We start from the raw sequence: 57,671 nt of genomic DNA, 5'->3' as shown, positions 1-57,671 counted from the left end.
AAATATCTTATCATCAAGCACGTATGAACGCCGCCCGAAAGCAACTTTGGCAGTGTGATAACGTCATAGATTTAGCTTCAACGTTGGTTGTTCCAGCTGAACATCAGAATGGTATTGTGCGTTGTAGAGTAGTGTACCAACAAGAAATCGAGGAAATACAATTTATTCCCTACCAATGGAAAAATATTCGAAGTATTAAAGTGGTTGAAGCACCTCCAATTGACTATGCTATCAAATGGTTGGAAAGAGATGCTTTTACCCAATTACTTCAAGAAAACCCAGAGGCAGATGAGTTGATTATTACTCAAAATGGTTGGGTTTCAGATGCCACTATTGCGAATTTGGCATTTTGGGATGGAAAACAGTGGTTTACGCCCAACACACCACTATTGAAAGGTACAAAACGACAATATTTGTTGGATACGCATCAAATAAAAGAAAAAGCGATAAGGATTGAAGACCTGAAGCATTTTGAGAAAGTCTGTTTAATCAATACTTTCAGAGATTTGTCGCATGAGGTTGCCATCAGTCTTTAAGGTTTGAAAAAACACCATTCATTCAATTACTCAATCATAATTCACTCAATAATTGCCGTGGCAGAAGAACAAAAAACACCTTCGTTTTTATTAAGACAAAAATTTCCCTTTGAACCAACCGTTGGACAGGTTGAACTTTTTCAGAAAATGGAAAAGTTTATCCTCAATACCGACGATTTTGGCCCATTGTGTTTTTTGTTAAAAGGATATGCTGGTACAGGAAAGACCACGGTAATTTCCACCATAATCAAAGTATTGCCCAAGTTCGGTTATAAGTCTGTGTTGCTGGCACCGACAGGTCGTGCGGCAAAAGTAATGTCGAATTATTCGAAAAAAACGGCCTTGACGATTCATAAAAAAATCTATCGACAAGTAGCCAACCAATATACAGGGAGCCTCGAGTTTCAGCGTCAAAATAACTATGCCACCAATACCATTTTTATCATTGATGAATCGTCCATGATTTCGGACGATGCTGAGTTTGGTACTGCGGGTTTGCTCACCGATTTGATGGAATATGTGTTTACGCATCCTGAGTTAGATTACAATGGGAACAAAATCATATTTGTAGGTGATACCGCACAGTTGCCTCCCGTTGGAAAATTCATGTCGCCTGCGCTTGAAAAAGTTTATATGGAAGGGCAGTTTCATTTGGGTGTTTTGGAGCAAGAACTTACCGAGGTAATGCGTCAGGATGCCGAATCTGGGATTTTGTATAATGCCACCCAACTCCGAAGTACTCTGAGTACGAATAAGCCCAAAATCTCTTTTGTGACCAAAGGATATCGAGATTTTTATAAAATGACTGGCGAAAAGCTGGAGGATGGGCTTAACTATGCTTACCGAAAATTTGGGAGAGAAAATACGATTATCCTGACACGCTCGAACAAGACTGCTGTTCTTTATAACCGCTATATTCGCCAACAAATCTTTGCTTTGGATGATGAGCTTTCGGTTGGAGATTTGTTGATGATTGTACGAAATAATTATCATTGGTTGGGGGATGACTCTCCAGCGGGCTTTTTGGCTAACGGTGATTTTGTGGAGGTTATGAAAATTCGGGGTGTGGAAGAAATGCACGGCTTCCGTTTTGCAACCTTATATCTTCGTTTGCTCGATTATGAAGACCATCCCGAAATCGAAGCAAAAGTGCTTTTGAGTACCTTATATTCCAATAACCCCTCTCTGAATAAAGACGAAAGTAAGGCACTGTATGACTCGGTAGCCTTGGATTATGAGCATATTACAAACAAAAAAGATCGTATTGCCGAAATTCGTAAAGACCCTTATCTCAATGCGCTGCAAGTAAAGTTTGCCTATGCGCTCACTTGCCACAAGTCTCAAGGTGGGCAGTGGAATGCCGTGTTTGTAGAACAAGGCTATTTGACTGATGAACAAATCAATGAGGATTTTGTTCGTTGGCTTTATACAGGTATTACGCGTGCTACTCACGAGGTGTTTTTAGTCAATTTTCATAATGAGTTTTTTGATTAGTAATGTGATATTCGTCTCAAAAAATTGATAAATGATAAGCGGTTTTGAAAAAACCAAAATCTAAAAGGCTGAGTTTTTCGTATTTTTCCAAAACGAGAAACTTATGAAATACATACTTGCCTTTACTTTGTTTTTAATGAAAACCAATTTTGTGCCGAATGCCACGGTTGAGAAAGTTGATTTACGACGCTATTGCGGTGTCTGGTATTCACTGTATTCTTTACCCACCATGTTTGACCGTAATACCCGAGAAACCACTGGGTATTATACACTCAATACGAAGGGCTACTTCGATGTAGTAACCACTTATAAAAAAGGGAATGATGAAGAAGTTCACTCCGTAAAATCCAAAGTTTTTCCAGTGGCTAATACCAATAACGCTAAACTCGAAGCGCAATTTTTATGGCCATACCGAGTGGACTATTGGATTATCGAACTTCCCGAAGATTATTCTTATGTGGTGGTGGGACATCCTGAGTATAAATTTTTGTTTATCATGAGTCGTAAAAAGAATATGCCTCAAAAACAGTTAGATGACATTATTGCGAGATGTAAAGCAAAAGGCTATCCTGTCGACAAATTGAGTTCACAGAAACACGATTAGGATATCCTTTGTGATATTTATTTTCTGAAAAAGTCTTCTATTTGAGCCGTTACTTAGTAGAAATATATCAATTCAATCTTTTAGATTACATAGCGTTATTCGTTAGTGTAGAATTGTGAGTTAGAGCTGTACGGAGGGTTTCCAACAATTACGTATTTAGGATTTCTGATTTCGGAAATAGAGTAAAATACTTTTATTTTTTTACAAAATATAGAAGTTTATACTTCCGAAATCCCTCATCCGAAATAATCAGTTTTTATAATCCTAGTATACAACCCTAACTCACAACTACCAATTTCCTGATCTAAAAATTGATATTTATCTCTAAACAATATGCTTTCTAGAAGAACCTTTTTGGCTTCTTTGGGGGTCTTGCCATTGACTACATTTAGCTTTGGAAAACCCAAAACTAAGGTTTTGCCTTTATCCGATTTTGTCAAGCACCTTGAACCAGTTGGTCGTCGATTGGAAATAGAAGGTTATTACGTTTGGTGTGCTTCACCGATTATGGCTCCAGATGGGAAAGTACATGTTTTCTTTTCAAGATGGCCTGAAAAATACAAAATGGGTGGTTGGATTCATAAATCCGAAATTGCTCATGCTATTGCTGATTCTCCTACGGCTCCCTTTAAAGTCACTGGTACTATTCTTGCTCCAAGAGGCGAAGGATTTTGGGATGCAACTACCTGTCATAATCCTCATATTCAATTTATTGATAACCAATATTGTTTGTTTTACATGGGTAATTCCAACGGTAAAACAGATACTAAACGTATTGGTATTGCCACAGCGCCAAGCCTCGATGGCCCTTGGACTCGCTATGATAAACCGCTGTTAGAAGCTGGTACCGAAGGCGCTTGGGATGACCATTGTACCACAAACCCCTCTTTTATTAAACACCCGAATGGTGAGTATTGGTTGTACTACAAATCTTGGAATACCAAAGAATACCAAGAAGCTCAAGGCGCTATTCGAGGTAATCGAAAATACGGTTTGGCAATTGCCAAAAATTTAATGGGACCTTACACCAAGTATGCAGGTAATCCCATTGTAGATTTTTCGAAAAAAGGCAATAATGCCCAAGTTGAAGATGCTTTTACGTATTGGGAAAATGGCAAATTCAAAATGCTTACCCGCGATATGGGCTATTTTAACCATGAAGTAGGCTTGTTTATGGAGTCGAAAAATGGAAAGAAGTGGAGCGAACCTACCGTATCTTTTTTTCCTGCGGAAGCCTATATTACCGAACCACCAGCACCTGCGCACCTTAAGCGTTATGGCAGGTTTGAACGCCCTCAATTGCTGATGCAAAATGGCAAGCCAACCCATCTTTTTACCGCTATGCAAGGAGGGAAATATGCTACCTCCAGTTGTTTCGTTTTCCGTTTGAGCTAAAATTTTACTACTAATATTCACTAATTTCTTTACCAATAAACCTGATTTATTTCATGAAAAAAATCGTAAGTAAAGTATTGCCCTTTGCTTTGGGCTTGCTGCTATCTTCGGGTGTGATGGCTCAGTATCAACTCGAAAATTTGGATAGAGGTTTGGTCGCTGTGCGTACCAATCCAAAATCTGTTTTTTTGAGTTGGAGAATCCTTGGCACCGATGCCAAAAATGTGGCCTTTAATATTTACAGAGGAAAAACCAAATTAAACACCAGTCCGATTACAACGGTATCTAATTGGGTAGATAGCACAGGAATCGAGTCAAGTGAATACAGTCTTTGTGCTGTTATCAATGGCAAAGAACAAAAGTCTATTTATACCCAAGTCTTATCTCAAAACTTCATAGAAATACCCCTTAAAATGCCAGAAGGAGGCACTACACCTGATGGTAAGCCCTATACCTATTCAGCATCGGATTGTTCGGTGGGGGATTTAGATGGTGACGGGCAATATGAAATCGTACTGAAATGGGATCCAACTAACTCGAAGGATAATTCTCAAAAAGGCTATACAGGAAATGTCTATTTGGATGCATATCGTATGGACGGGAAGCAATTGTGGCGCATTGATTTAGGTAAAAATATCAGAGCTGGCGCCCATTATACCCAGTTTATGGTTTTTGATTTTGATGGAGATGGTAAAGCCGAAATTGCCTGTAAAACTGCTGATGGAACGACAGATGCTTCTGGAAAAATTATAGGAGATGCCAAAGCTGATTATCGTAATGAAGCGGGATATGTATTGGATGGTCCTGAGTTTTTGACAGTTTTTGAAGGTATTTCTGGTAAAATTCTTGATTCTGTACCATTTACGCCTGAGCGTGGAGAGGTGGGAGCTTGGGGAGATAAATATGGCAACCGAGTAGATAGGTTTATCTCAGCAGTGGCGTATCTCGATGGCAAACATCCAAGCCTGATTACTGGACGTGGCTACTATACACGTTTGGTTAGAACTGCTTGGGATTTTGAGAAAGGTAAAATCAAAATGCGTTGGAATTTTGACTCTAACGATGCTGGAAATGAAGCCCATAGAAGTATGGGGAATCACCAAATGAGTATTGCAGATTTGGATGGCGATGGTAAACAAGAGGTAATTAGTGGGTCATCGGTTATTGCCTCTAATGGTAAGAGCTTTTATGCCAATGGCCTTGGTCATGGCGATGCCCTGCACGTGTCGGATATGGACCCTACCATAAAAGGCTTAGAGCTTTGGCAGTGCCATGAAGAGCCTGCTAAGTATGGAGAATATGGAATGGAATTTAGAGGAGCTTTATCAGGAAAACCTCTTTGGGGTGTATCAGGTGAAGGCAAGGATATTGGACGTTGTATGGCGGCTGATATTGATCCTACTCATTATGGATACGAGGTTTGGGGCTCAGTAGGAGGGCTCTATGACTGCAAGGGTAATCAGATTAGTGCGAATAGACCTCGTTCTATGAACTTCGCGGTTTGGTGGGATGGCGATTTAACACGTGAGTTACTGGACGGAAATCATGTAGATAAATGGGATTATCAAAATGGACAATTGGTACGCCTATTCACAGCCGAAGGCTGCTCTTCTAACAACGGTACAAAGGCGACGCCTGCCGTTTCAGCAGATTTGTTTGGCGATTGGCGTGAGGAGGTAGTATTGAAAAAAAGCGATAGCTCAGCTCTTCGTATTTTTACGACTACTATTCCAACAACTTATAAAATGCCAACTTTGATGCACGATGCTCAATATCGTGTGGCAATCGCTTGGCAAAATTCTGGCTATAACCAACCTCCACATCCAAGTTTTTATTTGGGAGAAATAGCACCGAAATAATTTGAAAATTTGAAGATGTGTTGATTTGAAAATGGTTAAATACCCAAATAGAAGTCATTCTGTATTTTGGGATACCTTGCTAGAAATATCATAACAGTTAATCAAAAAATGCGTTCGAAAAGAGCTTTTCGAACGCATTTTTTTTATACTATATCTCAGGAAAATAATCACTCATTCCCTCAATCTCAACTCACTAAATTAGAGATGAAATTATTCTGGAAGTAACTGGATAATGCGTCCTGGACCTTCTACAGAAATATAAATCAAACCGTCCGGACCTTGTTTTACGTTACGTACACGTCCGATGCTTTCCAATAGTTTTTGTTCTTTTACCACCTTGCCATCTTTAATTTCGAGACGGCTCAAATATTGATATGCTAAACCTCCAACTAACAAACTTCCTTTCCAACCTTTGTATTTATCGCTTGTTAAAAATGCGATACCACAAGTTCCGATAGATGGCGTGTATTGGTGTTGTGGTAGAGTAACACCATCTTTTGATGGAGCTTTAGAAATAGTTTTTCCATCGTAGTTGATACCATAAGATACCACAGGCCAACCGTAGTTTTTGCCTTTTTGGATCACATTCACTTCGTCTCCACCACGAGGACCGTGCTCAGACTCCCAAATTTCTTGTGTAGTTGGATTAAAAATCAAACCTTGTGGGTTGCGGTGACCGTATGAGTAAACCGTAGAAGGCGCAGTGTTTCCTTCTAAAATTGGGTTGTCGCTTGGAACTTTACCATCATCAGTCATGCGGTGAACTTTTCCCCAAGGAATCGTTACATTTTGTGCATTCATGTTTGGTGATTCGGCACCACCATAACTTGTTGCACCACCTTCACCAATGGATAAAAACAAAAATCCTTTGTTATCAAACTCGATGCGACTACCATAGTGGTTGTACATCGTGTTGGTGGCAGGAGTGCTAAAAATGGTTTCAGTACCAGTAATAGCATCACCGCTGAGTTTGAAACGAATCAAATTTAATTGTGAGCCATTATCAGAACCCTTACTTACATAAGTCGCATATATCCAACCGTTTTGGGCATATTTTGGATGAACTCTCAAATCCAACAATCCACCTTGTCCTTTAGCGAATACATCTGTTGGAGCACCTGAAAGCTCAGTGGTTTTCCCGCCAGAATAACGGAAAATTTTACCTTGTCTTTCTGTAAAAAGTAAATCGCCATTAGGTAGAAAATCCATTCCCCAGATAATTTCCTTGTCGTTAACAATGATATTAGTTTTGATTTTCGGTTGATTATCTGCTGTAGCGTTTTCAGTAGTCGGCTCCAATCCTCCATTTGTTTTGCAGGAGAATCCAGAAGAAAGGGACATGATTGTTAAGCAAGCACATCCTAAAAGTACATTTTTCATAAAGAATTGAATGTTAGATTTTGAATTTATTACAAAAGTATAATAATCAGGCTTTTCTCTGTCGGGGCTGTAGGGCTTTTTGTATCGGATTGTGAGTCTATGGATGGTATATATCCTAAAATCCGAAACCCATTCCTATAATTTGATTTTTTCTCCTTGTTGTGGAAAAATGATATTTAAGCCTAGTGGATTCTGAGTTTTTACCTGTTCAATAATTTTTTGCTCGTTCACAGCTGGAGGCTTTAAATGCGTAATAACAACAATTAGGCCTTTGAGATTTTCTTTTCCTGCAAGGTCTGCCAAAATATTCATTTCTTTCATAAGCCATTGTGGCGTTAGGTGACCAAACAGCAGATGATTAGGTTGTTCGTTGGGAAAGGAAACCTCTATGAGGATTCCTTTCAATTGCTTGTTTTTGATCAATGGTGCTACATTTTTCCAAAGATTTTTCAACTTACCTGCTTTTTCTAATTCATCTGGGCCTGTATCTCCCAAATACAAAACATAAGCATCTTGGTGTTTTATCAAGAAAGCAGTACTCTCAAAAGGTTCGATATGACTTAAAGAAAACGCTTTTACAGACATATCTGTACCCGAAATACTTTGTTCTGTTTCAAGCGGTAAAGTTGCGTAATGGTATTTTTTCAAGAGAGTACCCACACCTGCATCGCCAAAATTTACCCAAGTTTTATCATTGAAATAGTTTTCTTGCATGATGGTCATGCACTTTTGCGTCGCATAAATACTTTTTGCGGTATCACCAGGGGAGTTGATAATGAGTCCAGAAACATGGTCGAGGTGTGGGTGAGAAATAAAATAACCTTTAATGTATTTTCTCATCACCTGCGAAGCCGATAAAGTAAATGTTTTTTTCTCTACGGCTTTTTGTAAACCAGCGTATACTGTTCCAGCGTCTAAGGCCACAAATTGCTCCGAACCACTTGGTCCGAGCATATAACACGACATATTACTTTCGTCGGTACCACCTTTTACGCCTAGCGGAATTAGGTCAAAACTTGATTTTTGTCCCCATGTACTCCAACTTACTAAGGTTAGTGTAATGAGAGAATAGAGTTTGTGTTTGTTGAATCGAATCATAATGTTAATATATAATCTGCTACAAGATATAGCTTAGTTAAAACTGTAAAGTTAAGGTATTATAGCTTAAATGTTGGAAGAAGAATACGTTTAAACAATTTAGCGTATGTGCACTTGAATGTTGGAATACTTTTTGCTAAAAACTGAATTGAAAAGGCTGTTATTTTTTGCATAAACTTAAAAAAGTAACATTTATGGCTTTTTATTTATCATTTAATTTCTATATTTAAAAAAAGAAATTATTCTTTCGGCATAATCCTTGATAGGTGTTTTCTGGACAAATTGATATTTCAAGAAAGCAGCGACCTAACTATTCTTTATATTGTTTCAACCCATGTACTTATGTTTGAAAAAATCCTTAACAAATTTCTGAGCTTGATTGTCTTACTTCGTCACGGACGAATGACGCCAGATGTTAGATATTATTACCGTCACACATATCGGTGTCAGCTCACGCAGTGGAAGTATGTGTTGCAGGACTATGTATTCAGAAAGCCATATAAAGAAATAGAGTTTCAAGGAGAATTTGCCCCTGAACTAGAATTCACAATTCCATTTGCCTATTGGCATTTTAAAAATGGTACCTTAAAAAGTACCAAAGGTGCTTTGTTTACGAAAGAAATGTATTTCTTTTCTCCGCATCACGAAGAAGTTTTTGATGTGAGAACCAATGAAGGAAATTATAATTTTGAACTTCCACGTGTACTCTATAGTCAGGATTATGATATGACGAAATGGCTTGAAGTGCCTTATAAAGAGCACTTTAAGAATGATGTTTACGTCTATGACAAACCAATGTTGATGATTGCCAATCGTTACAATATGGAATGGGGAGGTCCTCCAATTAGTTTTTATAGTATCGAAGATTTGGACTTTATGATTAGTCATTTGAAAAAAGACTATACCATTCTTTATAACCGCCCACGCCCTCAGAATATCACTAATGATACCAGCGACATCTACGAACTCAATGACTACGAATGGTTGGCAGAAACGCATCCTGAAGTAGTTTTGATGGAGGATTTGTACAAAGAAAATAAAATTAAAGCGAGAAATTACAACCATTTCCAGCTATCTGTGTATGCCAATTGTGAGAAGTTTATTTCAATTCATGGAGGCACAGCAGCCTTGGCAAGTTGTTTTAAAGGAGCCAATATTATTTTATCTAAAAAAGGACCAGAGCATCATTTCGGGTGTTTCAAAACACTTTTTCCTAAACTTTCAGGAGCTACGATTTATCACGCCAAAACTAATGAAGAGGCTAGAGACTTTGTGCTAAAACATTACGTAAAATCATAACCGTATGGCAAATAACTATTGGTTAAAATCTGGTTTCTTGAATATTCTCCAAAGTTTGACAAACGTACTTTTTGGCTTTGGAGGATTTTATATGTTGGTACGTGTTTTGGACAAAAATCAGTTTGGCGCTTGGACGCTCTTTATGACTACCACTTCTATTTTAGAGGTAATTCGTAATGGTTTGATAGGGAATGCGTTAGTGAAATTTTTATCAGGTGCGAAACCCGAAGAGAAAACCCCAATTATTACGGCTTCGGTAACAATTAGCGCATCGCTTTCGGTTTTTTGTGTATTGCTAAATTTGATTTTTTCACATTTTCTCAGTGTAATGTGGCATACGCCTGAGTTGGAGCCGATGTTTTATGTGCATAATATCACGTTTTTACTCTCAGGAGTTTTAGCCATATTCAATAGCGTCGAGCAAGCGCATTTAGCATTTAATGGCGTATTCATTACCACCTTTGTGCGTCAGGCTGTACTATTTTTATTTATTCTGGTTTGCTTCGTTACTAAGTTTACCATACCATTAGCGTACCTAGTGTATATTCAAATTGTGGCGGTTGTAATTGCGACCTTAATCGGATATAGCTATGCCAGAAAACATTTGACACTGGATCGACAGTTACACAAAGAATGGATTAGTAAATTATTTCATTTCGGGAAATATACTTTTGGTACATCGGTAAGCTCTATTCTATCTGGAACGATTGATCAAATGATGCTTGGTGCTATGCTTTCTCCTGTGGCTTCGGGGGCATTTAATGTGGCAGTAAGAATTACCAATCTGATAGAAATACCTACTAATTCTATTGCTACCATTGTATTTCCACAAAGTGCCAAGCGTGCGCAGGAGGGTATCGATGGTGTTCGCTATTTGTATGAAAAATCGGTAGGAACAATCTTAGCATTGGTGATTCCAGCGATTATTTTTCTGTATTTATTTTCAGATTTAATTGTCAATATTATAGCTGGAGGAAAGTACGATGACTCGATTCCTTTATTGAAAATCACGTTATTGTATTGCATTTTTGTACCTTTTGGTCGTCAATTTGGTATTGTAATCGACTCTATCGGAAAAACAAAACTGACCTTTTCTGTGGTAGTTTTTTCAGCTTGTTTGAATATTGCGATGAACTATTTTTTGATCAGTTCGCAAGGGGTGATGGGAGCAGCGAGGGCAACTTTAGTATCGAGCATCATAGGTTTTATCATAGGACAAGTAATTTTGTATAAAGAACTAAAAGTAAATGTGCTTCATCCGTTTATTTATGCTTTTAGATTTTACCCAGAATTTTATCATCAATATATCAAGCCTCGTTTAAAAAAGGCTTGATTTGAAGTCTTTTGAATGAAAAAGTATTGAAGAATGCAGAAGAGATAACTGGTTCAAGACTTATTCTTGGACCTATTTTTTAACAGTTTTAAAACTGAAGCAAGAGTGAGTCCGAGACAAAGTCTCGAACTAGGGATAACTGGTTCAAGACTTTGTCTTGGACCTATTTTTTTAACAGTTTTAAAACTGAAGCAAGAGTGAGTCCGAGACAAAGTCTCGAACTAGAGATAACTGATTCAAGACTTTGTCTTGGATCAGGAAATCGACAATCATCAGGATGATACATGATGGAGTGTAGATTTTTACAAGTTATATTTGACAATTTAGGCTTTCTATGATTTTTTATCTTAATCAGCCATTTTTGATTGTTTAACTTACTACTTTAACCGTGAAAAAAAACCTCAAAAATCTATTCATAGCATTATTTGTCCTCCTAAGTTTCGCTTCGATAGGGCAATCAAAAAAACTTAATCTACAAGGTACATGGCGATTTGCGATTGACTCCTTGGATAAGGGTATTCAAGAAAAATGGTTTTCTCAAAAACTAAAAGATAAGGTAAATTTACCAGGCTCAATGCTTGAAAATGGTAAAGGGAATGCCGTAACACTTCAGACCCAATGGACAGGGAGTATTTATGATAGCTCATGGTATTTTAATCCTCGCATGGCAAAGTATCGCCAAGGTCCTCGCCCAAAATTCCCCTTTTGGCTTACTCCTAAAAAACATTATGTAGGCGGTGCATGGTACCAAAGAGATATTACTATTCCGTCTGACTGGAGAAATCAACGTATTTGGCTAAATCTTGAACGTCCACATTACGAAACGCGCGTGTGGATTGATAATCAGGAAATAGGACTGCAAAATTCTCTTTGTGTAGCCCATGTTTATGATTTAACAGGCAAACTCAGTACTGGCAAGCATACGATAACAGTTCGTGTTGACAATAAGACAAAAGAAATCAACGTAGGAAAGGATTCTCACAGTATTACGGATCACACGCAAGGAAACTGGAATGGCATTGTTGGCAAAATGGAATTGGGTACCGAAGGACAGGTTTGGCTTTCGGATGTGCAGATATATCCGAGTGTAAAAGAAAAGCTTGCTAAAGTAGTGATTCAATTGGAAAATAATCTGACCACAACGGTTTCAGGGAAAATTAGCCTTTCTGCCAGAAGCTTCAATTCATCCAAACAACATTCAGTTGCTCCTCTTGTGGTAGATTTTAGAGCGGATAAGGGAAGCAATACATTAACTTACACATTACCAATGGGTGACAATTTCCTAACTTGGGATGAATATGTACCTGCTTTGTATAAGTTAAGTGTGCAAGTTTCTACGAAGGAAGGTGTGCAATCGGTAAGAGATGTTCAGTTTGGCATGAGAGATTTTGCCATTAATGGAACTCGTTTCGAAATAAATGGACGACCAATATTCTTGAGAGGAACGGTTGAAAATTGCCAGTTTCCCTTGACTGGATATGCACCAATGGATGTGGCATCTTGGGAAAAAGTTTTCAGAAAAGCCAAATCTTACGGATTGAATCACTTCCGTTTTCATTCGTATTGTCCTCCCGAAGCTGCCTTTATTGCTGCCGATTTAGTGGGTATTTATCTGCAACCTGAAGGGCCAAGTTGGGCAAATCACGGTTCGTCTTTGGGCGATGGTCACCCGATTGACCAATACATTATGGACGAAACCAACCGTATGGCGAAAGTTTACGGGAATTATGCATCCTTCTGTATGTTGGCTTATGGCAACGAACCAAGAGGAGGAAAGCAGGTAGATTATTTGACAAAGTTTATCAAATATTGGCAAGCGAAGGACCCTCGTCGTAAATATACAGGTGCTTCGGTAGCTATGAGTTGGCCATTAGTTTCTGCTAACGAATATATGATTAAGTCAGGACCACGCGGTTTGCCTTGGGACAAACTTCCATCAAGCAGTGCTGATTTTGGAGATAAGGTCAAAAACTTTACAGTCCCTTACGTTACTCACGAGTTAGGTCAATGGTGTGTATTCCCTAATTTTGATGAAATCAAAAAGTACAAAGGACTTTATGAGGCTCGTAACTATGAACTTTTCCAAGAAGATTTGAAGGATAGAGGAATGGCAGATAGGGGCAAAGATTTCTTTATGGCTTCTGGAAAACTACAAGCCATTAGTTACAAGCACGAAATGGAAATGGCATTTAGAACGCCACTTTCGGCAGGATTTCAGATGTTAGGTCTCAACGATTATTCAGGACAAGGAACTGCTTTGGTCGGTTTACTTGATAGTTTTTGGGAGGAAAAAGGATATATCGATGCCAAAGAATTCCGTCAATTTTGTGACTCAACAGTTATTTTAACTCGTTTTCCTAAGTTTGTTTTTCAACAAAATGAAAATATTCATATACCAGTAGAACTCTTTCATTTTGGACAAAAAGCCTTGTCAAAAGCAGTAATTGCATGGCAAATTGTTGATTCAGAAGGGAAACCTGTGGAAGCAGGTGAGTTTCAGCCCGCAGATTATGCTATTGGGAATAACCTGTCAGTTGGAAAAATTACGTTTAATCCTCAGCAAATTAATCAAGCACAAAAACTATTACTTAAAGCGTCTATCAAAGGTTCTTCAATTCAGAACGAGTGGGCGTTTTGGGTATATCCAACAACTTTGCCAGCTATAAAATCAGAGGAAGTTTATTCATGTAATAGTTTAGATGACAAAGCTTTGCAGATTTTGGAAAAAGGAGGAAAGGTCTTTTTACAGGCTGCAGGGAAAATTGAAAGGGGGAAAGAAGTCGTTAATTATCTACAACCTGTTTTTTGGAATACCTCATGGTTCAAAATGCGTCCTCCACATACTTTGGGTTTTGTCTGTGATCCTAAACATCCAGCCTTCCAATCATTTCCTACAGATTTTCACGCCAACGTGCAGTGGTGGGAATTAGTCAATAAAACACAGGTGATGCTGTTAGATGAATTTCCAAAAGGATTCAAGCCTGTAGTTCAACCCATAGATACTTGGTTTTTGAATAGACCTTTGGGTTTGATTGTGGAGGCAAAAGTGGGCAAAGGAAAGCTATTGATTTGTAGCGCAGACCTTAGTTCGAATTTAGATACAAGACCCGTAGCTCGCCAATTAGCTTATAGCTTGCAGCAGTATATGGCCTCTTCGGCGTTTAATCCACAGACATCGGTAGATTTACAGGTAGTGAAAAATCTCTTTGACAAGTCCTACAATCCTAATTTTAATACTTACACCAAAGACGCACCAGATGAGTTGAAAGTGAAAAAGAATGGAATGAATCCTTAGGATTAGCGATATATCAAAGTTCTTATTCCTCCAAGTATACGGCTTCTGTTGTATTCTTGGAGGAATTTTTTTGAGGTAAGCATTAAAAGCTAAAAAAAATCACCAATAAGCCCATGAAGGTAGTATTTAGTATTGTGTAACTATCTGAAAATGAGTTTTTAAGATAAGGGTTTGAGATGTTTTTAAAAATTATTAATAAAATATTTTAAAAACACATTTAATCTTTTGCTTCCTCATTTAACCTAAATTGCAACTGATTTTATCCTGAAAATTCTACTTTGAAGATATTTTGTTGGAATTATCTTGCTTTTGGTGAGTATTTTTCCTGTGAAACTTATTATTAAAATAATTTACAATAAATTAATATTTAATAATTTATTTTATTAATTTGGTTGCGAAATCTAACTAAGCCTTTCAATACTAATAGCCAAAAAGATTTCAAAACCGCATCAACTTACCATATTTAAACCATGAAAAACAATGAAAGGAGGGAAGCTTTTTCTCCGTAACACTCTAAAACTATTTATTTCAAATTCGCTCAATCAGAGCTCCAATTTTCAATTTTCATCATTTTAATTCCTAACAATGAAAGCATGTAGAAAAATTTTTACTACGTTATTTGCTACACTCTTGATTTTGACTGGACAGTTCGTAATGGCTCAGCAGGTAGTCAAAGGAAAGGTCGTGGATAGCAATCAATCAGCCCTAGCAGGCGTAAGTATTTTAGTGAAAGGTACCACAAAGGGTACAGTAACAGATGGTTCGGGTAATTATACTATTTCAGTTGCTAAAAATGCCTCTTTGATTTTCCAATCATTGGGCTTCGCTACAAAGACCGTTGAAGTGTCGGGACGTACAACCATCGACGTGGTTTTGGAATCTACTTCTCAAGACCTTGACGAGGTGGTTGTTACGGCCTTAGGTATCAAGCGTGAACAAAAAGCCCTTGGTTATTCAATTGGTACGGTTTCTAGCAAGGAAATTACCGCTTCGGGTAATACCAACTTTGCTTCGGCCTTGTATGGTAAAGTAGCAGGTGTTAAAATCTCTACGGCGCCAGGTGGTGCAACTTCAGCTGTAAACGTGCAAGTACGTGGCGTTAACTCTTTGAATTATAACACACAACCACTTTATGTTGTGGATGGTATCGTAATCCGTGATTTTAACCAAGCAGGTGCAAATGGCTTGAACAATGGCGGTTATTGGGATGATCAACGTATCCGTGGTAATGGTATCTTGGATATCAACCCAGCTGATATTGCAAGTTTGTCAGTATTGAAAGGTGCATCAGCAACAGCCCTTTACGGTTCTGAAGCTTCAAATGGTGTAATTGTTATTACAACAAAATCTGGTGTAAAAGGCAAAGGGTTAGGCGTTGAATTAAACTACACGTATAACCAAGAACGTGTGGCATTTACGCCTCAATATCAGAATGTTTACGGCCCAGGTTATGACCGTGCTACAAATCTTGCAGTTGGTGCTGATGAAGAAGGTTTTATCACAAATCCTGATGGTTCTAAGCGTGTTAACTTTAGAGCTTATGGACAATTTGGTCCTAAAATGGATGGTAGAATGATGCCTTGGTGGGATGGAACTATGCAGTCTTATAGCGCTAAACCAAATAACTTCAATGATTTTTATCAGACAGGTTATAACTCAACGGTGAACGCTGCTTTCTCAAATGCTACTGACAAAGGTTCTTACCGTTTTTCTTACACAGGTACAGATTACGCTGGTATTATGCGTGGAAGTAATTTGAAACGTAATACTTTCAACTTAAACTCTTCTGTAAAATTGAGTAATAAAGTTACTGCCGATGTAGTAGTAAGTTATATCAACTCAAAAGTGCATAACCGTCCTGAGCAAATCAACCGTGTGACAGCTAACTATGGAGGTTTTTACAGCCGTGCGGAGGATATGAACAACTTCTTGAATCATTATCAAACGTCACAAGGATACAAATATGTACCATACAACGTTCCTGAGCGTAATCCTTCAGAAGCTTTCAAATACAACATTCGTGGTGGCGATATTATGGATTTGTTATGGAATGCTTTGCGTAATAGCGAAGACGAAAACCAAGACCGTGTATTAAGCTCTGTTACCTTGAACTACAAAATCAACAATGAATTTGGTTTGCGTGGTCGTGTAGGAAATGACTTTACTAGTTTGGGTACTGAAGTAAAGAAATACAACGAATTTCCCGCTTTATTTAACTCAGGAAATAGTACTGGTGAATACCGTGTAGCAAGTGGTCGTTACTCAATCGTGTATGGCGATGCGATGTTGACTTATGCTAAAAAATTGAATACAGATTTTGATTTGTCTGCTTCTGCTGGTGTGCAAGGTCGTCAAGAAAAATACTATGACCAATCAGTTGGTACAAATGGTGGCTTGGTAATCGAGAACTGGTTTAGTATGAACAACTCTACGAACGTATTGAATGCTAGTGCTTCACGTAGGGAAATGATTAAGTTTGCTTACTTGGGTACTTTGAATGCAGCTTACAAAAATATGTTGTTTGTAGAAGGTACTGCTCGTCAGGAATATTCTTCGACTTTGCCAGCAGGAAATAACAGCTATTTCTATACTTCGGTAAACTCTGGTTTTGTATTCTCGGATGCGTTTCAAATGCCTAATTTTATGAACTACGGTAAAATCCGTGCTTCTTATGGTGTTGTTGGTAATGCACCCCCTTTGTATGTAGCTAATACAACTTATTCTCAAACGATTTTGCAAACAGCTTATGGCGCAGTTCCTGCTTTAAGAGCAAGTTCTAGCTATGGTAATGACAATATCAAACCTGAGCAAAAGTTTGAAAATGAATTTGGTTTAGAAACAAAATTCTTCAAAAATAAGTTAGGATTTGATTTGACTTATTACAATAGCCGTATCAAAGATCAAATTCTTCAAACCTCTATTCCAACAAGTACTGGTGCTAGCTCGGTATTGGCCAACGTAGGTGAACTTCGCTCTTTTGGTTGGGAAGCATCGATTTATGCAACTCCTATCAAAACACGTGATTTCACTTGGAACACACGTATCAATGCTGCTATTAACCGTACAAAAGTTGAGAAGTTGGCAAAAGGTATTCCTCAGTTAGTGGCTTATGATGCTGATCAATCTGCTATCAAAATTGTAGCTGACGAAGGTGATTATTTAGGAAATATTTACACTCACGTACGTGCGACTGACTCAAAAGGTAACTACATTATTTCAGGAGACGGTCTATATACTTTGACTTCTGACTACAAAAAAGTAGGTAACGTAATGCCGAAATTGGTAGGTGGTTTCTTGAACTCATTTAGCTACAAAAACTTCAGTTTAGATATCAACATGGATTACCGTATTGGTGGGCAATTGGTGTCAAATCCGTTGTTGTATGCAACAGGTGCAGGTATGTTTGAATCAACAATGAAATATCGTGATGCCGAAAACGGTGGTTTACCATATTATGTTGACGGTAGTGGAAACAACGTATTGTTGTCAAGCCACACAGCAACTGCGCCAAACGGTGGTAAAGTATACCATGATGGTGTATTGTTAGATGGTGTAACGGCAAGTGGCGAGAAAAATACTAAGATCATTGATGCTGCTTCATATTACATGAACACTTACACTTGGGGTTCGTCAGGTTGGTATGAAAATGGTTCCGTTTATAACAACAGTTACTTAAAAGTTCGTGAAGCAATTTTGTCATATACTTTGCCTTCGGCGGTAGCTCAAAAATTGCGTTTGCAAAATGTTCGTGTGTCTTTGATTGGTCGTAACCTATTCTACTTGTACCGTACTTTGAAAAATCTTGACCCAGAAGCACCAATTGGTACTAGCTGGAACCGTCAAGGTATCGACGAAGGTTCAACAGCAGCAACTCGTAGCTTCGGTGTGGCTTTACACGCTAGTTTTTAATCAACCAATCAGACATTTATTTAGAAAAGTATGAAAAAGACATTCATCAAAATAAGTGCAATGTTAGCGATTGTAGCTACTTTGAGTAGCTGTAAAGACCAACTCGGTGACTTGTACCTCAACCCAGAACAGACTACGACTCCATCTGTTGAGAAATTTTTTACCCAAATTCTCAACAACGACCGTATCTATCCAAAATATTGGGATATGCGTACTTTTGCGTTGACTCACGCAGGGGTATTTTCTCAAGTAATTTCTTATACCAACGATAAATTTATTTACCGCGAACAAGCGCAATATACCGAGCAACGTTGGGGTGATTTTTATACAACTAATGGTAACGGTAGCGGTCCTTTGGCGCATTATCGTGAAATAGAAAAACAATATGCTAAACTTTCTGCAGCAGAAAAACAAAATGCGGACGTATTTGTGAATGCAGCGAAAGTAGCCATGTTGGAGCAAACTGCTCAAATGGTTGACCTTTGGGGTGATATTCCATTTTCTGAAGCAGGTATGTTGAACTTAAATGGCTCGATTACATCGCCAAAGTTCGACGATGCGAAGGAGGTATATTATAGCGTAATTGCTGGTTTGAAAGATGCTTCGAACTACTTTGCTACGGCGAATTTGAGCAGTGTGACGGCTGGGTCGTTCAAAAAACAAGATATTCTTTTCCAAGGCGATATTACAAAATGGCGTCGTTTGGCCAACTCTTTGCGTTTGCGTGCTCTAATGCGTATTTCATTCGTAGATGAAGCTAAAGCAAAAGCAGAGGTATTGGAAATGTTGAATAACCCAACGCAATATCCTTTGTTGGAAGAAACAACTCACAATGCTTTGTTGAACCCAGTAACGACTTATATCGACAATTTGCGTAATGCTTTCTATGAGTCAAACAACCATTTGGGTGCTTCGTTCTTATTGGACAAAGTGTTAAAACCTGCGAATGACCCTCGTATTGCGGTAATTTATGACAAAGGTGGTCGTCAAGATGGTAGCAAATGGGTAGCCAATGCTGATTATTATGCAATGCCTTTAGACTTGAACTCAACTGACCAAGCTACCAACATTACTAATGGTAAATATGCAGTACTTGACTCAGCTACGTTTGTGTATAACAGCAAATTGCCTGGCGTAATTTTTACCTCTGCCGAAACACATTTGTTGAAAGCAGAAGCGTATGAGCGTTGGGGAACTACAACTGATGCAGCAACGGCTTACAACAAAGGTGTCGCTCAATCAATTGCTTATTACTATGCTTTGAACAATTTGAGCAATAGTACAGCTCCAAAATTGGCGGCTCCATCTGCCGCAGCTGTAAATGACTTTTTGGCAAACTCAACGATTAAATATGCTGGTTCTTCGGCTCAAAAATTAGCCTTGATTTGGACACAAAAATGGGTACAATTTGGCTTTATGCAATCGGTACAAGCTTGGTCTGAACTTCGTCGTACAAAATATCCTCAGTTGACATTTGTAGCGGACAATACTTCAGGTTTTGCTTTGCCACCAAACAGATTGACTTACCCTGGTCGTGAGCGTACATTCAACCCGAACTATAGCGCAGTTTCAGCAAAAGATACGCGTGACGCGAAGATTTTCTGGGACGTAAAATAGAAGTAGATAAGTGAAAAACTGAATGATAATAAAAATCCCCCTCATCTATATGGACGAGGGGGTATTTTTTTTAGTGTTGAGTTTGGAGTTTTAAGTGAGGAGTTTTTTTTGAGTGCTGAGTGTTGAGTTTTGAGTGAGGAGTTGTCCTTGCCTCAAAGGCAACCTATTTTAGGCAAGGACAAAGGATAATTCACAACTCGCAATTCATCATTCTAAGTGTTCTGCTATCTCCATAATTCTATGAAGTATCATATCGATTTCGTCATCGAGGGTTGCGAGATTACTACTGGTAATATTTTCAGGGTAAAATCTCAAATATGTCATCACCGCCTCACGAACCCATTGAAGATTTTCGTCGGTTACCTCTGGTGTTGACAATGCTTGACTCAACGAGTTTGATAAAATATCTTCTGCTCTCAGTCTTAATAATAAACCTGTTTGACCTGTAAGTGATTCTTGCTCAGCGAAGCACTGAACTAAATGTTCGAAATTGGCTTTGAGCAATCTCAGATATACGGGAGTTAACGTTTCCATGGTAATTCGTTGGCTGGTAATACTACTATTCTATTTTGCATAGCAGGATTGATTGCTCTAAAATCAAAGCTCCCATCTGCTTTCTTTAATCTACGATACACCAATGGAATCAAAATTTGTTCGCCTCCACCTGCTAAATATGGTTGACCAATATTTAAATTGTTAGAGAGTTTTTGTGCTGCCGCTAATCCTCTCCACACCCAGATACCTCCCGCAGGAACGGTATATTCCACGATATTTTTAAAGCTATTCCATTCTGGTTGAACAGCAGTTCCACCAATTACTTCCGAGATGGATGTTGGTTTTGTACGAGTCCAATAGCCACCTGTAAATTGATCCCATCCATCATTACAAACTCTATACAATTTTGTCCCTTCTGGTAATTGCTCCAAACTTGCGGTATTATTCACAAATGACATTACATCTGGCGCATAGCTTACAGCAAAATCTGGGTCAAAACTGCCACTTGGTAACTTTACCTTGAAATTAGCAAACTGCGTTCCTTGCGAAAAACCATTAGGTTGATAAGACCCATTAGCTATGCCAGGAAAATCGAAGTTACGAATAATTACCTTTCTGTGGTAAATACTCAAAGCATTGTTTAGGTCGGTGTAAAGTTTCTGCTTGTTTGAAGTCGTGTCAAAAGTACCTTTTAGAATACTTTCGCTGAGACCATCACGAATCCATTTTGACAAAGTAGTATCAGAACCTGCTGGCAAACTGCTGCTGAGTTGGACAATCCAAGCACGGGTACTGTCTTTTGAAATAGTAATTCCTGAAAAAGAAAATGAACTGAATGATAATAATAATAAGGTACAAAGCATCAAGTGCTTCAAGGTAGGTTGGGTTTTCATAATTGTTTGTGTCAATTGAAAGGAAATTAATTTGATTTGAGATTACGAAGGTATAGAATATTTTCAATTATAAATGCAGAGTTTTTAATTTAAAACATAATAAAATGCTCTCTTATGGATTGTGTGAAAAAGGTAAAGGATACTTTTTCTTTCAAAATAAAAAATCGCCTTGTCAATGGTTAGTCAACAAGGCGATAGAGCAATCAAACTATTGTGGATTTGGGATTTCTGATTTCGGAAACGTGGACGTAATCCTTAATTTTTGTAAAACAGAAGTTCTAATAAGCATTAGCGCAAAATACAATTCAACTGCTTCGTGGAGAAAATAAAATTGAAGCATTCAAGTGTTGTCAGTTCGTCGCTCAATTTTACCAAAACAGTATTAAACTGTTAAAAAAATGAGTCCAAGACTAAGTCTTGAACTAGAGACCTTTACTTTTGTCAAGTAATCAGAAAATTTAAGTTATTTTGAGCATAAAGTGCTGATGTTCAAAATTTTAAACTCACAACTCACAACTACTTAAACTCAATCCATTCTAGGCTACACAAGTCTTTGTTTGGCGTATCTTTTTTGGTAAAGACAAAATACAAATCTTGTTTGCCCGTTGGTGATTGAATACTCGCAGTTTGTTCGGCGTACTTATCCCATGCACCTGTTGGGTTATACGACAATGTACTAATCACAGGACCTGTTGGCGAACCAGTATGAACTTCCACTGTGGCCGCCTTGTCTCTTGACGAGAATTTGTAGGTTAATTCACCAATACCTTTCAAATCGATATTTTTCAAGACAAAATATGAACCATTGTGAATAAAGCCCAAACGCTTGTCTTGACGACCAAGATTATGTAATTCATCGGCTTCGGCACCATAAACACGATTCGGGCGCAATACCAAAGTCGCAGTTTTGCTCAATGCAAGTATCGTTTTGGGTTTTCCTGCTGGAGCTACCAATGAACCTTTATCTGTGTACGAAGCAGTAATTACATAGCGACCTTCTTGCTCTTTGCCAACGTGTTCTTTCAAAGATGCTGTTCCTTTTGGAGCAATACGGTTTTCAACAGGCTCGGTACCCAACGAAAGGATATATTTTACCATTTCAGTAGTTTCTTCTCTTGAAAGTTGTGGGTGCGCGCTCATTTCACGGTCGCCCCAAAGACCTCCACCACCAGTAATAATCTTATTGGCTAATTTGGCAATAGCGGTTTTGTCATCACGGTATTTTTTAGCAACCTCCTTAAAAGCAGGACCTGCCGAAGGTGCATTGAGTTGGTGACAAGCTTTACAGTCAGAACCCGCAATCAATGATTTTCCTAAGCTAAAAGTAGAAGTCAACTGTTGGTGACCCATTTGTGGTTCTCTACTCACTTTTGGAATATAGTTCAAAACTACCTTTACACGTTTTGGATCAATCATTTTGTCCTCTTGATCTTTCACATCTACAGCATATTTTAAACTGCCAGCATTTGCCTTAAAGAAGGTACTGTTTTCGTCTGTAGAAATTGCCACATCAGGAAGAGTATTTCCTACCTTAATAGTTAAAGTTTGAGTATTGCTCAATCCAGCCTGATCTTTTACGGTTAATGATACTTTATAGATACCATTTTTCTTGAAAGTATAGCTTGGATTGATCTCTGTAGAAGTTTTGTTTGCCTCAAATTTCCACAAATAAGAAAGCTTATCTCCTTTATCATAGTCAACACTTTGATCAGCTTTAAACTGTACTGTCATAGGTGCCAAGCCAATTGTATCTTGTGTAATCGCTTTTGCCACTGGAGCGCGGTTCCCACCATTGAAGTCAATTTTTACTAAACGTGCATCTTCGTTATCTATACCATATACCGAGCCATATTCGAGCATATACATACAACCATCTTGACCAATTTCGATATCTACTGGACGACGGAAATCACCTGATTTTGGCATGAATTGCTCCATTGATTGGTAGTTTTGATTTTCATCTAATCTCACTGCAAATACCCAGTTACGCATCCAATCATAGATAAAAAGGGATTTATCGTAATAGGATGGCATTTTGCTTTTATTCGCAATTTTCGCATCATAATGATACACAGGACCACCCATCGCACAACGCCCACCGACACCCAATTCTGGAAACTCAGCCGATTTGTTGTAAGGGTACCAAATCATCGCTTTTTGTGTAGGAGGAAGGTTTTTGATACCAGTATTGTTTGGTGAATTATTGATCGGCGCGTTTGGCTCAAACAAATCACTTACCTTTTTCGACGCAAAATCATATTGATGATAAGGCTTGCTATCTCCTACAAAATATGGCCAACCATAGTTACCTGCTTTTTTGGCTTGGTTGATTTCGTCATAACCTCTAGGACCTTGCACACCGTCATTTCCTGCATCAGGACCAATTTCGCCCCAATACACAATCGAAGTTGCTGGGTCTACCGAAATACGATAAGGGTTGCGACAACCCATTACATAGATTTCAGGACGAGTACCAGCAGTGCCTTTTGGAAAAAGGTTGCCTTCTGGAATAGTATAAGAACCATCCTTTTCGACATGAATACGGAGAATTTTACCACGCAAATCATTGGCATTTCCTGCCGAACGCTGTGCATCAAACGTAATACGTCCTTCACGAGAATCAATAGGAGCATGTCCACTCGACTCAAACGGAACAGTATTATCACCTGTTGAAATAAATAGGTTGCCATGAGCATCCCAAGCCAGTGAGCCTCCTGTGTGCGCACTCACCTCCAAATCAATCGGAAACTCGATAATCGACTGCTCGCTAGCCAAATCAAGATTACTTTCGCTATCAACTTTGATACGGGAAATACGTTGTCTAGTTTGTTCTTTATCCTGAATCGTATAGAAGAAATACAGATAGTGATTTTCTTTGAAATTTGGGTCAATTGTCATCCCCAACATCCCATTCAGGTATTTGTCGACCGCTTTTACAGGAAAATCATATAACAGACGAGTTTTCTTTTTGGCAGGTTCGTACACATAAAATTTACCTGCACGCTCTACAAAAAACACACGACCATCGGGCGCAACTGCCAATTCCATAGGCTCGTTGAGGTCATTAGATAGTACAGTTTTGGTAAAACGATTTTCGTCAGGACGGTTTAAGGTATCCACCTTTGTAAAAACCTCAGAAGAATAGGTTGAGGTAGGTGCTGGCTGGTGAATAAATGAGTACAAACCCAAGGATGCCCCAACAAGCACAGATAGTTTAGAAAGTGACATAGTTATTTATATAGTTAATTAATCTTTAGAAAATGGCCTCAAAAGCCAAAAGTTTCTTGGTCTGGGATTAAAATTATGGTTGTTCGTAAGAAATACTGTCATGCCTTAGGGCACTCCGCGCATTTTCTATCTTTATAGAGTCCAAAAAGTTGGAAATATACCCAGTTGGAGGAGGAAAATGTATTTTTTGATGTGGAGATGTTAGCACAGCTACAACTAAACTGCCCATGGTGGAGTTATCTCCAACATGGGCAGTGAAAAAAATATCATTAAGTTCTTAAAATCAGGGTCTAATGGTCTGATAAATCTATTATGCCCCATTTATTATCGAGTTTGACCCACGCTCTATTTTTGAAAACTATTTTAACAGCTTCAAATATTATGGGCGTAACAGGTTCTCCACTGTATTTAACATACCCCAATTTACCTCCAGATGATACCCTTACAAACCCTTCATTCATATCTTCTATCCAATCATATTCAAGTGGTACAGTAAGACGTTGATCTGAGATACTATATACGCCATGTAAAATATATACATTTTCAGAACTCCATTGTTTTCGTGGCAGTTTATATGTTTTTTTAAAGCAGAAATTGTACACCTTTAAATAATTAGAGTCCAGTGGTATTAAAGAATCAAATTCTGGAGATACAAGTGCTTCTAAGTTTCTATTTAATAATGAGCATTTTTGTGTCTCAGAACACCTTACCAAAATAAACTCATGATAAAATTGGACAGAATCATAAGTTGTATCTTTGATAATGTTGAAATTCTTATCAAAAAATGAATAGTTTTTTTTGTCCCACAGGTATGCGAAGCCTATTTCCCCATCAAAATGAACATTTGACCAATTTTCTGGACATCTAAAAACAGTATTATTGTTTTTATCGATAAAAATTGTCTTCCACGCGATAGCAGGTGTTTCGTCTGAAATACATACAGGGGCTAACCCATTAGTAAACTCTCCAATATGACCACTTGTGTCATAGATAAAGGGGATTATAGTGTTCCCACTTTCATCAATGTAACCGTAGGCGTTATCTCTACTTTCATTAATCCAAGCCACTGCACCGATTAATCCATCTGAAAAGTCAGTATTACTAAAAAATCGAATTTTATATTCTGTTTTTAATATATTTCCATCTAAATCGGCCAAAAGGACATAATTATCTTTTTCTAAGTGATAGAATGATGAAAACATTTTATAAATTCGGTCATATTCATAAGGGATAATTAACTTTTTTTGTAAATCTATTAAGCCCCATTTCCCATTTGTGTCCTGTACAGGGGTTAATTTAAGTACATGCATTGGATGACTACTTGTACATTCTTCTAAAAAATCTCCATTTTCATCAAGCAGACCCCATTTTCCATCTACTTGTATTTGAGCTTTCCCGTTAGGTAAAAAATAAAAATCCTGACAATTTAAGTAGGGTGCTTTGAACCAATTGGTAGTCATAGTGTCGTAATAGTTTAAGTTTTCTAAAATGATAAAAATACAAACTTAATTGTAAGTAAGGCGAAATACCTAGAATAAGCCCCTTACCTAAACCCTCTATTCCTCGGATGGAAATCTACAATGGTTTGTTGTAGATAGGCTCGGTCGAGGTGTGTGTATATTTCGGTGGTTGTAATGCTTGAATGGCCCAACATTTCTTGGATAGCCCTCAAATCAGCGCCACCTTCAATCAAATGGGTTGCAAAAGAATGCCGAAAGGTGTGGGGACTGATATTTTTCTGAATACCTGCCATCATGGCTAGATCTTTGATAATCAAAAACACCATCACTCTGGTAAGGTTTTTTCCTCGGCGATTTAAAAAAAGATGGTCAGAAAAATCAGTCTGAATCGGCTGATGCTTTCTGATTTCTTCCATGTAAATCTGGGTGTAGTGCATGGCATCTCTGCCGATTGGCACTAACCTTACTTTATCTCCTTTGCCTCGAACTCTGATAAAACCAATATCAAAATAGCACTCTGAAATTTTTAAGTCTACCAGTTCCGACACACGAAGCCCTGAGCTGTACAATACTTCTAGCATTGCTCTATTGCGAGTACCTTCAGGTGTGGAGAGGTCGATGGTCTCCAGCATTTGAACAATTTCGGGATAGCTGAGAGTAGAAGGTAATTTTCGACCAACTTTGGGCGGGGCTATCAAAAGTGTTGGGTCTTGTTTGATAACGTCCTCTACTTCAAGGTATTTATAGAAAGCTTTAAGTCCCGACAACATACGGGCTTGAGAAGTGGCTTCTAGTCCTAATTCGTCGATATACTGAAAAAAGCTGAAGATATGCTTGTCGCTTACCTCCGTTACTGACGGGGCGTCTTCGTGAGTGATTTCAAGATATTCCCAGAATTTGCTAACGTCACGGATATACGCCTCAATGGAGTTCTCTGAAAGTGCCCTTTCGAGTGTAAGGTAGTTTTTGAAGTTTTTTATATAAATTTGCCACATCTTGATACTTCCAAAATAAGTAATAGTATGTTTTAAAAAATATTTGGTTCTCATAAGGAAAACAAAAATTCCATTCGCCGCTCCTTACTTTTCTTGTCTTGACACAAGAAAAGTAACCGCAGCGGCGGCCGCAAAAGAAAGTCAAGAAATCCTAATCGGAGTGGCGACCCACCTCGCCTGCGGCTCAAACAATAGGATTTCATAAAAGTAAACACAAACTCTCTATTTTATAATATTTAAACATACATTAAAAACAAAGCGGTACTGATGAACTAGCGAGTTTGAGGCTTTGTTTTTAGGGTATAATTTTACTTGTATTTTGCGAAGCTAATCAATATTTGGCATATTCGTAGAGTCAGGCGGGTTGGATGGAGCTTTTTCAAGGCCTGATTACATTTTTAACTTTAAATTGATACTGTTGTGACAAAAAAGCAGATTTTAATCGTGAATGGTCCTAACTTGAACTTGTTAGGAAAACGTGAGCCAGAGATATACGGTCACCAAACATTTGAGCAGTATTTTGAAATACTAAGAGACAAGTATGAAGGTCCTGTAGATTTGCACTATTTTCAGTCAAATCATGAAGGTGCTTTAATCGACAAAATCCACGAGGTAGGTTTTACTTTTGATGGAATCGTTTTGAATGCGGGCGGACTAACACACACGTCTATTGCCTTAGCAGATGCTATTGCAGCAGTAAAAACGCCAACGGTAGAGGTACATATTTCAAATGTACATGCTCGTGAAGAGTACCGTCACCATAGTTTTTTGAGCAAAAATTGTATCGGAATTATCATTGGCTTTGGCTTAAGAGGATACGATTTTGCTATCCAAACATTTTTATAATGGAAAATAGGAGTGATGAATTCCAAACTCATCACTCATGGATTCACATTAGGATTGCACGACTGGTTTTGAACTATTTCGGATTTGAGATTGCTGATTTCGGAAATTTAAAAAGTGCTTTAAACTTCCGAAATCTAACATCCGATATCCGAAATGGTCAAATTTGTTTGAACTCCCAATTCTCCACACTAACGGCCTTACTACGATGATTACATTTTATCCAGGACCTTCCAAAGTTTATCCAGTGGTTGAGCATTATCTCAAACAAGCCTTTGACGAGGGCGTGCTTAGTATCAATCACCGTAGTCAGACTTGTATGCAGATTACCCGCTCGGCTATCGATTTACTTCACCAAAAACTACATATTCCCGAAGATTATACCATTTATTTTGTATCCTCTGCTACGGAGGTTTGGGAAATTATTGCCCAATCGCTCACTCAACGTCATAGTTTACATCTGTACAATGGAGCGTTTGGCGACAAATGGGCTGAATATGCAGGACGTATTTTACCACAAGTAACAAGAGTTGTGTATGATTATGAACAGTCGATAGAAGAGATATTATTGCCAGACTCCGATGCTGATGTGGTGTGTTTGACTCACAATGAAACCTCTAACGGGACTCATTTGAAGCAATGGAATACTATTTTAGCAAAATACCCTGACGCTCTTATTGCCGTAGATGCGACTTCGTCGATGGCAGGTGTGGCATTAGATTGGCAAACAGCAGATATTTGGTTTGCTTCTGTGCAAAAATGTTTTGGTTTACCCGCAGGTATGGCCGTAATGGTATGTTCACCCAGAGCATTGCAACATGCGGAATCGATTGGAGATCGAAAATACTATAATAGTTTGTTGTTTATGAATGATAATTTCAAAAAATATCAGACTCATTATACACCCAATGTGCTGGAAATCTATTTGTTATCAAAGATTTTAGAGCAAATACCAGATATTTCAGAAACTTCCGCACGGATAGAGGCTCAAGCAAAAGAATGGTACGATTTTTTTGAAGAACATTTTGATACCGATCTAACACATGGTGGTGTAAAGCCTTTAGTGCACAATCCTGAATTACGTTCGGATACGGTATTGGCTATTGAAGCTCAACCAGCTGTAGTCAAACATATCAAGCAAATTATGGAATCGCAAGGTATTACCTTGGGCAATGGCTATGGTGCATGGAAAGATAGCACCTTTCGTATCGCCAATTTTCCTGCGATTTCTGAGGCTGACCGTTTAGCGTTGCGCGAACAGCTGTTATTACATTTACCCAACAAAGCGGTTGTAACAGTTTAAAAAAAATTGTGCCATACACTGTAGGCAATAGGCAAAAATGTATTAAACATTTCATAAAGAATATATTGCCGAGTGCTCATAGCCCACAGCCGAAACCTAAAATATTACTTCTACTTTTTCATCAACTAAACCCTTACCAAATCATGAATTTCAATTTAAAGGAGATTTTCTCTGTTTCACTCATTTTGTTTTCTGTTATCGATATTCTTGGGTCGATTCCTGTGATTATTGATTTACGTAAAAAAACAGGTAATATTCACCCAGAACAAGCCACCTTGGTGTCGGGCGGTATTATGATTGCGTTTTTGTATGTCGGAAAATCCATATTGAGTCTTTTTGGTGTCGATATTAATTCATTTGCCATTGCTGGAGCATTGATTATTTTCTTGATTGGTCTCGAAATGATTTTAGGACGAAATATCTTTAAATCGGAAGAAGTTTCAGGTTCAAAAGCTGCTTCGATTGTGCCTTTAGCATTCCCTATTATCGCTGGAGCAGGTACAATGACGACTATTCTCTCTTTAAAATCCCAGTATGATGAAATCAACATTTTGATAGGGGTGTTTCTCAACCTAATCTTTATTTATATAGTACTTCGCTCAAGTGAATGGATTGAAAAAATGCTAGGTCAGGGAGGTACAAACGTGCTACGAAAAGTGTTTGGAGTAATTCTTTTGGCGATTGCTATCAAGATTATCAAAACAAGACTAGGATAGTTCTGAATGATGAGTTTTGAGTTTTGAGATATTTTTACAGGTATTCATATCGTAGAGACGCAATGTTTTGCGCCTCAAACCGAGTCAAATCTAGCATGGTAGTAAAAAAAAGGCGTTCGAAAAACTAATTTCGAACGCCTTTTTAATGAGTATGCGATATTCTAGGAAAATAGAATTCTGCCTTTATGATTTTAATATATTAAGTAATAGAAAAGATAAATAATCAGTATTGAGGTGTAATTTGGATATAAAATTTTGATTATGAATATCTTCAAATAATCAATATACTATTAACTAATAACCTCTTCCTACTTAACAAATAACCTCATCATTAGAAATTGAAATTCAAACGTGCAAATACATATCTTCCGTTAAATCCAAATTGTTGAACACGACGAGAATATACAAAACGACCAGCACTCATGTTGCCCGAATGTGTATGGATATCTTGGTAAACGTCAAAAATATTGTTTGCTCCAACAGCAAGGTTAATTCCTTTTGCTACTTGATAGTTTAATGTCAAGTCTGTTGTAATTTTTGGCGCAAAAGTTTGGTCTAAAGTCTCCTTGTTGTTGTTATTGAAAGCATTTGCTACAAAGTTAGCTGAGCTCAACATCGTTGGATCTAAATAAACAACCTCACCAAAACGCACCGCACGAAGCATGGCTCCAAACTTACCAAACTTGTAATTTACCGTACCTGTGATTTTACTTTTTGGACTTGCTACCTCAATACGGCTTTGGTCTTCACGGTTGAAATAGTTACCTAATTGACCAGTTTCAATTAAAGTTGTAGTCGCTTTAATTACAGGTTTTCCATCAGAGCCCTTGATAACTTCGTTGTCGATAAATGCACCTGCTAACGTAAATTTCAAAGAATGTCCTTGTGGTAAACGAGTGGCATAAGCTACAACAGCTTCCACACCACGAGAGCGAGTATCGATCGCATTGGTAAAGAAGTTAACCGTAGTTGCACCAGCTTGAGCCAATTGAGCGGCAATTGTAGCATTACCATTTGCAGTGAAGTTATTGGTTAAGATAATACGGTCTTTAATATCAATCTGATAAGCGTCTACTGTAACTTCCAATTTACCCAATTCTGCTGTAGCACCAATGCTGTAGCTTTGTGAAGATTCAGCTTTCAACTCAGGAATACCGAAAATTTTCGCTGGCTGACTACTATTCGGGAATGTACCACTTTCTACTGGCGTTTGAACACCATTGATGGTTTGGAACAAAGTATTTGTCTTTGAATAATACTGTTGTTGTAAAGATGGCGCTCTAAATCCTGTACTTACTGCACCACGCAAAGCTAATTTATCTAACAATTTGTAACGAGTAGCAACTTTATATTTCAATCCTGTGCTACCAAAATCAGAATAGTTTTCTAAACGCAAAGCACCTGAAACTACCCATTTTTTAGTGACATCCAATTCTAGGTCGGTATATACACCAACGTTGCTACGAGAGTGAGTTCCTGCATTTGAAGGCAAGAAACCTGGGAATACTTGTGCCCCAGCAGCCACACCTAAACTGGTATTATAGTTTTTGTATGAAGCCTCTTCACCAGCACGAGTTCCAAATTGGTCAACGCGATATTCTGCTCCGAAAGCTACGTTCAAACCTTCTAAGATATCTCCATACTTACGACTCATATCAAAATTGGTCGTATTTTGTGAAAATGTATTTCCTCCTGCATCAAAAGAAGTTTGTGGAGTGCTTACGCTTCCAACTTGAGAATAGTTGATAGAGTTTTGAACACCATAATCAAAGATGTTTTTTCCATAAACATTACTCAAATCAAAGTTCCAGTTTTTAGCAATTTTACCACGTACACCTGCCGCAATAGACAAATCTGTTACATCTGAAGTAATTTCAGGTAAAAAGCCATTTGGATAAAGGGCAAATACCCCTGTACGAACTGCAGCTGGAACACCATTTGGATAACGGTAAAAACCAGCAGCATTCCCTTTTTTGTTGTTATAACCTCCAAAAACATAAGCTTCTAGGTTATCATTGATTGGTAAAGCACCATTAACTACAATACCGCCACCTTTTACTTCAGAGTTACCAATACGCATATCAAAAGCATCACGGGTGAGTCCTTTGCTTGCGATAATTTGGTCATCGGTTTGACCTGTTACTGCTGGATATACCTGCCCCGTGTAAGTACCCGTACGGTTGGTACGACCTCTCGAAACATATTCACCTGTGATATTCAAAAAGCCTTTGTCTCCTAATTTAATACCATAGTTCAAACCAAGTTGTCCCGTAAAACCATCTTGAACAGATACATCTTTAGGCAAACCATTACTGAAATTAACGGCATAATTTTTTGCATAAGAAGTCACATATTCGCCCGCTGAAAGGTTACCTGACAAACCTGTTTGTTTTTTCAAAACGATGTTAATAACACCTGCGATAGCATCAGAACCATATTGTGCTGCAGCACCATCACGAAGAATTTCGATTTTGTCAACGGCTGTAGCAGGAATCGCATTCATGTCGGTACCAACTGTACCACGGTTTACCGTACCATTTACGTTCACTAACGAAGATTGGTGTCTTCTTTTTCCATTAACCAAAACTAATACCTGATCTGGTCCAAGTCCACGTAATTGAGCAGGGTCAACGTGGTCAGTACCATCCGAAATGGCCTGACGAGATGATTGAAATGAAGGAGCAACGAAAGTCAAGATTTGGTTAATGTCAACTTGTCCAACATTATTGGTTACTTGCGAAAGTGGAATAACATCTACAGGCACTGGAGTGTCGATTTTAGTACGACCTTCGCTACGTGTACCTGTCACGACAACTTCTTCCAAAGAAGAAATACTTTCTACCAAACTAAAGTTTTTACTTATACCATTTGCATCAATCTGGACACTTTCTGTAACTACTTGATAACCGACTGCACTTACTTTGATGGTGTAGGTACCAGCTTGAAGTTTTAATACATAATTACCATTACCATCTGATACCGTACCAGTAGTACGTCCTTGTACGCTAATAGATACGCCAGGAATTCCTTGGCCTGTTTTGCTGTCTTTTACACTACCTTTCAAACCTTGTGCTTGTGCGTAAATACTTGTGAAAAGTAGTGTTACAATCATGAAGAATCGATAGAACTGTCTCATAGAATAGTTGTTTATAAAAATTTAAAAAATTGATAAAGCATTTGATTTTTTCAAATAACAAGTTTTAAATCTATCTCATAAAACGACGAAATGCAAAAAAAATCTGATTAAAGGTGTTAAAATGGTGATATAATTCAAAAATTATAAGAAAAAATCAAAAATGAGGATTGTAATTAATCGAATGGGGTTTTAGGTTATAGAAAAAGTTTTAGGTTTGAACCGCAAGTTTTATCCTAAATATAACGTCTAATTCCCAAATACCAAATCACTTGGAAATTTTAATCTATGACTGAAAAAGAACTTGTCAAAAAACTTCAGCAGGCTGACCAGCTGACATTCAAATACTTTGTCGACCAATATCAGAACAAAGTATTAAATACATGCTGGGGTTTTGTCAAAAATTCCAGCGAGGCTGAGGATTTAACGCAAGAAGTTTTTATTGAAATATTTGAATCAATTCAAGGGTTCAAGCATGAGTCTAGATTAAGTACTTATGTGTATAGAATAGCGGTGAACAAATCACTGGATTATATTCGAAAACAAAAAAGGCAGAAACGCTGGGGGAATTTTCTGTCTATTATGGGATGGTCTGATTCTTCAGAAATGCCTGATATTCCTACTTGGGAGCACCCAGGCATAACCTTGGAAAATAAAGAAAGGGCTAGCATACTCATAAAGCAAGTTGAAACCCTACCAGAAAAGCAAAGAGTGGCGTTTACCTTACATAAAATTGAAGGTTTGCCTTATCAAGAAATTGCGGAAGTTATGCAGGTTACTTTGGCGTCGGTAGAGTCTTTGATTTTTAGAGCTAATCAGAGTTTACGTAAAAAATTACAACATTATTATAATCAAGATTTTTAATAGCATGAAAACATCTTCTGATGAAATAGATAAAACATTATCGAGTTTGGACGACTTAGCACGGGCTAACGACAATCCATTTCTGTTTGCGAAGATTCAACATCGAATGCAAGCAACGCAAACGCAAGGAGCTATCCCAAAAGTTTGGCAGGTCGTTGGAATGAGTCTGGCAATGATTCTACTAGTACTCAATATGCTAACACTATGGAATAACTTAGACACAAAGGCTGTACAGTCAGGGTCGGATTTGGGTACTGAGTTGGGAATAAATTCTGGGATAATATCGATTTACGAATAATGTATTAAACGAATAACTTATGAAAACAATTTCGCCATGGGTCTTTGCTGGTTTGGTAATCATGAATATTGCCTTACTGGTTATTATCTGGATGGGACATCCCCGAGGTGGAGCACCATTTCCTCATCCGCCGTTTGGAGCTCCTCAAAATGGTCCGCGCCTTCAACATGTATTGGAGTCAAAGTTGAACTTTGACGAAAATCAAAAACAGGCCTATGAAGTGCTCATACATGAACATCGTCAGCAGATAGACTCACTTCATCAGGCCATACAAGAAGCCAAAAGAGATTTGTATAGTAAAGGTTTGTCGCAAAATGATTCGATAATTACTCAAAAACAGAATCAGATTGCAAATCTTATCGCTAAACAGGAGAAAATCAATTTTGAGCATTTCCGAAAAGTAAGAGATAAAATATGTAATCCTCAGCAAAAACAAATGCTCGATGACATGATTGGCGAAGTGCTAGAGCAGGTATCAAGACCACCGAGATAGTGATAACTATTCATGTTGAATTATTAGTTGATATGTCAGACACTAGGCAAGCAGTTTTAAAGAGCTCTAATGAATTCTTTCTGAATACTCTCAACTGAAGCCGAAAGCTAACATCAACTTATGTTTACTCAAACTGGCAAAAAACTTTTGCCCTAACTATTAAAAACTATGAAAAAGCAATTGTTCGTATTGGCTTTTATAGGAATGTTTTCTTGTAAAAGCGACAATACCACCTCGGTAACTCCCGACGATACCACAACGACATCGGATGTGGACATTTCTGTGGTTCAGGCTAAGTTTTCGAATTCTGGTTTATCTGTTACAGTTGAAGGCAATTATTTGGTCATTAAATGCAATGGTATTCCCAATCATAAAAGTCCCTATTTTCAATCAACAGATGCAAGATATGAAGCTTATAACGGAACCAATACTAAATTTAACCTGAACCCCAATCGTATATCTTCACAGAATTTAGTGTTTAAAATACCGCTTCATCCTGCAAAAGCTAGTACACATGCTTCTACGCCCTTAGGTCCCATTGGTGTGTCGCTCAATGGCGTTCCATTTTTTAATCAATACGCTGGACCCAATCAACCTTTGACCAATGAGATTAATTCTTTTGACCAATACTTGGGGCATCCTCAACTGACAGGGCAATACCATTATCATCAGGAACCTGCTTACTTGACTACTCAAAATGGAAAATCAGCGTTTCTCGGGTTTCTACTCGACGGTTTTCCAGTATATGGACCTCAAGAAAATGGAAAGTCGGTATCCAATACAGATTTGGATACTTATCATGGACATTCACACGCGACAGCGGAGTTTCCTAAAGGCGTTTATCACTATCATATCACCGACGCCGATCCTTATATCAATGGCTCAGGTTTTTATGGAACAGCAGGAACAGTTAGTCAGTAGAAGTTGCGAATGGTGAGTGGTGAATGTATGGTTTTCATTATCAAAATTCCTAGTTCAAGACTTAGTCTTGGACTTACTTTTTAAACAGTTTATAACTGTTATTAATATAAAGTTGACTATGAAATTTTACCATTGGTTATTTCTCTTTTTAAGTCATATTTTGCTGTTCACTTGTGAAAAATCGCAACCACATTTCAAGTGGGATGATAAGACTTTTTCATATCAACAGGATATTCTTTTTTATCAAGGAAAACCTTTTTCAGGCGTGCTCGATACCTTTTTCCCAAACCATCAAAAATCTTCGGAAAGAGTTTACAATCAAGGAAAGCTTGAAGGATGGGAAACACAATGGTATGAAAATGGACGTTTGTCAGAGAAACGTTTTTATCAGAATAATCAAAAGTTTGGGCATCATATTGCTTTTTGGGGAAATGGTCAAAAACGCTTCGATTATCATTTTGTGGAGGATATGCCTGTTGGTGAGCACAAGCAATGGTATCAGAGCGGACAGCTTTTTTCCTTATGTCACTATAATAAACAAGGTCAACCAGCAGGAAGACAAAGTTTTTGGTATGAAAATGGAAAGCTCAAAGCCAATTTTGAGGTAGTCGAAGGAAGAAGATTTGGATTATTAGGTGCCAAAGGTTGTATGGGCGAAAACGAAAAACTTCAAACGGGATTATAATGAATAAAATCACTCTTTTTGTCCTCCTAAATTTGCTTATTTCAGGTTGTTCAACGCCAGAAAAGAAGGTGAAAATACCCTATTACAATACAGCAGATTTTACCACAATTTGGAATTCCGACAGTGTCACACATCATATCGCAGATTTTAGTTTTCAAAACCAAGCAAGGCAGAAGGTAAGTCTGAATACAGTCAAAGGCAAAATTCATGTTGCCAATTTCTTCTTTACGATCTGTCCAAGTCTTTGTCCTCGATTGATGGATAGTATGCAAAAGGTGGCAAAGGCGTATGCCCAAGATAGTTCAGTAAGAATTATGTCATACAGTGTTATGCCTAATCGTGATAGTGTTGCAGTTTTGTCACGATATGCAAAGGCAAAAAATATAAATTTGCCGCAATGGCATTTGTTGACAGGAGATAAAAAACAGATTTATGATTTGGCAAGAAAATCCTATTTCGCAGACGAGAATTTAGGCGTAGCCAAAGACGAAAACAATTTTTTACATACCGAAAATTTTATTTTGGTAGACTCCCAAAACCGAATTCGTGGAATCTATAATGGTACCTTAGCCACAGATATAGAAAATTTGATTGCGGATATTCGAGTGTTGAAAGAGGATGGGAATTGATAGAATTGGCGAAATATGCATCCCGAATTTAGTGATTTAGTGATTGAGTGGATGAGTGATTATGTTACAATTTATATTCTAGTAGTAGAGACGCAATGACTGCGTCTTAAGCCAAGTTATATCTAGTATAGTAGCATCAAAAAAGCGGTCGGAAATTGTTTTCCGACCGCTTTTTTGATGAAATATTGGAGAATGCCCCTAATGCTAAAATCCTGAATGACTCAATCTCAATTTACTAATTTAGAGACAACTTATGTTTAAAATACATACCGTATACCAATACCCAGATCAAGATAGATAGAGGGCGAAATACTATAGTTAATCATGCTACTTCTATAGGTAGACATCATTGCTACATTTTTTGATTGACTATATTCTAGCGCAAATAAATTTGAACCTACAATCGGTACAACAAGTGCTAATTTTTTACTAACGAAGTAACTTATACCTCCAGAACCTCTAAAAGTTACCCCAGAGGAGAATGTGTTGTTCTCCTGATTGTTAGATGGAGTAAAATAATCGTTAATGGTTCTGGAGGTATTACCTGCATAAAGATTTCCTTGAAGCCTTCCATAAATGCCTAAATTCCCAAATATTTGTTTGTAATATTCATTTCCTAAACCTAGTGAGAATCTATATTCTGAATTTCTCTGTTTGTTTTCAAACCCATTTTCTGTTGTAGACTGACTAAATCCAAAAGTCCAGAAACGAGCTTTTGATTTTGTTACAAACTTTCCGTAAGTAAGATTTAAGTTAGAATATAAAGCATCACTCTGAGTGGAGTTCTTTATACTGACTATTCCTAAAGACCCTTCTAAGTATTTTTTGCCTTCACTGTATTGTCCAAAGCTATAGAAATTAAATAGTAGACAAATTGATATAACTAATAAGCTAAATTGTAACGTTTTCATGATTTTTCTAGGTTAGAGTGTTTTACCGATAGCAATTTTAAAAGAACCAATAGAGGGAGATAATCCTACAGAAAAAGTCTCCCAATTTTTAACCTGTAAATCTGTACTTTGATAATTTACAGAGCCAATGTTAGCACTACAATCTAGAAAAAGTTTACTTTTAAAATGATATCTCAATCCTACATTGGCTAGTATGGAAGCTCCCCAACCATCATTTTTATATCCTTGGTTTGACCTAGCAAGGAGGTATTTTCCCATACCTACAGCCTCAGCATATAAACCTATATTTTTGTTAAGAGGCTGAAATTTATTGATGAAATAGCCAGCTCCAATACTATGTGTACCGTATTTAAAGTAATTACCCGATTCATTCCACATGAGCGTATAATCCGCTAACCAGCCTCTGGAGACCTTATTGGTTCCAAATTTTCCTGATTTGAAGTATAAGTTCAAATTTTGAACATGTCCTGTCTGGGAAGAGACAAAATAATTTCCGAAAGTTCCACTAAGAGAACCACCCACAAGCCAGTTTTTATTGCCTGGGTCGTATTGGGCTTGAGATGGATTGTGGACCATGAGTAGTATCACAGTCAAACAGGTTAGAAAAATTGCTTTCATAATGTCAATGGTGTTAAAAATTTTGTACGAAAGTAAGAATCATTTAGTATATATCAAGTCAATTAACAAAACTTTAACAAAAAGAGAGCGCTCTACCTATGGCAGAGCGCTCTTCTATAATACTCGTTTCTTAGTGCGAAACAATCCTAAATGAACAAAACGGTGTAGAATAAACGTAATATTTTGCTTTGTATAAAAAACAAATGATAGATGCAAAAATGACTGTATAGATTGAATAGAATCACTTTAATAAAAAGCAAAACCTACCGTAGTAAAATCCACCAATAACTGATAAACCACTAACCATTAACTTTTAAACTCTAGAAAGTCTTGCCAATAGAAATTTTGAAAGTGCCAACACTTGGTACAATTGCCCCTGAGAAGTTCTTTACATCACCCATACTTTGATACTGTAGCGTGCCTACGTTAGTTCCTAAATCCAAGAACCACTTGTTTTTCATGCTGTAGCGTAACCCAACATTTCCCTCGATGGTTGCTGCCCAGCCATCAGTGCCAGTGCTTCCTTTTGAGGTATTGTATAGGTATTGTGCTTTGCCGAGTGCTTCGGCATACAAGGCTAAATTTTGAGTAATAGGTTGAAATTTGCTCACAAAATAGCCTGCTCCAAAACGATGCTGGTAATAGGTTGTGTTAAGTGTTGACCCTGAGGATGTTAAAAGGCTGTAGTCTAAGAGCCAGCCTTTTGCTACATTGTTTTCTCCAAATTTCCCTTTTCTGAAATTTAATGAAATGGAGTTACTATGTAAACCCTCCCTTCCAAGATTGCCAAATGTGGTGTTATTAGTAGCCAATGAACCACCTAGCTGCCAGTATTTTGTATTAGGGTCGAACTGTGCTTTTGAGGTAAAAGAAAGTGCGCTCAACGCGGCAACACAACAGGTTAGAATGAGTTTTTTCATGATGTAAACGGTGTTAAATTTTGAACAAAGCTAAAAGGTGATTTTTAGAAGAACAATAGCAGTGAGAGTTCGGCACGCTTATTTAACATTAATTAACTAAAATCTGCATTCGCCACTTTTGTGTTTTTTATAGCAAAAGTCAAAGAATATCTAGCTGAAATTAATTGTGTATGAAGGGAGTATTTCGGATATGGGAGTTTTTTCTTGCTATATCTTGTAAAAAATAAAAGTAGTTTTCTGTATTTCCGAAATCAGAAATCCCACATCCGAAATGCTTAAGCATGTTGATTCTTTCGAGATAAAGCCGAAAATTGATTATCTTCACGGTTTTTTAGGAGAAATGGCAAAAAAAGCAAAATATTACGCAGTGTGGAAAGGAAGAAAAACAGGTGTTTTTTCTTCATGGGCAGAGACTGAGGAGGCCGTAAAGGGCTTTGAAGGAGCACAGTACAAATCATTTGATACAGAAGCGGAAGCCGAGAAAGCTGCTAAGGGAAACTACTGGCAGTCTGTGCAACAAGGGGCGACTGGCGCCAAAGCGGTAACAAAGAAGAATGTAGGAAAACCTTTGGCTAATAGTATTTCTGTAGATGCTGCCTGCTCTGGTAACCCCGGTGTTTTGGAATATCAAGGAGTAGAAACTTCTACCAAAAGGGTACTTTTTTCAATGGGTCCATTTCCTGAAGGAACTGTAAATATCGGAGAATTCTTAGCTATAGTACATGGATTGTCTTTCTTGCAAAAACACAATTCTGATTTGCCTATTTACTCAGACTCAAAAACGGCTTTGAGTTGGGTAAGAAATAAAGCGATAAAAACAAATTTAGAACGAAATACCAAAACCGAAGAGCTTTTTCGACTAGTCGACAGAGCTCTAATTTGGTTAAAAAATAATACATATTCCAATCAAGTTCTCAAATGGGAAACTGAATTCTGGGGCGAAAACCCCGCAGATTATGGAAGGAAATAAATCTTGAATGGTGAGTTAGTGAATTGTGAATTAGTAGTGTACGAAGGATTAGTTTTGTCTTTAAAATAAAATTGCAACTACTGCAAAATGCTCAAGATAAGTACGGTTTTGAACAAAATAGAATCTTTCGTACAGCCCTAATATGGAATTATTTATTGAGAAATAGTAATTCAACATTTCCTGTTTGTCATTCACAATTCACTCATTCAACATTCACAATTAAATATTATGTTTCAGTTTAAGCAATTTACCATACACCAAGACCAGTGTGCCATGAAAGTGTCTACCGATGCTTGTATATTGGGCGCTTGGGTGGATGTTGCTCAGGCTGAAAATATTTTAGATATTGGTGCAGGAACAGGTTTATTGTCGTTGATGATGGCACAGCGAAGCACTGCCCGCATTGATGCTGTAGAATTGGATACACCAGCTTTTGAACAAGCCAAAGGTAATATTGCAGAAAGTAATTGGGGAGATAGGGTAGAGGTATTTCTTGGAAAAATACAAGATTTTTCTTCTGATAAAAAATATGATTATATCGTGTCGAATCCTCCCTTTTATCAGAATCATTTGAAGTCTGAAAAGGTACAAAAAAATCAAGCACATCATACCGAAACTTTAAGTTTTGAAGAACTTTTGGATTCGGTGCTTAGGTTACGGACAACTTCTGGTAAATTTGCAGTATTATTACCAGCCTACGAGGCGAAAGTGCTCGAAGATTTGGCCGTATCAAAGGGATTTTTCCCTCAAAAAAAATTAATTGTTCGTCATCGTGAAGGTGCGAAAATTCTTAGAGTTATCGTTGAATATGGAAGTGAGCCAGTGATTCTGGAAGACACTGAATTACTGATAAAAGATGCTCAGGAACAATATACAGGTCAATTTAGCGCATTATTAAAAGAGTATTATTTGATTTTTTGATAAAGACACCGTCTATCATTCGTTATCGAGTTGTGCGGTAACATTTCTAATAAACAAAATTATGTTAGCAATTTCGATTGTAGTACCACTATATAATGAGGAGGAATCTCTGCCTGAACTTTGTGCATGGATTGAGCGTGTGATGGATGAAAATCAGTTTACCTACGAAGTGATTTTTGTCAATGATGGGAGTAAAGACCGCTCTTGGCAGGTGTTAAAATCATTGGTAGCTCAAAATCCCCGTATCAAAGCCGTTTCATTTAGTCGTAATTATGGTAAATCCGCTGCTTTACATGTAGGTTTCCAAAAGGCACAAGGAAGTGTGGTTATTACAATGGATGCGGATTTGCAGGATAGTCCCGACGAAATTCCTGAATTATATCGCATGATTACGGTCGAGGATTATGACTTAGTTTCGGGATGGAAACAAAAGCGTTTTGATCCTTTGTCTAAAACGATTCCGACTAAATTGTACAATGCGGCCATTAAATGGATGTCGGGTATCAATTTGCATGACAATAACTGTGGTCTGAAGGCCTATAAATTGGAGGTAATCAAAACGATTCGCCTTTACGGAGAAATGCACCGCTATATTCCTGTTCAGGCAAACTGGAATGGTTTTTCGAGAATTGGCGAAAAAGTGGTACAACACCAAGCTCGTAAATATGGCACGACCAAGTTTGGTATCGAACGCTTTCTTTATGGACTGCTCGATTTGTTGTCGATTACCTTCGTTCAGAAGTTTGGAAAACGCCCAATGCACCTATTTGGTAGTTTAGGAATATTCTCATTTTTGGTGGGCTTATTTATTACACTTTATTTAATAGGGGATAAAATTTACAGCATTGCTAACCATATTCCTTTCAGAAATATCACAGACAACACTTGGTTTTATTTGGCATTGGTAGCCATAATCATAGGTTCTCAACTGTTTTTGGCTGGTTTTATTGGCGAATTGCTAACCATGAATTCCGACAGAACTACTGATTATCAGATCAGAGAAGAACTTTAAGATTTTAATAAAAGATATTTTCAATAAAAAATGAGTGATTTAGCTTGGCTTGGTAGAACCAAATTGTTGGTTGGAGACGAAGGAATTCAGAAATTACAAAACGCTCACGTTTTGGTAGTGGGCTTAGGTGGCGTAGGTTCATTTGCTGCCGAGTTTGTTGCGCGTTCGGGTGTTGGTACGATGACAATTGTCGACGGTGATGTAGTTGACCCGTCCAACCGTAACCGTCAGTTGCCTGCTTTGGCAACCAACCACGGCGAGCCCAAAGCGGATATTATGACTGAGCGTTTGTTGGCTATTAATCCAGAGTTGAAGCTAACAACTATCAAGGAGTTTTTATCTCCAGAAGCCGCAGAAAAACTTTTGAGCGAAAATCAGTTTGATTATGTAATGGACTGTATCGACTCCATTACACCTAAGCTGACACTATTGAGTACTGCTTACAACAAAGGACTCAAAATCGTAAGTTCGATGGGAGCAGGTGGAAAAGTGGACCCAACATTGCTCAGAACTGCAGATTTATTTGATACTAGACAATGTTACTTGGCATCCTTAGTTCGCAAGCGTTTGCGTAAATTAGGGATTCGTTCGGGTATCAAAGCAGTTTTTTCTTTAGAAAAACACGATGATGATTCATTGATGCTAACAGATGGCAGCAACTTTAAGAAGTCTGCTTATGGAACAATCTCTTATATACCTGCGGCGTTTGGTGGTGTTTGTGCCTCGGTGGTAATTCGTGATTTGTTGGGCTATCCAATCAAAATGGAGAAGAAACCAAAAGAAATGGTGGCTCGTGAAAAGAAACAGAAAAAGAAATAATATACTTCATTACCAGTGCTTTATAAAAATTTAAGGCACTGGTATTTCCTTTCTCATGCGTAGATTTATTAGGACTATTCTCAAGTTTTCGATTGTTCCGTTTGTGGTAGGCTGTTTGTTTTTGTTGGGATATTGGCATTTCGACCCCTTCAAGGTATTGCGTACTTATGCGGACTTTTCAAAACCTGTGATTGTTCCCAATAGAGACTATGTTTCTACCGAAACGTTTATTCGTAATAACCCTCGTTACCATTACAATTCGTTCATTTTTGGGAGTTCCAGAACGATGGCACTTAAGCCAGCTCGTTGGAAAAAGTATTTGCCTCAAGACGCTGAACCTTTTCTTTTTGATGCTTCAAATGAGTCTATCTACGGGATTTATACCAAAATCAAATGGTTAGATCAGCAGGGTATTCCACTTAAAAATGTCCTACTCCTTATTTGTCACGACCGTACTTTTACGCATAGTAGCAATGTAGATTCGCATCTTTATATCAAGCATCCAGCGGTATCTGGTGAATCCATGAGAGATTTTCAATGGCTATTTTTTAAAGCATACATACAACCTGACTTTTGGATTCGCTTTTATGGGTATCAATTATTAGGATACCAGAGTTGGATGAAAGGATTTATTCAAGAAAAGCCTATTTTCTATGATACTCGGAATAATACAATTTATATGCCTTTTCAAGAGCGTTTAGTAAGTCAACATCCAGATGAGTACTACAAAGAAAAAAAGGGAGTGTTTTATCAAAGAAAAGGGCAGAAGATAGATAAGTCGACGATAATCGAATATCGTCAGGAGAAAATGCTTCAAGAAATTGCCAACATATTCAAAAAGCATCATACTAACTACAAAATAATTCTGAGTCCATTGTACGAACAAGTTAAGTTTCATCCTAATGACTTGGCGATATTACAAAAGTTATTTCCTAAAAGAGTTTATGATTTTACGGGAAAAAATGGGTTGACCAGTTTTTATCAGAACTACTATGAGCAAAGCCATTTTCGGACTGGTGTAGGTGATGCAGTGATGAAGAAAGTGTACCTTGGGCCTGGAAAACGAAGGTAGGGAAACAAGACTAGTTCAAGACTTAGTCTTGGACTTATTTTTTTAAAAAGTTTATAAACTGAAACAAAACCTAGTCCGAGACTAAGTCTCGAACAAGGTTCTTAAAGGAGTTTAACACATAATGGATCAAAAAATCTCCTTTATCGTATAATGATGACGATTAATTTGTGCTTCTTCACCAATAGTTTTTCCTTCTAATGCTTTAAATACTGGTGCTTGGTCTGACACTAGCATATAGCGTTCGCCATTTGCTTCGATTTGAGGCATATTTATGGCAAAAATAAAATTGAAAAGCTCTGTTTTGACAATACTTCCCACATTTACCTTCGAATCGATTTGCAAAACTTGATACAAAGTTTCAAGTTTATTTAGCTCTGCTTTGGCGTTAGCTAAATGGATTTTTTCTTGCTGAATATCCTCAACGTCTTCTTCTCTTCGAGCATCGTCACTTCCCCCAAAGCTACCGACTTCCAAGGATGTAATGCTTTCTTTTAAGTCAGAAAGACGTTTTTGAATATCATTCACTAAAGTTTGTTGCTGTTGGATTGCTTTTTCAAAAAGCTGTTTTTTTATTGCTAACTTTTCCATGTTGCTTGCGGTTTTGATTGTTGGCAAGATAGAAGGAATTATTACCTAGAAGAATGAGAAAGATTGGATAAGTATATGAGTGAAGTTAGGTGAATACGGATTAAATCGGTAGTATATAAACGACAAAAGCCCAAACATACGTTTGAGCTTTTGTCGTTTATAAAGAAAAGGAGTTTTTGAAAAATAGTCGTTATTCAAAAAATACAATTTCTCATTTAATGCTAGTCTAATTTCAATACAGCCATAAATGCTTCTTGAGGAATTTCTACGTTACCTACTTGACGCATTCTCTTTTTACCTTTTTTCTGCTTTTCCAACAATTTACGTTTACGAGAAATGTCACCACCGTAACATTTTGCTAATACGTCTTTACGAAGCGCTTTAACAGTTTCACGAGCAATGATTTTTTGACCAATTGCTGCCTGAATAGCGATTTCGAACTGTTGGCGAGGTAATAATTCTCTTAATTTCTCACACAAACGTTTTCCCCATTCGTAAGCTTTCTCACGGTGTACAATCGCAGAAAGTGCATCAACAGGTTCTGCATTTAGCATGATATCAAGCTTTACCATGTCACTTTCTTCGTAACCTTTGAATTCATAATCCAATGAAGCATATCCACGAGAAATAGTTTTCAATTTGTCAAAGAAGTCAAATACAACCTCAGAAAGTGGCATATCAAACTGTAACTCAACACGGTCAGAAGTCAAGTAAATTTGATTTTTGAGAATACCACGTTTGTCCATACAAAGCTTCATAATCGAACCTACATAATCAGATTTCGAGATAATTTGCGCTTTGATAAAAGGTTCTTCTACACTATTGATTTTGTTAGGATCTGGCAATTCGGAAGGAGCAGATACCCAAATTTCACCTTCGTTTGTAGTATTTACTTTGAATTTTACCGAAGGTACAGTAGTGATTACCGTCATGTCAAATTCACGTTCCAAACGCTCCTGAACGATTTCCATGTGTAACATACCCAAGAAACCACAACGGAAACCAAATCCTAAGGCAGCAGAAGTTTCGGGCTCCCACACCAAAGATGCATCATTCAATTGCAATTTCTCCATGGCATCACGAAGGTCTTCAAACTCGGTTGTATCTACAGGATAAATACCCGCAAATACCATTGGTTTTACCTCTTCAAAACCCTGAATCATATCCAAACAAGGTTTGTCGCGGTGTGTGATGGTATCACCAACCTTTACTTCTTTAGCATCTTTGATACCTGAAATCAGATAGCCTACGTCACCAGCTTTTACTTCTGATTTAGGTTCTTTATCAAAACGGAGTGTGCCAATTTCATCGGCGGTATATTCTTTGCCAGTGGCTACGAATTTTACTTTATCTCCTTTTTTGATAGTACCATTATATACACGGAAAATTACTTCGATACCACGGAATGAGTTAAATACCGAGTCGAAGATGAGTGCTTGTAATTCAGAATCTGGATTACCTTTAGGGGCAGGTACACGCTCAACGATAGCATCCAAGATATCTTTGATACCAATACCCTCTTTTCCTGAAGCATGAATAATTTCGTCACGGTCACAACCCAAAAGGTCTACTACTTGGTCTTTTACTTCTTCAGGCATCGCCCCCGGAAGGTCGATTTTGTTCAAAACTGGAATAATTACCAAGTCATGATTCAAGGCCAAGAAAAGGTTTGAGATCGTTTGGGCTTCGATACCTTGTGAAGCATCAACAATCAATAACGCTCCTTCGCAGGCAGCAATTGAGCGAGAAACTTCATAAGAAAAGTCAACGTGTCCTGGTGTGTCGATGAGGTTAAAAGTATAACTCTCGTCGCCGTATTGATAATTCATTTGGATAGCGTGCGACTTGATAGTAATACCACGTTCACGTTCCAAATCCATATCATCCAAAAGCTGTGCTTGCATATCACGCTTTTGAACAGTATTAGTAAATTCAATCAAACGGTCGGCTAGAGTACTTTTGCCGTGGTCAATATGTGCAATAATGCAAAAATTACGAATGTTTTTCACGTTTCGTTTAATTTATCTGTTGTTTCTTTTGCGATGACTTTTGAGTTGATAGGCATCGTAAACCCACAATTCTTCAAATTGTATTTACAAAATTACGTTCATTCCTCCGAAAAAGATAATAACCAGCCGAAAAGTTTAATCTTGTTTGGCATTCATAGAATACTTTTCTGATTGTTTTGAGTCTGTACCTTAAACTTTACAATTGTTTTTTGAGCCAAAATGTTATTTTTTTGTTTTATAAAAATCTAAATCCTGTTGTTTTCTCTAAAAAAACTACCTATGAAAAAGTTATACTATTTGGCTATCCTATTAATTGGGGTAGAATTTGGTTTGTTTGCTCAAATTAGTTGTAATTGCCAAGAGAATTTGCAAAAGATGATTCAAAAAACTGAGTTAAATTATGCGGGCTTCCCCTCTAAAGTAAGTGCCAAGAAGGGTGTTGTCTATGAAAAACTCAAAACCTCACTATTGGAAAATACCAAGCAAGAGATAAATCCTAAAGCCTGTTTTGGGATTCTGAAGCAATATGTAAGGTTCTTTAAGGACAAGCATTTTAGCTTTAGTTATCGTGAAAAATCAGCCAATGACAGTGTCGTTTTATCCATCCCCAAATCCTTTGTTAACAAATTCAACTTATGGGAAGGCGTATGGATTAATGAAGACAGTACTACCAAAATTGCGATAGTCAATACCGCCCCAAATGTTTACAAAGCACTCAAATTAGAGGGAAAAGATTCCTATCCAAAGGGATTTGTTTATTTTACTTTAGTGAAAAAGAACCAATATTGGTACGCCGAATTGTTTGATACCTTTATGTCCAATGATATCCCTGTTAGTACCAAAGGAAATCTATTGTTTATCTGGAATTTTAATATTTGGGCACGAATAGCCCCTCAAAAGGCTAGTATGGAAGAGGTTAAAGAACTTTCTACTTGGCGAAATCACCAACAGGGCGTTCATTTTGAGTCATTGAACAAAGACTTTTTTTATATCAGAATTCCTAGTTTTGGTAATAATGATGGGTACATTCAATCCTTAGTGGCGCAGTATCATCAAGATATTATCAAACACCCTTATTTGATTTTAGATTTGAGAGGAAATGGAGGAGGTGAATCGGGCTGGGTTCATCTTTTGCCCTACCTGATGACTAATCCTATTCGTCAAGAAAAGAGCCAATTGAGGGTTAGCCCCGAAAATGTGATACAAAAACGCAACGATTTGTCAGGTTATGTGATACAAGAATTGCCCAAAGAATATCTCAAATACTTCCCTGATACGATTATGCAGGCTTATCGACAAGCCTATGAGGAACTGCCCAAGACTACTAAAAAATTCTACTCAATTCCTAGTGTACAGTTCCCTTTAGATTCAGTCAGTCAAAAGCCTAAAAAAGTGGCTGTGCTCTTCGATGAGCTTTGTGGGAGCTCGACCGAATACTTTTTTTATTTGCTAAAACAATCATCAAAAGTTGTCACCTATGGACAGCATACCTTAGGAATGATGGATTATGAAGGTATGTCAAATCGTACAGAGTTACCATATCGTAACTATTATCTGTATATCCCAATCAGTCAATCCTCTTGGACCATCAAACATCCAATTGATGAGACAGGTTTTAGCCCACAAGTAATACTGCATGACCCCAAAAAATATTGGATAGAAAAGGCAATGAAAGATTTACCAAAGAGGTAGATGTTAGGTGTATCTTGGGAAAGTTATTTTAAACCAAAATGCTTTTCCAAGGTATCCTTGTAAGAGTTTGCAATTGGAATGATTGCATTTTGAACATGTAATTGATGACGCTCTATTCGTTTGATAGCAGTAAAAGAAACTATATAAGATTTATGTATTCTAGTGAATTGACCGACTGGAAGTTGAGGAATAATATCTTTCAAAGGCATTCTGGTAATTACTTTTCGATCTTTTTCGTGGATATAAAGTAAATTTCCATCTGACTGAATGAAAAGGATATCATTCCAAATAATTTTTATCCAATCATGTCCGTCCTTTACAAATATGTAATCATTTGTAGAATTACGCTGAGCCCTATTTTCTAGCGCACGGTTACAGGCTTCCAGAAATCTCGGGAAGCTTATTGGTTTTAGGAGATAGTCAACTGCTCTTAAAGAAAATCCTTCTACTGCATATTCTGAAAAGGCAGTAGTAAAGATTACTTGTGTTCCTTTAGGCAAAAGTTTGACAAGTTCAGTTCCCAACAAATCGGGCATTTGGATATCTAAAAATATTAATTCAACTGACTGCTGTTTTATAAATGCCAATGCTTCTGTCGGACTGTGGAAGGACTGAAGGTGCTGAAATTCGGGTACTTTTTGAATATATCTTTCAAGAATAGCAACGGCAGCTGGTTCGTCATCGAGGATAATACAGTTCATAAGAAATGTTATAGGTTTTAGTGTGCCAAATATCTTTAGCCTAATTACCAAGATTAAGTTTCAACTGAACACTAAAAGTTTTGTCGTTTTTCTGAATATGAAACTCATTTTGATTATTGTATTCTAGTTTAAGTCTTTCTTGAACTTGTTTGAGACCAGTGCCAAGTCCCTCTCGACCAACAGCAAAATTGCTATTTTCGATTGAAAACTTCAAAGTTTGCTGTTCTAAAATAGCAGAAAGGCGAATGTAGCAGGGGTGTGATAGACTGAGACCATAGTGAAAAGCATTTTCTGCTAAGGGCATTAACAGCATCGGAGAGATAACACAAGTATTCGCAGGAATTTCCCAATGAAAGTCTAGCTCAATCATTGGATTTTGTGGAAGCCTAGCTTTTTGTAAATCAATATAATTTTGTAGAAAAGAGATTTCTTTTTCTAAAGGAATCTTGTTTTTAGGAGCTTCCTCAATGGAAAACCTTAGTAAATCTGAAATTTTCAGAATCATATCAGCGGTATTAGGACTTTCTTCAAGACTTGCTTGGTTATAAACCGTATTGAGAACATTGAACAAAAAATGAGGATTGATTTGCGCTTTCAATGCGTGAAGGTCTGCCTCGGACTTGTTTTGGAGTAACTTTGTTTGAAGCTGTTTGGTTCGTATGTAATCACCTATATATGCTACCAATAGAATCAAAATGAGTACGAGAAGACTAACGAGGATATTTTCATCTATATATCCTCCAAAGTGCCCAGTGCGAAATTGTAATAACTCAAAAATAAGCCACACCAACACAGATACCCAAGAGCTCCATAGGTATCGGATAGCAGGAGAATAATGATAGACAATTTTAAGGAAAACCCATTTATAATGAACATAGGCTAATCCTACTGACAGTAAGAAGATACTAATCCAGCCCAATAGGTATTTGATATAGCCACTTTGCAAAATGAAACCTTCTTTGGATTCAGGCATAGCGGATTCTTTAAGAAGAATAAGCCAATATAGAGCTAAACCAATCGGTGCAAAGTAGCTAATCTTTTTGGTGATTTTTGGATTCATGGATTCTATGGTATTGCAGAGAAATTATATTTTTTCATGTGCTTGAGCTCTTGGAGGGCTGATTGTGTACCTAACCTGCCAAGCATCAATTGGTCTTTGAAATAATCTAATTCTCGATACACTTTTAGATAGTAGGTTTTGTTTGCTTCAAGCGTAATTACCGCTTTGACCTCTATTTTTTCCTGAATATTTCTCGATATTTCAATAACCGTAGATTCTGCAGGGAGTTCAATTTCAATATATCTGTTTTGTGATAATTCTGCGATTTTTTTACCCTGAATGATGATTGAAACACTACTTCCCCAAAATTCTCTTTCTCGTAAAATAAATAACTTTGCTTTGGGTGTATCTGTGCTAGTAAATCTCAAACTAGCCCATACCAATGTGTAAAATATCTTTATGTAAAAGCTCATACTCATTCATCAAAGTTTTTTATGCCCAAAATGTAACATCACTTGGATATAAAAATTGGAGATTTTATCACTAGGTAATCCATCTTGAGATGGGCTATACCTTAGTTCCCAAGGAGTACTACTTAACCCGAGCCTGTATCCTGCTTTTATAGAACTTCCTGCTGACTTTTGAGGTGTTCTATTAAAATACTCGATGCCAAAATCTATAAATGGTTGATTTTGAGTGAAGTTTACTCCTTGGCCTATGGTGTTGGGTAATGGGTAGTTTATATTGCTATTGGAAGATTTTACTCTCGTGATGTACTGATTATAGCTTGCATATCCGATTCCTCCATCAAGGTAAAAGTAATTATTTCGATCAGCCAAAAAAGCATATCCAAAGGTAAATGTTGCTGTATTGGCACTTGATTTACTTACAAATGAACCATAAGATTTGTCTCCACCCGTAGTACTGTAATTGATACCTAAATCAAATTTAAAGCGATTGTATAGCAAGTTAACTTGTAGCGGAATATATCCACAAAACAAATTAGGTTTAGCATTGTAGGTTTCTAAGTATGATTCTAACCGTGGAAAAGAAATAAACTCCCAACCAGAAGACGGTACCCCAATGCTTATTCTAAGCTGAGGAATACTTTTGGTAGAAAAATTTGCTCTGGTTGTATCCATCAAATCAACTTCATTTTGTGCCTGTGTGTAAAAGGCCGCCATAAGTAATAGAATTGTAAAGAATCGATTCATTTGGTATGATAGTTTTAAAACATGTTTAATTAATGTCTTTCAAATCGTGTAATATCGGTTTGAAGCTACTAACTACTATGATGTCCACCAATACTTTGTTATCAATAATTCTTACTTCGTGGTGAAAGCTCTTTTTTATGTGATTTTGGAAGTAATATAAGATACAGGTGAAGACATTGATTCCCTCTTAATCTCACTTAAAGCGGGCTTAAAATTTATAGTGAAAGATATGAAGAGGTACCTTGGGGTTTGCCAAACCCACCTAGCAACTCTATTTTCAAGAAAAGAAGGTATTGAGGTATCGGGTAATTGTATCTTATGAAGATAGATTTGTGAAACATGGAGAATTTTTAGTGATTTATCAACTGCTCATTTTTCGTTTTAGTCTATCAATTCATTTTTAAGGAAATTTTAATAAATCACGCAATTGCCCAGAATCTTCCAAAATTGCGTTGCACATGAACAAACTAAATTTACGTTTATTAATTATCGTTTTAAGTAGTATTTCTGCTCATTTTTCTACCCAAGCTCAAAACCATATCGTGGACCGTTTTACGATTCGAAAATCATTTCAAACAAAAGATGATTGGGCAAAACCCGCTGTTATCACATTTACCAAACCACAAGAAAAATCTGCATCTTGGTTGTTGGATATGGCCATTGGTTATAGCGCTTATCACCATCCCAAAGGTACAGTTTCGGTAATACCGTACATGGAGCTTCATCGAAATACCTTGATTGACAAGCCTCAAAGTGTTTGGATTGGGGGTGTGGCAACCGAATGGCGAATGAATGGCTTGGAGCATAAAAAATGGTCTCCAGTTTTGGTACAATCTTTCAAGTTTATGGAAGATAAAATCAAGCAAAATGCATCTTTTCAAAGCAACTTTTATTTGACTCCTGTTTTTGCTTTTAAGGATATGAATCCTAAATATTTTTGGATTCCCAACCACCCTGTGAGTCTTGGAAGTAGACTGAGCTTTGTGTACACGCCCTATATCGGTATCGAAAACGAAAATCGTACCTATGCTGAAAATAGTCTTTCCGAAGGTAATATTTATCGAGCATTCGGGCGTATTTCGACGGATATTACGTTTTACCCTTCCAACAATAGCCTAAAAGGAAAGTTGGACTTATCCCTCGACTGGCAATACCGCTATAATTATTACCAAACGGTTTCTGATGTGAAAAATAGTACGCAACAGTTTTTAAATACCAGTCTCAATTATACATTTTTTACCTCTGCGGATGGTAAAAAAATGAGCCAAATTGGGTTTGACTATGTCATTGGCGAAAACCCAACGGAAGGTTTCGAGAAACAGTCGTTTTACACCGTAGCGCTAAAATTTAGACTCAATTTAGGGGGCAATAAAACAAAGGTGGTTCTTTAGTTTTTAGGAGCAAACAGAAATGAAAAAGATATGTATTTGTTTATTAGGGCCATTTTTTATCCTTTAAACCTAAAAAATAATGCTTTGATTTCTAAAGGGTTGTTTGATATTCTTGAGGATGACGTAAAATTTTGCTAAACCTGATGCAACATCAGTATGAGTTTGAGCATCTGTTGGAGAAATTAAACTTCTCTAAATAATGAAAAACCTCATCAACTTAATGCTAAGCCTCTTTATAACCTATTCAAGCTTAGGACAGATTAAAGGTAAAATTGTAGATGACAAACAACAAGCAGCTTCTTTTGCCAATATTTTGGTATTAAACACAAAAGATTCGAGCCTAGTGAAAGGTGAAGCTTCCGACGTAGATGGAAAATTTGAAATTTCTGGATTAAAGCCTCAAGCCTATCTATTACAAGTGTCAGCAGTAGGCTTCCAGAAATCCTATCAGGTAATTAACCTCGAATCTGCAAAAGCATTGGATTTGGGTATCATCCAACTCAAAGCCGAAACGCAAACTTTGGGCGAAGTGCAAGTAACTGCTCGAAAACAACTGATTGAGCGTGATGGTGACAAAATGATTATGAACGTAGAGGCTAGTCCAACCGCGACAGGGCTCAATGGGTTGGAGCTAATGGAAAAAGTGCCTGGTGTAACTGTAGATCGGAATACCGAAACTATCAAGCTTAAAGGAAAAGATGGCGTGCTCATCATGATTGATGACCGCAAAACCTACCTTACTGATGAACAGTTAGCCAATTTCTTGAAAACACTCAAAAGTGAGGACATCGAAAAAATTGAAATTATTGCCAACCCTTCTGCTCGCTTTGACGCTTCTGGTTCGAGTGGTATTATCAATATTAAGACAAAAAAAGGTAAAAACTTTGGAACAAATTATATCTTAGACCTGAACGCTGGATACAGCCACTACAAAGGTATCGGTGGTTTGCCAAAAAATGGACAAGGACTTACGATTAATTCTCGTCGTGAAAAATATGTTATTTTTGGAAATATTAACCGACAATATACAGCTTGGTATAACTCCGAAGACCAAGTCCAAAACTTTCTATCAGCAACGGGATCGGTACTAGAAAAAAGGGTAATTACGGGTTTGGCAAAAGGAAGTTTTGAAAACTTGAGTGCCAAAATTGGTTTTGACTATGATTTGTCGAAAAAAACAACCGTTGGCTTTTCTGGACAGTGGGCAAATACTTCTAGCCCGATGAATCGTTCTTACAATCAGCAATCGGTATCGGAAGCAATACGCCAAAGTTTGCAGATGGATAGAAGTCGTGAGGCGACTTTTGATAATTATACTTTTAATACCCATCTCAAGCAGAAAATTGATACTTCAGGTACAGAATTGACGGTTGATTTTGACGTGATTTTGAACTCGAAAAGTTGGGATGATAGATTTGTGACTACTACCACACAAAACGATGCTAATCCTTCTGTGGCAAACAACCAGATACTATTTCCTACCAATAATAAAACCTTCGTTTTGAAGGCAGATTTTATCAAAAAACTTACGGCTAAAACTAAAATAGAAACAGGAATTAAGGCTAGTTATTCGAAAAAGACCAATGACTTTAGCGACAACTTCCGTGACAATGGAGCTTTGGTGAGTTCATTCTTTAAGTTCAACGAGTTAATTTCGGCGGGTTATGTGATGATAAACAGTGAGTTGACCAAAAGTTTGAGCATTCAGGCAGGTTTGAGAGCCGAACAAACCAATAACCAAGGGTTGAATAGAGAAGGGAATAAATTGACCCAGCAAGATTATTTGAACCTTTTCCCGACATTAACCCTAAACCAAAAGGTTTCGAAAGATTACGCCATTTCGTTGGGATATAGCCGTCGTATCAACCGACCAAACGATGATGTATTTAATACTTTCAAAAGATTTTTCTCTCCTCAAAGCTATGTGGCAGGTAACCCAACCATTTTGCCATCGCTCAATAACACAGTTAGTTTGACCAATACGATTAAAGACAAATACAGTTTTTCTTTAAACTATGTATCTGTTAATCAGTTTTCAACTGAAGTTTTTGATGTTGACACAGTCTTGATTCCAGGTCGTCGTGTCATTCGTGAGTCGATGGAAAATGTCAATGGTAAAATTGGCTGGTGGAGTGTTGATGCCTCAGTACCATTTAACCCAACAAAATGGTGGAGTGTAAATTTGAATTATTGGGGAGGTATCAATGTCTATAATTATAAAAGAGAAAGTACGGTTGTAGATATTAGTCAACTCTATCATGGTGCTTATATGCAGCATACTTTTACCTTAAACAAGACACTCTCTGGTGAGATTTCGGGTTGGTACAGCTCAGGTGAAACATGGGGCTTCCAAACATCAAAACCACAAGGAGGTCTTGATTTTGGCTTGAAAAAAATGCTTTGGGACAAAAAAGCTACTGTGAAATTCTTAGTTCAAGATCCATTCAACTTTAATAGTTACAGAAATAATGTTGAGACAGCAACGCTCACAGGCGTAGGAACTTATCGTTGGGACAACTGTAGATTTAGAATCTCGCTTACCTATAATTTTGGCAACACAAACGTAAAACAAGCCATACAGTCCAATGATGGAGGAAATGGTGGAGGCGGAGGACCTTCAAAAAATTAGCAGATGTAATTTGACTTAATTGTTCAAAGCTCTCATATTCTAAATCAATAGATATGAGAGCTTTGTTTTTGGATATTAGTCTACTGACAAAGGACTTAATTTTATACTTTGTCCACCTTCAGCATGATAAATCGTGTAAGCTGCGGCTATCAGAACCACATTTTTGATGATATATTGACCCGGCAAACTTAATGCAAATAAAGATTGCCATGTTTCGTTAGGCATGAGTAATAAGGGTAAAAAAGTGGTTGCCATTTGACAACAAAATAAGAAAAATGCCAATTTGGTAAGTCGAGGTACCAACCAAATAATTCCAATAAAGCATTCTAAATACCCTAAAAATGGCAAGAATGTATTGATAGAAATATACCTTGCTAAGGTCAAAGCATGTAGCTGACTAACGATTTGCTCTGCAGGAGATACGCCTACAACCTTCAGCGTACCAAACCAGAAGAAGACAACAAAAAGTGCAATTCTATTAAACCATTGTACAGTAGAGTTTTGGGTATTTGTATTGGATAAATTCATGGCTATGGTTTTTTAGGCTTGTATTTCACAAGCTGGGTTAATTATCAACATAAAGGATAGGGTCATTGGGCTTGATAGATATACCAAGACGTGATTACTACGTGAATATTAACAAACTACGGCAGGAGGGGGAGAGGTGTTGTTGAAATAACCTTCTGATAATTGATATTGGCGAAAAATGCGCATGGAAGGGCTTGACCACTCCAAAACATACAAAATTGTATAGCGTTGAAGAGAGGCATATTCCTTCAAAAAATGCTTTAATAAAAAACTACTTTTTCCAGATGGTGCTTGTGACGAATGCTCTTTGACATGGTCGGTGATATGTTCCGCCAGTTCCATGAAGCGAAAACGAGCGTTATCGTCTAACTTGCAAAGGGTATATAAGGTATCATTTTGATACCGTTGTTCTACTAAATCATAGTGGTTTTCGCCATGTTTGATTTTCCCTTCAATGGGGCGGCTCTCACTCCAGTTGCTCTGATAAGGTAACTGTAATGGTTGCTTAATCCAGTAATAATCACTTGATTCTTCCATATTTATCTCTTGAGAATTTGGCATTCCATACTCTTCCCAGCAATATAGAAGGCTAAATCCTACCATATTGTAGAGAAGTAATAATACTAAAAATATAGAAAGTAGTCTTTTCAAAAGAATAAATAGTGATTTTTTAAGTGGGGCAAAAGTAGGAAAATGATTTGTAGAAAACAATGAGATAAGTTAGTGGGCAAAATGAAATTTTACCTGCAATAGGCATTAAGCTATATGCCGTAAGCTAAAAGAATTTCTAATAAAATCACGAAAAAACTAATGGCATAGTAATAAAAAAGGGCAATTGCTCGCCCTTAAATAAAGTTATGTTTTGATTCGAATGGTAATAAAGGCGGTTGGTCGCATGAGGATATCTACCCCAAAAGAAACCGTGACAATTTCATGTCCTTGCTCTTCGATTACGCTGAGGGTATTTTCGGTACGACGAATTAAAGTGGCCGTCGACCACCAAGTCGATACTTTGAAGATTTTGTAGGCTGTCATGAGGAACTATTAAAAGACGTCGGTATTGATAAGTGGGTCCGTTAAACAATCGGTTTTAAACTAAAGTTACACATTTTGCGAAAGAAATATTTAGTTTAATGCCGAAAAATACTCATCGATTGTAACAAAATGAGTGAGTGGTCATATGGCTGTATCTGAACATTGATGTTTATTTTTGCAAAGTAACTTTATCATAATAGAACCCTAAAAGGAGAAGCTTGGCGTAAATCCAAAAGAATTCTTAGCTTTGTGGTTAGTCAAAACCTAAAAATCATGAATACAACTCAAATTGGCATCATCACCAATACGATTGGAGTAAGAGCCAACCAAGTACAAAATACAATTAAGTTATTAGAGGAGGGTGGAACGGTACCGTTTATAGCTCGTTATCGCAAAGAAGCAACTGGAAGTTTAGACGAAGTTCAAATTCTTGAAATAAAAGACCTTTGGAATAAATTGAAAGAAGCTGATAAGCGTCGCGAGACTATTATCAAAGCCATTGAGGAGCAAGGAAAAATGACTCCTGAATTATTGAATAAGCTCAATAATGCTTTTCAACATCAAGAATTAGAAGACCTTTATTTGCCGTATAAACAAAAGCGTAAAACTCGTGCGAGTATCGCTATAGAAAAAGGACTTGAGCCTTTGGCAAAATTAATTTTCGAACAAAAGGATAATAATTTTCTTCAAAAAGCTGGAAGCTATTTGAACGATAAAGTGGCCTCAGTGGACGAAGCACTTCAAGGTGCACGTGATATTATGGCTGAGTGGATCAACGAAAACGTGGATGCTCGTAATGCAGTGCGTAAGGTGTTTGAACGTGAAGCATACATTTCTTCAAAAGTAAAAAAAGGAAAAGAGGAGGA

The 57,671-nt window shown here is 37.5% G+C and carries 48 protein-coding genes (2 of these 48 running past the window's edge); 28 read left to right on the top strand and 20 right to left on the bottom strand.

Annotated features, from left to right (window positions below; translation table 11 throughout):
* The 5 genes from QM524_RS10125 to QM524_RS10105 all read left to right on the top strand — a co-directional run.
* Nucleotides 1-536: the 3' portion of an aminotransferase class IV gene (locus tag QM524_RS10125; protein WP_176464429.1), read on the top strand. Its footprint begins 46 nt before the window's first position; 536 of the gene's 582 nt are visible here — the last part of the coding sequence; its start codon lies off the left edge, out of view; it ends in the stop codon at nucleotides 534-536.
* 57 nt (nucleotides 537-593) lie between these two features.
* Nucleotides 594-2,030, top strand: a complete 1,437-nt coding sequence (locus tag QM524_RS10120; RefSeq protein ID WP_283344480.1) for an ATP-dependent DNA helicase — start codon at nucleotides 594-596, stop codon at nucleotides 2,028-2,030.
* A 103-nt stretch (nucleotides 2,031-2,133) separates the two neighbouring features.
* Nucleotides 2,134-2,634: a lipocalin family protein gene (locus QM524_RS10115; RefSeq protein ID WP_166576758.1), complete on the top strand. Its 501-nt coding sequence runs from the start codon at nucleotides 2,134-2,136 to the stop codon at nucleotides 2,632-2,634.
* Between the two features lie 333 nt (nucleotides 2,635-2,967).
* The gene (locus QM524_RS10110; protein ID WP_283344479.1) at nucleotides 2,968-4,029 is read left to right on the top strand and encodes a glycoside hydrolase family protein; all 1,062 of its coding nucleotides are present in this window, start codon (nucleotides 2,968-2,970) and stop codon (nucleotides 4,027-4,029) included.
* Nucleotides 4,030-4,082: 53 nt separating this feature from the next.
* Nucleotides 4,083-5,888: a rhamnogalacturonan lyase gene (locus tag QM524_RS10105; RefSeq protein ID WP_283344478.1), complete on the top strand. Its 1,806-nt coding sequence runs from the start codon at nucleotides 4,083-4,085 to the stop codon at nucleotides 5,886-5,888.
* Nucleotides 5,889-6,098: 210 nt separating this feature from the next.
* On the opposite strand, the gene QM524_RS10100 is transcribed toward QM524_RS10105, so the two are convergent.
* Nucleotides 6,099-7,268, bottom strand: coding sequence for a PQQ-dependent sugar dehydrogenase (locus QM524_RS10100; protein WP_283344477.1), 1,170 nt, complete (start codon nucleotides 7,266-7,268; stop codon nucleotides 6,099-6,101).
* Between the two features lie 135 nt (nucleotides 7,269-7,403).
* A complete protein-coding gene (locus tag QM524_RS10095; RefSeq protein WP_283344476.1) occupies nucleotides 7,404-8,366 on the bottom strand; it encodes an MBL fold metallo-hydrolase in 963 nt (320 codons plus the stop codon).
* A 342-nt stretch (nucleotides 8,367-8,708) separates the two neighbouring features.
* Here QM524_RS10095 and QM524_RS10090 point away from each other — a divergent pair, with 342 nt between their 5' ends.
* The 5 genes from QM524_RS10090 (at nucleotide 8,709) to QM524_RS10070 (ending at nucleotide 19,819) form a co-directional block, all read left to right on the top strand.
* Entirely contained in the window at nucleotides 8,709-9,665 is a 957-nt protein-coding gene (locus tag QM524_RS10090) for a hypothetical protein (RefSeq protein WP_283344475.1), read from the top strand.
* A gap of 4 nt (nucleotides 9,666-9,669) precedes the next feature.
* Nucleotides 9,670-10,998 carry a flippase gene (locus QM524_RS10085; RefSeq protein WP_095163946.1) on the top strand — a complete coding sequence of 443 codons (1,329 nt, stop codon included), beginning with the start codon at nucleotides 9,670-9,672 and terminating at the stop codon, nucleotides 10,996-10,998.
* A gap of 388 nt (nucleotides 10,999-11,386) precedes the next feature.
* Nucleotides 11,387-14,293, top strand: a complete 2,907-nt coding sequence (locus tag QM524_RS10080; RefSeq protein ID WP_283344474.1) for an exo-beta-1,4-galactosidase — start codon at nucleotides 11,387-11,389, stop codon at nucleotides 14,291-14,293.
* Nucleotides 14,294-14,878: 585 nt separating this feature from the next.
* The gene (locus QM524_RS10075; RefSeq protein WP_283344473.1) at nucleotides 14,879-18,202 is read left to right on the top strand and encodes a SusC/RagA family TonB-linked outer membrane protein; all 3,324 of its coding nucleotides are present in this window, start codon (nucleotides 14,879-14,881) and stop codon (nucleotides 18,200-18,202) included.
* A 30-nt stretch (nucleotides 18,203-18,232) separates the two neighbouring features.
* Nucleotides 18,233-19,819, top strand: coding sequence for a SusD/RagB family nutrient-binding outer membrane lipoprotein (locus QM524_RS10070; protein ID WP_095163949.1), 1,587 nt, complete (start codon nucleotides 18,233-18,235; stop codon nucleotides 19,817-19,819).
* A 207-nt stretch (nucleotides 19,820-20,026) separates the two neighbouring features.
* Here the strand turns inward: QM524_RS10070 and QM524_RS10065 are convergent, their stop codons facing one another.
* The 5 genes from QM524_RS10065 to xerD all read right to left on the bottom strand — a co-directional run bounded on the left by QM524_RS10065 (nucleotide 20,027) and on the right by xerD (nucleotide 26,890).
* Nucleotides 20,027-20,353, bottom strand: coding sequence for a hypothetical protein (locus tag QM524_RS10065; RefSeq protein ID WP_283344472.1), 327 nt, complete (start codon nucleotides 20,351-20,353; stop codon nucleotides 20,027-20,029).
* Nucleotides 20,341-21,207 carry a hypothetical protein gene (locus QM524_RS10060; protein WP_283344471.1) on the bottom strand — a complete coding sequence of 289 codons (867 nt, stop codon included), beginning with the start codon at nucleotides 21,205-21,207 and terminating at the stop codon, nucleotides 20,341-20,343. The genes QM524_RS10065 and QM524_RS10060 overlap by 13 nt, the downstream gene beginning before the upstream one ends.
* A 516-nt stretch (nucleotides 21,208-21,723) precedes the next feature.
* Entirely contained in the window at nucleotides 21,724-24,435 is a 2,712-nt protein-coding gene (locus tag QM524_RS10055; RefSeq protein WP_283344470.1) for a PQQ-dependent sugar dehydrogenase, read from the bottom strand.
* Nucleotides 24,436-24,725: 290 nt separating this feature from the next.
* Nucleotides 24,726-25,895, bottom strand: a complete 1,170-nt coding sequence (locus QM524_RS10050) for a WG repeat-containing protein (RefSeq protein WP_283344469.1) — start codon at nucleotides 25,893-25,895, stop codon at nucleotides 24,726-24,728.
* Between the two features lie 83 nt (nucleotides 25,896-25,978).
* A complete protein-coding gene (gene xerD / locus QM524_RS10045; RefSeq protein ID WP_283344606.1) occupies nucleotides 25,979-26,890 on the bottom strand; it encodes a site-specific tyrosine recombinase XerD in 912 nt (303 codons plus the stop codon).
* A gap of 420 nt (nucleotides 26,891-27,310) precedes the next feature.
* Between xerD and aroQ the strand changes: the two genes are divergently transcribed.
* The 3 genes from aroQ (at nucleotide 27,311) to QM524_RS10030 (ending at nucleotide 29,752) form a co-directional block, all read left to right on the top strand.
* Nucleotides 27,311-27,736 carry a type II 3-dehydroquinate dehydratase gene (aroQ, locus tag QM524_RS10040; RefSeq protein WP_166580443.1) on the top strand — a complete coding sequence of 142 codons (426 nt, stop codon included), beginning with the start codon at nucleotides 27,311-27,313 and terminating at the stop codon, nucleotides 27,734-27,736.
* A 205-nt stretch (nucleotides 27,737-27,941) separates the two neighbouring features.
* Complete coding sequence (locus QM524_RS10035) at nucleotides 27,942-29,036, top strand: aminotransferase class V-fold PLP-dependent enzyme (protein WP_283344468.1); 1,095 nt, start codon at nucleotides 27,942-27,944, stop codon at nucleotides 29,034-29,036.
* Nucleotides 29,037-29,179: 143 nt separating this feature from the next.
* Nucleotides 29,180-29,752, top strand: coding sequence for a MarC family protein (locus tag QM524_RS10030; RefSeq protein ID WP_166549495.1), 573 nt, complete (start codon nucleotides 29,180-29,182; stop codon nucleotides 29,750-29,752).
* Between the two features lie 331 nt (nucleotides 29,753-30,083).
* Here QM524_RS10030 and QM524_RS10025 read toward each other — a convergent pair whose 3' ends face one another.
* Nucleotides 30,084-32,888 (bottom strand): TonB-dependent receptor, encoded by a 2,805-nt coding sequence (locus tag QM524_RS10025; protein WP_283344467.1) that lies wholly within the window; start codon nucleotides 32,886-32,888, stop codon nucleotides 30,084-30,086.
* Nucleotides 32,889-33,173: 285 nt separating this feature from the next.
* On the opposite strand from QM524_RS10025, the gene QM524_RS10020 reads away from it, so the two are divergent.
* The 6 genes from QM524_RS10020 (at nucleotide 33,174) to QM524_RS09995 (ending at nucleotide 36,775) form a co-directional block, all read left to right on the top strand.
* Nucleotides 33,174-33,749 (top strand): RNA polymerase sigma factor, encoded by a 576-nt coding sequence (locus tag QM524_RS10020; RefSeq protein ID WP_166580377.1) that lies wholly within the window; start codon nucleotides 33,174-33,176, stop codon nucleotides 33,747-33,749.
* Between the two features lie 4 nt (nucleotides 33,750-33,753).
* Nucleotides 33,754-34,047, top strand: coding sequence for a hypothetical protein (locus tag QM524_RS10015; RefSeq protein WP_283344466.1), 294 nt, complete (start codon nucleotides 33,754-33,756; stop codon nucleotides 34,045-34,047).
* A 19-nt stretch (nucleotides 34,048-34,066) separates the two neighbouring features.
* Complete coding sequence (locus QM524_RS10010; RefSeq protein ID WP_283344465.1) at nucleotides 34,067-34,540, top strand: Spy/CpxP family protein refolding chaperone; 474 nt, start codon at nucleotides 34,067-34,069, stop codon at nucleotides 34,538-34,540.
* A 168-nt stretch (nucleotides 34,541-34,708) separates the two neighbouring features.
* Nucleotides 34,709-35,461: a YHYH protein gene (locus tag QM524_RS10005; RefSeq protein WP_283344464.1), complete on the top strand. Its 753-nt coding sequence runs from the start codon at nucleotides 34,709-34,711 to the stop codon at nucleotides 35,459-35,461.
* Between the two features lie 118 nt (nucleotides 35,462-35,579).
* On the top strand, nucleotides 35,580-36,146 hold the full coding sequence (locus QM524_RS10000) for a toxin-antitoxin system YwqK family antitoxin (protein ID WP_095163966.1): 567 nt from the start codon (nucleotides 35,580-35,582) through the stop codon (nucleotides 36,144-36,146).
* The gene (locus tag QM524_RS09995) at nucleotides 36,146-36,775 is read left to right on the top strand and encodes an SCO family protein (protein ID WP_283344463.1); all 630 of its coding nucleotides are present in this window, start codon (nucleotides 36,146-36,148) and stop codon (nucleotides 36,773-36,775) included. The genes QM524_RS10000 and QM524_RS09995 overlap by 1 nt, the downstream gene beginning before the upstream one ends.
* A 257-nt stretch (nucleotides 36,776-37,032) precedes the next feature.
* On the opposite strand, the gene QM524_RS09990 is transcribed toward QM524_RS09995, so the two are convergent.
* The 3 genes from QM524_RS09990 to QM524_RS09980 form a co-directional block, all read right to left on the bottom strand.
* On the bottom strand, nucleotides 37,033-37,686 hold the full coding sequence (locus QM524_RS09990) for a hypothetical protein (protein WP_283344462.1): 654 nt from the start codon (nucleotides 37,684-37,686) through the stop codon (nucleotides 37,033-37,035).
* A gap of 12 nt (nucleotides 37,687-37,698) precedes the next feature.
* Nucleotides 37,699-38,274, bottom strand: coding sequence for a hypothetical protein (locus QM524_RS09985; RefSeq protein ID WP_283344461.1), 576 nt, complete (start codon nucleotides 38,272-38,274; stop codon nucleotides 37,699-37,701).
* A 350-nt stretch (nucleotides 38,275-38,624) separates the two neighbouring features.
* Nucleotides 38,625-39,224: a hypothetical protein gene (locus tag QM524_RS09980; RefSeq protein WP_283344460.1), complete on the bottom strand. Its 600-nt coding sequence runs from the start codon at nucleotides 39,222-39,224 to the stop codon at nucleotides 38,625-38,627.
* Between the two features lie 271 nt (nucleotides 39,225-39,495).
* On the opposite strand from QM524_RS09980, the gene QM524_RS09975 reads away from it, so the two are divergent.
* From QM524_RS09975 to QM524_RS09955, 5 genes are all read left to right on the top strand, one after another.
* Nucleotides 39,496-40,194: a ribonuclease H family protein gene (locus QM524_RS09975; RefSeq protein ID WP_310586446.1), complete on the top strand. Its 699-nt coding sequence runs from the start codon at nucleotides 39,496-39,498 to the stop codon at nucleotides 40,192-40,194.
* Nucleotides 40,195-40,422: 228 nt separating this feature from the next.
* Entirely contained in the window at nucleotides 40,423-41,115 is a 693-nt protein-coding gene (locus QM524_RS09970; protein ID WP_283344459.1) for a tRNA1(Val) (adenine(37)-N6)-methyltransferase, read from the top strand.
* 61 nt (nucleotides 41,116-41,176) lie between these two features.
* A complete protein-coding gene (locus tag QM524_RS09965) occupies nucleotides 41,177-42,127 on the top strand; it encodes a glycosyltransferase family 2 protein (protein WP_283344458.1) in 951 nt (316 codons plus the stop codon).
* A 30-nt stretch (nucleotides 42,128-42,157) separates the two neighbouring features.
* Nucleotides 42,158-42,946: a tRNA threonylcarbamoyladenosine dehydratase gene (locus tag QM524_RS09960; protein WP_166549481.1), complete on the top strand. Its 789-nt coding sequence runs from the start codon at nucleotides 42,158-42,160 to the stop codon at nucleotides 42,944-42,946.
* Nucleotides 42,947-43,001: 55 nt separating this feature from the next.
* Complete coding sequence (locus QM524_RS09955) at nucleotides 43,002-44,018, top strand: hypothetical protein (RefSeq protein ID WP_283344457.1); 1,017 nt, start codon at nucleotides 43,002-43,004, stop codon at nucleotides 44,016-44,018.
* A gap of 126 nt (nucleotides 44,019-44,144) precedes the next feature.
* Here QM524_RS09955 and QM524_RS09950 read toward each other — a convergent pair whose 3' ends face one another.
* A complete protein-coding gene (locus QM524_RS09950; protein ID WP_283344456.1) occupies nucleotides 44,145-44,606 on the bottom strand; it encodes a hypothetical protein in 462 nt (153 codons plus the stop codon).
* 221 nt (nucleotides 44,607-44,827) lie between these two features.
* Nucleotides 44,828-46,615, bottom strand: a complete 1,788-nt coding sequence (gene lepA / locus QM524_RS09945; RefSeq protein WP_095163976.1) for a translation elongation factor 4 — start codon at nucleotides 46,613-46,615, stop codon at nucleotides 44,828-44,830.
* 279 nt (nucleotides 46,616-46,894) lie between these two features.
* Here lepA and QM524_RS09940 point away from each other — a divergent pair, with 279 nt between their 5' ends.
* Nucleotides 46,895-48,307 (top strand): S41 family peptidase, encoded by a 1,413-nt coding sequence (locus tag QM524_RS09940; RefSeq protein ID WP_283344455.1) that lies wholly within the window; start codon nucleotides 46,895-46,897, stop codon nucleotides 48,305-48,307.
* Nucleotides 48,308-48,330: 23 nt separating this feature from the next.
* Here the strand turns inward: QM524_RS09940 and QM524_RS09935 are convergent, their stop codons facing one another.
* The 4 genes from QM524_RS09935 to QM524_RS09920 are packed head-to-tail and all read right to left on the bottom strand — an operon-like array spanning nucleotide 48,331 to nucleotide 51,222.
* Nucleotides 48,331-49,008, bottom strand: coding sequence for a LytR/AlgR family response regulator transcription factor (locus tag QM524_RS09935; RefSeq protein ID WP_283344454.1), 678 nt, complete (start codon nucleotides 49,006-49,008; stop codon nucleotides 48,331-48,333).
* Nucleotides 49,009-49,048: 40 nt separating this feature from the next.
* Entirely contained in the window at nucleotides 49,049-50,068 is a 1,020-nt protein-coding gene (locus QM524_RS09930) for a sensor histidine kinase (RefSeq protein ID WP_283344453.1), read from the bottom strand.
* Nucleotides 50,069-50,073: 5 nt separating this feature from the next.
* Entirely contained in the window at nucleotides 50,074-50,481 is a 408-nt protein-coding gene (locus QM524_RS09925; RefSeq protein ID WP_283344452.1) for a hypothetical protein, read from the bottom strand.
* 9 nt (nucleotides 50,482-50,490) lie between these two features.
* The gene (locus QM524_RS09920) at nucleotides 50,491-51,222 is read right to left on the bottom strand and encodes a hypothetical protein (RefSeq protein WP_283344451.1); all 732 of its coding nucleotides are present in this window, start codon (nucleotides 51,220-51,222) and stop codon (nucleotides 50,491-50,493) included.
* Nucleotides 51,223-51,680: 458 nt separating this feature from the next.
* Here QM524_RS09920 and QM524_RS09915 point away from each other — a divergent pair, with 458 nt between their 5' ends.
* Together QM524_RS09915 and QM524_RS09910 are read left to right on the top strand one after the other, a co-directional pair.
* A complete protein-coding gene (locus QM524_RS09915; protein ID WP_283344450.1) occupies nucleotides 51,681-52,613 on the top strand; it encodes a hypothetical protein in 933 nt (310 codons plus the stop codon).
* A 199-nt stretch (nucleotides 52,614-52,812) separates the two neighbouring features.
* Nucleotides 52,813-55,242 (top strand): outer membrane beta-barrel protein, encoded by a 2,430-nt coding sequence (locus QM524_RS09910; RefSeq protein WP_283344449.1) that lies wholly within the window; start codon nucleotides 52,813-52,815, stop codon nucleotides 55,240-55,242.
* Between the two features lie 75 nt (nucleotides 55,243-55,317).
* Here the strand turns inward: QM524_RS09910 and QM524_RS09905 are convergent, their stop codons facing one another.
* From QM524_RS09905 to QM524_RS09895, 3 genes are all read right to left on the bottom strand, one after another.
* Nucleotides 55,318-55,770, bottom strand: coding sequence for a hypothetical protein (locus tag QM524_RS09905; protein ID WP_283344448.1), 453 nt, complete (start codon nucleotides 55,768-55,770; stop codon nucleotides 55,318-55,320).
* A 108-nt stretch (nucleotides 55,771-55,878) separates the two neighbouring features.
* Nucleotides 55,879-56,307, bottom strand: coding sequence for a hypothetical protein (locus QM524_RS09900; RefSeq protein WP_283344447.1), 429 nt, complete (start codon nucleotides 56,305-56,307; stop codon nucleotides 55,879-55,881).
* 318 nt (nucleotides 56,308-56,625) lie between these two features.
* Nucleotides 56,626-56,805, bottom strand: a complete 180-nt coding sequence (locus QM524_RS09895) for a hypothetical protein (RefSeq protein WP_095163986.1) — start codon at nucleotides 56,803-56,805, stop codon at nucleotides 56,626-56,628.
* 273 nt (nucleotides 56,806-57,078) lie between these two features.
* On the opposite strand from QM524_RS09895, the gene QM524_RS09890 reads away from it, so the two are divergent.
* Nucleotides 57,079-57,671: the 5' end (the start) of a Tex family protein gene (locus QM524_RS09890; RefSeq protein ID WP_283344446.1), read on the top strand. The gene runs 1,525 nt beyond the window's last position; the window shows 593 of its 2,118 coding nt (coding positions 1-593); it begins with the start codon at nucleotides 57,079-57,081; its stop codon lies off the right edge, out of view.

The organism is Flectobacillus roseus, from assembly GCF_030056595.1.
Taxonomy (GTDB): domain Bacteria; phylum Bacteroidota; class Bacteroidia; order Cytophagales; family Spirosomataceae; genus Flectobacillus; species Flectobacillus roseus.
This window is presented reverse-complemented; position numbering and strand designations above follow the sequence as displayed.

Coding starts and splice junctions, on each gene's coding strand:
- QM524_RS10115 (WP_166576758.1), top strand. CDS start 2,134: ATGAAATACATACTTGCCTTTACTTTGTTTTTAATGAAAACCAATTTT.
- QM524_RS09915 (WP_283344450.1), top strand. CDS start 51,681: ATGAACAAACTAAATTTACGTTTATTAATTATCGTTTTAAGTAGTATT.
- QM524_RS10060 (WP_283344471.1), bottom strand. CDS start 21,207: ATGAAAACCCAACCTACCTTGAAGCACTTGATGCTTTGTACCTTATTA.
- QM524_RS09935 (WP_283344454.1), bottom strand. CDS start 49,008: ATGAACTGTATTATCCTCGATGACGAACCAGCTGCCGTTGCTATTCTT.
- QM524_RS10015 (WP_283344466.1), top strand. CDS start 33,754: ATGAAAACATCTTCTGATGAAATAGATAAAACATTATCGAGTTTGGAC.
- QM524_RS10110 (WP_283344479.1), top strand. CDS start 2,968: ATGCTTTCTAGAAGAACCTTTTTGGCTTCTTTGGGGGTCTTGCCATTG.
- QM524_RS09900 (WP_283344447.1), bottom strand. CDS start 56,307: ATGGAAGAATCAAGTGATTATTACTGGATTAAGCAACCATTACAGTTA.
- QM524_RS10025 (WP_283344467.1), bottom strand. CDS start 32,888: ATGAGACAGTTCTATCGATTCTTCATGATTGTAACACTACTTTTCACA.
- QM524_RS09940 (WP_283344455.1), top strand. CDS start 46,895: ATGAAAAAGTTATACTATTTGGCTATCCTATTAATTGGGGTAGAATTT.
- QM524_RS09990 (WP_283344462.1), bottom strand. CDS start 37,686: ATGAAAACGTTACAATTTAGCTTATTAGTTATATCAATTTGTCTACTA.
- QM524_RS10075 (WP_283344473.1), top strand. CDS start 14,879: ATGAAAGCATGTAGAAAAATTTTTACTACGTTATTTGCTACACTCTTG.
- QM524_RS10000 (WP_095163966.1), top strand. CDS start 35,580: ATGAAATTTTACCATTGGTTATTTCTCTTTTTAAGTCATATTTTGCTG.
- xerD (WP_283344606.1), bottom strand. CDS start 26,890: ATGTGGCAAATTTATATAAAAAACTTCAAAAACTACCTTACACTCGAA.
- QM524_RS10085 (WP_095163946.1), top strand. CDS start 9,670: ATGGCAAATAACTATTGGTTAAAATCTGGTTTCTTGAATATTCTCCAA.
- QM524_RS10095 (WP_283344476.1), bottom strand. CDS start 8,366: ATGATTCGATTCAACAAACACAAACTCTATTCTCTCATTACACTAACC.
- QM524_RS09930 (WP_283344453.1), bottom strand. CDS start 50,068: ATGAATCCAAAAATCACCAAAAAGATTAGCTACTTTGCACCGATTGGT.
- QM524_RS10055 (WP_283344470.1), bottom strand. CDS start 24,435: ATGTCACTTTCTAAACTATCTGTGCTTGTTGGGGCATCCTTGGGTTTG.
- QM524_RS10100 (WP_283344477.1), bottom strand. CDS start 7,268: ATGAAAAATGTACTTTTAGGATGTGCTTGCTTAACAATCATGTCCCTT.
- QM524_RS10030 (WP_166549495.1), top strand. CDS start 29,180: ATGAATTTCAATTTAAAGGAGATTTTCTCTGTTTCACTCATTTTGTTT.
- QM524_RS10050 (WP_283344469.1), bottom strand. CDS start 25,895: ATGACTACCAATTGGTTCAAAGCACCCTACTTAAATTGTCAGGATTTT.
- QM524_RS09980 (WP_283344460.1), bottom strand. CDS start 39,224: ATGAAAAAACTCATTCTAACCTGTTGTGTTGCCGCGTTGAGCGCACTT.
- QM524_RS09920 (WP_283344451.1), bottom strand. CDS start 51,222: ATGAATCGATTCTTTACAATTCTATTACTTATGGCGGCCTTTTACACA.
- QM524_RS09970 (WP_283344459.1), top strand. CDS start 40,423: ATGTTTCAGTTTAAGCAATTTACCATACACCAAGACCAGTGTGCCATG.
- QM524_RS09925 (WP_283344452.1), bottom strand. CDS start 50,481: ATGAGCTTTTACATAAAGATATTTTACACATTGGTATGGGCTAGTTTG.
- QM524_RS10105 (WP_283344478.1), top strand. CDS start 4,083: ATGAAAAAAATCGTAAGTAAAGTATTGCCCTTTGCTTTGGGCTTGCTG.
- QM524_RS10065 (WP_283344472.1), bottom strand. CDS start 20,353: ATGGAAACGTTAACTCCCGTATATCTGAGATTGCTCAAAGCCAATTTC.
- QM524_RS09975 (WP_310586446.1), top strand. CDS start 39,496: ATGCTTAAGCATGTTGATTCTTTCGAGATAAAGCCGAAAATTGATTAT.
- QM524_RS10035 (WP_283344468.1), top strand. CDS start 27,942: ATGATTACATTTTATCCAGGACCTTCCAAAGTTTATCCAGTGGTTGAG.
- QM524_RS09960 (WP_166549481.1), top strand. CDS start 42,158: ATGAGTGATTTAGCTTGGCTTGGTAGAACCAAATTGTTGGTTGGAGAC.
- QM524_RS09955 (WP_283344457.1), top strand. CDS start 43,002: ATGCGTAGATTTATTAGGACTATTCTCAAGTTTTCGATTGTTCCGTTT.
- QM524_RS10090 (WP_283344475.1), top strand. CDS start 8,709: ATGTTTGAAAAAATCCTTAACAAATTTCTGAGCTTGATTGTCTTACTT.
- QM524_RS09910 (WP_283344449.1), top strand. CDS start 52,813: ATGAAAAACCTCATCAACTTAATGCTAAGCCTCTTTATAACCTATTCA.
- QM524_RS09995 (WP_283344463.1), top strand. CDS start 36,146: ATGAATAAAATCACTCTTTTTGTCCTCCTAAATTTGCTTATTTCAGGT.
- QM524_RS10005 (WP_283344464.1), top strand. CDS start 34,709: ATGAAAAAGCAATTGTTCGTATTGGCTTTTATAGGAATGTTTTCTTGT.
- QM524_RS09905 (WP_283344448.1), bottom strand. CDS start 55,770: ATGAATTTATCCAATACAAATACCCAAAACTCTACTGTACAATGGTTT.
- QM524_RS09950 (WP_283344456.1), bottom strand. CDS start 44,606: ATGGAAAAGTTAGCAATAAAAAAACAGCTTTTTGAAAAAGCAATCCAA.
- QM524_RS10020 (WP_166580377.1), top strand. CDS start 33,174: ATGACTGAAAAAGAACTTGTCAAAAAACTTCAGCAGGCTGACCAGCTG.
- QM524_RS10010 (WP_283344465.1), top strand. CDS start 34,067: ATGAAAACAATTTCGCCATGGGTCTTTGCTGGTTTGGTAATCATGAAT.
- QM524_RS10070 (WP_095163949.1), top strand. CDS start 18,233: ATGAAAAAGACATTCATCAAAATAAGTGCAATGTTAGCGATTGTAGCT.
- QM524_RS09965 (WP_283344458.1), top strand. CDS start 41,177: ATGTTAGCAATTTCGATTGTAGTACCACTATATAATGAGGAGGAATCT.
- QM524_RS09895 (WP_095163986.1), bottom strand. CDS start 56,805: ATGACAGCCTACAAAATCTTCAAAGTATCGACTTGGTGGTCGACGGCC.